This is a genomic window from Marinicellulosiphila megalodicopiae, assembly GCF_045862395.1.
Lineage (GTDB): Bacteria > Pseudomonadota > Gammaproteobacteria > Pseudomonadales > Natronospirillaceae > Marinicellulosiphila > Marinicellulosiphila megalodicopiae.
In genome coordinates, this window is record NZ_AP023087.1 from 3,748,644 (window position 1) to 3,806,314 (window position 57,671).

The following is a 57,671-nucleotide window of genomic DNA, read 5'->3' on the forward strand; positions in this document are numbered from 1 at the left end:
TTAAATTTAAATTTTCTTTTAGATTACTATAAATCGTCAACTCTTCTAATTTTGTCAATTTCTCAAAATCGATATCAGAGAAATCATCAGCATTTACAGCCAACTCTTTTAGATTATGCAATTCATTAATAACACTAAAATCAAATCCTTTCACAGCAAAAATAGAGAGTGATGTTAATAGTGTTAGATTTTTAATGGATTCTGAATATTTCACATTAACCGAACTAAACTTTAATGACTTTAGTGTTTTTAAACTACCTATCTGCCTTAAGTTTATATTACCACCTTGATTAACCTCTAACTCTCGAAGATTCTCGTAGCCTAATATGGGTGCTAAATCTATATTACCTTCAAAATTAAAACTCAAACTGCGAATTGAAATCGCTCCCTCCAATCCTTTAAACGACTCAATTACATCATCACAACTTAAATACGCTAAATTTTTATTTGTGCCCCATAGCTTTTCTTCAACACACTTTCTTAAATTTTTATCTTTAATGCTATTAACATTTAAATAATAATCTGGATAAGGTGATTGTTCAAAATAAAAACTTATATACTTTATTGCGTCACCGTATATAAAGTCTTCCGTAACAATATAACCCTCATCAAAATACCCACCTTTTTTTTCTCCAGTAATATCTTTAAGATTTATTCCACCTTTAGACACCATACGATCAATAAAAGCTTGTTCTTCATATGAAATATAAGTAGTAACGACTGCTTCATTTGATTCTAACAAAAACTGAAAGCTATCATGTATTTTTTTAGATCGACTAAAACCAAATGGAAATTGTTCAATATAGTTTGAATATTTAAATTTATAATAGTTATCAATTATTTTTCGAGTTTTATCATCCATAGACAATTCATCAAACAAATCTGGATTACCTTCTAACATATCAATAATCGCTTCATCTGAAAGATGCCCTACATTGCCTTTACTACGTATTTTCGCAATCACTTTAGCATATTGATACCCTAAATCACTCATTTCCAAACTTTCAATTCGCACCATCCTCCCTGATTCTACATAATTGTACTTAGTGACATCGTCAGGTTTCGCTTTATCACTTGTCTCTTGCTTATTTTCAGAAATTGTTTCTTGTTTATCTTGTACAATTTTCATTTGGTTAGGCTGAATATCATCAGTATTGGCAGGTTGATCAATTAACTCAACAGGCACTACATATACTTTATACTCAGCTTCATTTGCACCCGTTGATATCCAAAAAAAGAACGTGACAATCAGTATTATTAATATTAGCGAGACAAATAGAGTAAGCTTATTCATTTATTTTTCCTTTTCTAAAATAAAAAGATACCTACAAATGGTATCAAAAACGTAGGTCACCCCTTTAGGGTGTCAAACTACTTCAAGTCAATCGAAATTAGCAAGTAAGAAAGCCTAAAGGCAGACCTACGAGCATACCTTTTCACTTAAAATGGGTGCTATATTTTTATTCGACGCGCTTTACACTCTTCTTTTAACTCATTCAATTTGTCATCTGACAACATCAAATCGGTATAACAACATTTTATTATTTCTTTTTTTCGTGTATGTATTTCAATCATACCTGCATCTTGTGACTTATTTAGATATCCATTTAGAAAGTAATTAAATAATATTCTTGGCTGTCTATTTAATTTTTTGGTTTGGACTTTAATATATCGAATATCATAATAATTCACTTCTGTTTCTTGAAACGTTAATTTCTCATCCATGTATCTAATATTTAATTTATCTTCATGAAAGAAAAATTGTGTTGGGTAAAATCTAGATTTTATGATTGCGGGAATAATGACAAACAGCATCAGCGCTAAAAACATAAACAGCATATAAAATGAAGAAAAAACCGTTATTATTGCTCTATTAGCCTGAAGATCTTGCATGTAATCTTTCATTATTTCTAGTGTAAAATACTCTGTGAAAATAACTAGGTATAGACTTGCACATATTGCAGACGCAATAACTGGAAATAAGCAAAACTGTGACAAAACGATCATCGGGCCTGACTTTATTTTCCCATCTTTAATTGCATTTTCTATTGATTCGTAGCCAATGGCGTTGTTTTCTAGTGATCTTGCGTTATCCATATTGCGCTCATATTAACTGTTTAAATTAAATAAATTATGACACACAAATCCTCAAGCTACGAATTTTAATCTAGACGGGCTTTTTTCTACCTTGAAGTGAGCATCAAGGCAGCGCTCGCCTACATTGATGGTTATCAATCGTATGATTTTACATGGACTAAGTGCATCCAAATTTGTGTAATAACTTTAAACATTATGAAGATGGTTTGACGATAAAAACAAGGATAGATTTGTTACTGTAATCTTGAGACATTCATAAAAAACCCATAAAAAAAGCGCAGATCCAAAATGAAAACTGCGCTTTATATTTAAATCATTTTAACAATCATTTACGGTAATTCAGGATTACCCTCTGTTTTCACTTCACCGTCGAAGCTTTCATACAGATCAATACTTTTCACTGCAATTTCAGCGTATTCGTCAGCCGTTGGGCTTTCATCATACTCTGTTTTAAATTCTGCTAAGAACATTGACGATTGTGTATAGGTACCCACTTTAAAGTAACCGGTTGAATCACCAGAGACCCAATCATCTGAATAGGTTGATCCGTTATCTAAGTTTTCCAGGGTTAGATAAATGGACCCATCTCTTACGGTTACCGTCACAAATAAACGCTGACCTAATTCATAATCAAAATCAATTCCACGAACTGTGTTGTCTTCATTCCAAATATAATAAATGCCATCTTTTGTTGAATACTGAACACGTAATGGCTCGTTTTCTGGTCCGTGAATTTGCACAACTGACACTTCAGGTTTAATGGAAGTTACAGCCGTAACACGTAATTCAACCGCTAAGAATTGATAGTCGTCTACGCTCCAATAATTATCGCCTCCGCCTACACGTTGACGTAATTCACTACGAGGATATTTAGATCCTGATGTGGTTGCACCACCTGCATGGGCTCTAAAAAATACTTCGTTATTTTGAGCGTAAAAGTAAGGAGGGAAATCATAATTAATTAAGTTATCATCTTTTACTTCTGTTGAATTTGTATTTCGATCATCAACTGAAGAAGCATCAGAGCTGTCATTGCCGTTTGAATCTACTGGTAATGAAATTTTCCAAGCATCCAAACCTTGAATTAAATCAGACGGATAACCATCGATAATAATATCGGTTTCGGTTTGCGTGTCTGTTTCTGTCATTGTCTCAGTTGCAGTTTCTGTGGCGGTTTCAGTTGCGGTTTCTGTTTCTGTCATATCCACTTGCTCAGGATAAACAGGATTACCCGACACTGACACTTCACCTTCAAACAATTCATAAAGATCAATAGACTTCACTGCAATTTCTGCAAACTCGTCTGGCTCTGGGCTTTCGTCATATTCCGATTTAAATTCAGCTAAAAACATAGACGATTGTGTATAAGTACCCACTTTAAAGTAACCAGTCGCATCACCTGAAACCCAGTCGTCAGAGAACGTATCGCCTGTATCTAAGTTTTCTAATGTTAAGAAAATAGATTCATCTTTAACAGTGACAGTCACAAATAAACGCTGACCTAATTCATAATCAAAATCAATTCCACGAACCGTGTTGTCTTCATTCCAAATATAATAAATACCTTCACTTGTTGAATACTGGACACGCAATGGCTCGTTCTCTGGGCCGTGAATTTGCACAACCGACACTTCAGGTTTTACAGAAGTAACTGCAGTCACTCGAAGTTCAACCGCTAGGTATTGATAATCTTCAACACTCCAATATCCATCGCCACCACCAACACGTTGACGTAATTCACTACGTGGGTATTTAGAACCACTGGTGGTTGCGCCGCCTGCATGAGCTCTGAAAAATACTTCGTCATCACTTGCATAAAAATAAGGAAGATACTCATAACCAATAAGATTTTCGTCTTTGATTTCTGTTGCGCTGTTGTTTCGATCATCTACCAGTGTTGCACCTGTACTGTCGTTTCCGTCAGAGTCCACAGGCAAAGTAATTTTCCAATCCACAATACCAGGAATGATATCTGAAGGATAAAAATCCGAGGTGATATCGGTTTGCGTCTGTGTCATGGTGACAGTGTCAGTTTGTGTAGCTGTATCCGTTTGCGTTGGCATCACAACAATTGGATCACTTGAAAAATTAATTTCTACTTTTGTAATTGCATTCCAGTTTGAACCACCAGTTGAATTACCATTGGTGTTAATTCTGATAAAGTTTGCATCGGTATTGTTAATATCAAATGTTTCAAATTCAGTCGTTAAACCGTTAGACATACCGCTATAAACATCCGTCCAAGTGATGCCATCTAAAGAGGTTTGAATATCAAAAAACGCGGTACGCTCATCGCCTTTTGAAAATGCAATATCAATGGCATAAACCGTTTGTGTGGTTTCCCAAGCGTATTGAATCCACTGATCAACACCTGCACTTGCCCATTTAGTAGACGTTGAATCATCCAGTGTATTTTCAGGAAGGTTGCCGTCATTACCAGAGTCCAACACATAAAAATCACCGACTTTTACACCGGTGAATTCTATTTGAGAATCTGTTTGTGTATTTGAATCTGTTGGAGTTTGAGTGTTAGTAACTGTATCTGTTTGGGTTTGGTCAGTTGAATCTGTTTGTGTGTTTGAATCGGTTGGAGTTTGAGTGTTAGTAACTGTATCTGTTTGAGTTTGTGTGGATGATTCAGTTAAGGTCGTGGTTGTATCATTTGTCTGGGTCGAGCTTCCAACCAAATCAGAGGTGGCATTTGCTTCTGGATCTTCTTGTACTACATTGGTACATGCAAACATAGATTGGGTGAGCAAAATAGCAACACTTACTTTACCTAAAAGTTTATAATTCATAACGTCGTCTCATTATTTTAATGCATTTAAAAATAGATTTAATAAATCACAAATTAATTTTAATAGTGTATAAATAGTGCATAAATGGTGTATTTAGAAATCGTGCATTAAATAACAGCAACATTATTTACAAATAATTAACATTTAATTAATTTATGAATTTATTTGAACATTAATTAGATATAAGTGCGATTGGCCGATCAAGTGACAACCTGTTAGATTCGTTAAAACCAATTCACAAATTTTATGAGTATTAAATATATTTAAAATTACTGCTTAATAATCGTCAAAAATCAAAGAATTAATATTTTTTAACATAAAAAAAAATTTTTAAATTTTGAATAAATAAATATATAATTTTCAACAACTGTGAAAGTTATTGTGTTAATTATTTACTTTTTCAATCCAAAAAGAGAATTTATACAAAATCCATACATTCATATTTACCATTCCTATCACACCCTATCAAACCCTTTCTATTAAACCTTTCTATTACACCCTATTCCTTTCTGGTACCCCCTCCTACCACACATTTCAATCACACCCTCTATATCCTTAGGCAATGTGTTTAGAGTTTATTTTGTAACTAAATGTCGCCACACACTAGGCTGTATCGGCAATCAAAGGTACAATAGCGCCATTTTATCGATTGGATCACCCAATGAACGACCAAATTAACTACCAAAACAACCCACTTCATGGTTTAGGCCTACAAGACATGCTGACACAACTGGTGGATCATTATGGGTTTGAAATATTAGACGCTTATTTAAATATTAATTGTTTTAAAACACGCCCAACCATTGAATCTAGTGTGAAGTTTTTAAAAAAGACAGAATGGGCCCGCGAAAAGCTAGAAGTGTTTTATCTATACACTTACAAAAGTTTACCTCGCCCATCTTCAGAGCAATTTGCCTTACCTCCAAGAGACCGACTTGTGCCAGATGATCACAAACCTGGTGAACCAAAAGTCTGCAGTTTTGAAGACGCTGAACAACAACGCATTAAACGCGAAGAAAAAGCCGAAGCGCATCGCCAAAATGGCGGCAATCGTAAACCTTCAGGTAATGGTGGAGCAAGCAGAAGCTTTAATGCATCACGTGATCGTAATAATAACAGTCGTGACGATAGAAAACCCGCACCATCCAAAAACGACTCATCTCAAATTAGTTCTGACAGCAGTGATCCTTGGGCTAAATGGAAAAAGTAAATTCAATCTTATAAACTATTTACGCAAATAAAAATGGCTTAATTCATTAATTGAATTAAGCCATTTTTATTTGCAGTCTCATTATTACTTTGCATTCAAGCCAGATAAATATCCTACAATTTCTGCATGTCCTCTATCTTTTGCATGAATCAATGCAGTTTTTGAATTTCTATTTTGATGATTGACATCAACTGACAAACTCACTAAAAACTTAGCCATTTCTAACTGACCATGAAATGCTGCAAATGCCAACGCTTTGTCACCATAATTATCCGCAATATCAATATTTGCGCCACCTGCTAATAATATTTTTAATAATTCAATATCACCATATTCAGCAGCAAATAAAATCGCAGTTTTTCCAATTGCACCGCTTTCTCGTATTTCTAAATCAACATTATGATTAATTAAAGCTTTTACAATTTCATTATTTTTAAGGATCAACGCCATATGTAATGGTGAATAATAGTAATGTCCATAATAATCAGGATTCGCCCCTGCCTTTAAAATCAACTCTACCAACTCAATATTTTGATGTTTGATGGCAATCAACAAAGGGCTTCCGTTAATTTCATAATCCAAATTCATTGAGGACTCTAACAGTTGTTTTACTTGGGTAATATTTTTTGCTTCCACTGCATCTAACAATTGTATTTCAGGATCTTGTGCAACCCCAACTAAGCTTGTGCAGGCTAAAATGCTTAATAACGTATGTCTGAATAAATTCTTCATTTCACTGGCTCTATTTATCTATTTAATAGGAGCATTAATAATACGAGTTATCTTTTTTCACTAATAGATATAAAAATGGAATCGGTTGTTGCATATTTAGAATAGATAGCTGGACAGTTATTCTATCAACTTCACCTTATCTTTTAACCACCATTCATGTATTTAGAATTTATATAATATATTGCTAAACATTAGTTTTAGTTTTTAGGAAACTCTGTTTAAATAATGCTAAAATATGAGTGTCCATTAATTTTAAATGAAACCTATATATCACATGAAACAACTCAGCTTTACAGACGCAGAATCCCATTTAAAACGAAAACAAACTCGAAAAGAAAAATTCCTTAATCAAATGGAAGGACTTGTTCCTTGGGGCGTTTTTCTGCCTATCATCGAGCCATTTTATCCAAAAATGCATAAAAAAGGTCGTCAGCCTTACCCGCTTGAAACGATGCTTCGTGTTCATTTAATGCAAAACTGGTATACGATGAGTGATCCATCAATGGAGGATGCACTTTATGAAATTGCATCCATGCGACAATTTGCTCGATTAGAATTAACACATAAAATTCCTGATGAAACGACCATCTTAAAATTTAGGCATTTGCTTGAGAAGCATAAATTACAAGAAAAAATGCAACAAGCCATGAACCAAATTATGGTTGATCAAGGTGTATTATTAAAAGAAGGGACACTGATGGACGCCACAATTATTCACGCATCACCTTCAACCAAAAACAAATCGAAAGCACGCGATCCAGAAATGCATTCCTGCAAAAAAGCGAATCAATATTATTTTGGAATGAAAGCGCACGTGGGTGTCGACATGTACACAGGCGTGGCGCACAGCATGACATTTACATCGGCTAATCATCATGATGTGACCGAAGCGCATAATTTATTGCACGGTGAAGAAAAATTAATCGGTGGTGATAGCGGATATTTAGGTGCGGATCAGCGTGAAGAAAATAAAGATGTTTCAGCCCAATGGCTGATCGCAGAGCGACCAAGTTCATTAGTAAAAAAACACGGGACGGGCACAATTTACAATGACAAAAAAGCCACGGAAAAAATAAAGGCGCAATTAAGAGCGAAGGTGGAGCATATTTTTAGAATCGTAAAGTGTCAGTTTGGATTTCGAAAAGTGAAATACAAAGGGCTAGCAAAAAATGCGGCACAGCTGACGATGTTATTTACGTTAGCCAATATTTATATGATGAGGAATTTATAAATGAACTAGGCGAGTTACGCCTAGAATTTGGCAAACCAGCCAAATTCTAGGAAGTATGCGAGTTTTTTCGCAATTTCAGGGTGTTTTTTAGAAAAAAAATTGTAAGATTTTTTTTATTGAGTCTTTAGGATTCTAAATCAGAGATTCCTTTATAATAAATTAATAAATGCAAGCTTCATTGCAAACGTAAACATGCTAATATTCCGTTCACATTCATCCTTGCATTAAATAGGCTTTGTTATGTCACAACATCCATTTTATTCAATTGACTGCCCTGATCATTTGGGAAGTTTATTATTAACCCCCTGCCCAGGCACAAAAGATATTGGACTTAAACAATCATTAGTTGAGTTAAAAAATGCAGGAGCGTCCGCTGTGTTAACATTAATGCTAGAAAGCGAAATATATGAGCTTGGTGTAACTGAATTAAAAACACTTTGTGAAGAACTAGACATGCAATGGATTCACCTACCCATCGTAGACGAAGGCGCACCTGAAGAAACTTTCGAGTTATTATGGTCACAATTTAAACATGAAATTCATGCAATTTTAAACGACAAAGAATCCATAGCCATTCACTGCAAAGGTGGCTCAGGTCGAACAGGGATTGTAGCTGGTAAAATATTACTAGAACGCGGTGCAAATTTTGACTCAACCATTGAACAGATCAAAGCATTAAGACCCAATGCATTTTCCCATGACGTCCAAGTGGAATATATGATGCAGTTTAAAGGTTAATTATTATGTGGGTGATAAGCTTGCTTTAACGTCACTTTAAACATTAGGAAATTTAGTGATTATCCAGTAAGCTCTATTGCTTTTTTGATACTTAGCGTCTAAATTTTGCGAATGAAAATTTAAGGGAAAGCAGATTAACAAAAGTGGTAAACAAGAAATTCAAACCCTTATTCATCCATTTGAATAAGGGCCTAATTTATTACTTATAACGCTGAATGTATTTTTCACCATGGGTCGTTGTCATTAAATCAGAAGTGGACAGCGCATAATCAAAACGATCTTGCATGGCATCCTCTACTATTTTAGCCAATTCTAATTGATCCATTCTAACAAACTGTAATGCCACCATATAATACACAAAATCGTAGGAGCCAAATCGAGTCAATATTTGATACATCGATTCATTTACTTGAGTTTGGTTGTCACTTAATTTAGCTGCAATTAATTGATAATAATGCCATGTAAGCGATTGTTTGTAATATGGACTTTGTGTGTCACTCAGTTTAAAAAACGTTTCAAACTTGTCGTTATTTAAATAATAAAAAGTAAAAAACACTGAAGCGGCACTTGTAAGTTCAGTATTTTCAGCTAATTTTTCATTTAACCAATCAACGTACCAGTCTGTTGCAGCTACTTTTACGTCAATAAATTCAAGTAATTTTTTAGTTTTAAATTTTTCATCAATTTTTTTATAATGATTAAATAATTCATAAGGTGTCTTAGATTCTTGAATATTTGTAAGCACGGTTGCCAGCTCATTTTGCTCTTCAGGGTAATAGTCAATCATAATTGGCGCTAAATAGTTAGGCGCTGTTTTTGTTGAAACTGAATACCCCTTGCTATTCTTAACTGGTTTTTCATAAGTATAAAAAGCATTGGCGAACTTGTCACTTAACGTAAAAGATTCATCATCTAACAATACATCTAATAACGTTAAATTTTGCTTATCTAAGTAAATACTCATGGATGACATGTTGCCATTGTCGTGATAAATCAAAAACCGTGTTTCTATATAATCAAGCGATAATGATTTAACCGTATCAAAATACCAAACATCCGAATTTTCGACGCTATTTTTTAATTTTGAAAGTAAAATTTCTGAATAATAACTGGATTCAAATACATTTAGGTCTGCAAAAATATGTCTATTTTCAATATAACGACTGATTGATTTAGAATTAATATATTTATCTGATAGTGTTTGATCATTAATATCCGTTTCTAAATCGAGTAGATATTTAAGATACGTTAAATGTGCACTGTCCTGTGATTGCTCTTCAACACGATTTGCAATGTTTGGTTCGCTTTGCAACTGCTCAACTGAGATTTGTTGTGGTTCACTTACTGCGCCACCCATTGTTGAATCTTGAGATTTTTTTGAGCTAGATGAGCAAGAAGCCAATATTACAAAACACAATATCATGGATACCTTTATCATTGAATGTGTCATATTCACTCCTGAAATTTACGTTTAGAATTTAATTTTTGTAGGATTTTTTCTACGCTTTTATAATCATTTGCGGTGGTGACATTAGTTATAGATTGATTAATGTAAATATTATTTTCAGCTTGATCCACATCATCCATGTAGTTACGAATATCTTTTGCATCTACGTGGTCTTTCTTTGATTGATATAAACTTGTCATCGACATTTTGCGTAAATCATTTTGGTAAATACTTGTGACTTTAAAATAGTCATTTTCAACCACCTGTGGTGTTTCTGGCCAATTAAGGTCAATCCATTCAGATATAAATAAATTCGTCTGATACTCAATGGTTATTGGGTGAAATTGTTTAAACGGTTGAAAACGTTTGACCTGCTCTGGATTAACTAAATACTCACCAATCATTTGATTGTAAACCTCAAACGAGCTTGAAGTTCCATCAATTGTCCAAAAACCAGGCAACATATATTGTTCATGTAAAACAATAATATTATTTTTCTGATCGTCCTCTACTTTGATTTCTTTAACCAATTGAATATCTGGATAAAAACGACGGTAATAATCTAAAAAATCATCGGCTATTTGGCTTAATGAATTTTGCTCTACTCTATATCTAAATGATTCTGCAGAACCACCTTCATAAGTTGTGATGAGTTCTAATTCAACCGAAGAGGTGTAATCGCCTGAGTAAATATTTTCTTGAACGGATATTTTACGATTTTGAGTACTAGGCTCTGCTGAAATTAATTTTTGGGTGCCATCTTTAATTAACAATGCGGCACCATAATTGGGTTGATACAAACTTTTTAATCTTGTGCCTTGTAAGGTTTTGGTTGCATCTACCCAATATCCCCCATCTAAATCAATCCAAACGATCACATGGTTAAAAACACCAGGAGAAGGTAATGCTTTAAATAATTCATTTTCTTGATAAGTGGACACTAATGCAGGATAACTTTTCACACCAATTGAAGTTAATAATGTTTGTAATAAAAGTGCTTTGTCTTTGCAATCTCCATATCGATTATTAAACACTTCATCAGGGTGATGAGGTTTATGAGAATTTTCACCTAGCTCTAGTCCTAAATACCGAACATCTTCTTGCACAAATTGTATCGCTTGATCTATGGCTTTGGCTTGCTCCATAGATTGCAACTGCTTTATAAATGCTTGCAACGATGCATCATCTTGTAATGTCACATCAAATAAATCCAACGCCCAGTTTGCTACTTCTGTCCAATCTTTATACTCACTGAACTCTATAAATGGATAAGGAGTAAACCAGTTTGGTAATTCTGTTTGTTCTTCAACAGCCTCTTGTGCGCCAATATTAATTTCGTAATAGCTCCATTTTTTATCGCTACGCTGACTGACCAATACATCTTTGGTGTTATGAATTTTATAAAAAAGCTCACGGTCTTTTTCAATCATTACATTTAAGTGAAACGCACTTAAAGGCACGCCCCATTGCAAGCTGATTGCTTTATCGAAATAATCACCAAACACTGGATTTTTACCCATAATTGAATAACTATAATCAATGGTGTCCCCTTTACGAATATCCTTTAATAATAATTTTGCTTGCATACGACCTGTATGCATCAAGTATTCTGATGATTCTTCACTGACGCTAACATCTTCTGGCACTAAACGATTAATGATTTTTCCGTCACGAATTAAATCAACGGCGTGAATATTTAACGTTTCATAAGCGGGATCAAATCCTAAAAATATATCAGATAGCTGTTCAACCGCGCTGTTATTATTTAATTTATAGACCAAACGCGAATATACGAATTGCTCATCATTTTTAACTTGAATCTGCTTATCAAATAACAAATAGTCCGCAGGATAAGTTGAGCCCTCAAGTTCAGGAATTTGATGAGAGACCACCCAATCAGGAATGGCTGAATACTGAACCTCTTGAGATGCTAAGCTATTTGTTACCAAACACAATAAACTTACACATAACACCAACCCATTTAAACATTGCTTTTTAAACATAATTTCCACCATAATCATTATCCATTCATCATTTTTGCATTGTATTTCAAATAAGCATTGATTTAATAGAATGACAAAAAATCTAAGTATACCGACTTATTAAACATGCCTAAACTCACAATTCCATTTTTTTTGTTTTTATTTATTCTTGGTGCATTAACTGGTCTAACGCCGTTTGCTGTGGATATGTATATTCCAAGCATTATTCAAATCAGCGAGCATATTTCGCAATCCGAATCCATCACGCAATTATCAATTACAATATTTTTATTTATATCGGCCATTACGCAATTATTTTACGGGCCATTAAGTGACAGTTTTGGTAGGCGTAAAGTGATATTAATTGGGATTTGTATTTTTATTATTGCCAGTTTATTAATTGTATTTATTCAAAATATTACCCAATTACTGCTATTACGAGCGCTACAAGCAGCCGGTGGCGGAGCTATTGCGGTTTGTGTAAATGCTATTGTGCGAGATTATTACAATGACAATCAATTAGCCAAAGCCATGAGTTATCTCATAATGATTGTGATTATAGCGCCAATGATTGCCCCTATTATTGGGGGTTTAATTTTATTACGTTTTGATTGGCAGATGATTTTTTATGTGATTGCTTTTTTAGCGATTGTATTTGGGGCAGGGTTTTATTTCTTTATTCAAGAAAGTCACCCAAAATCAAAAAGACAACCGTTCAATATTAAAGGAATTTATAGCAATTACTCACACATATTAAAACAACCTCGCTCCATCGCTTATATTTTGTTAGGCGGTTTTTCATCAGCCCCGATGTTTATTTTTATCACCAACAGTGCATCGGTATATCAAGTATTTTTAGGTATTTCAGCGCAACAATTTGGCTTTTATTTTGGCGCAAACGTACTTGCGATGATGGCAAGCTCTTGGATTAACACTAGATTATTAAATCGATTTGACTACCAAAATATTATGCACTTTTTTATATGGGCACGATTGATTCCAGCAAGCATCCTTTTAATCGTTAGCTTAATTGTTGATCAACATATTTTATGGTATTTGTTTCCGGGTGTGGTTTTAAGTATTGGTTTAATGCCTTTTGTAGGACCTAATGCGTCAGCTGCTTTATTATCTAAACATGGCAAACATGCAGGGTCAGCCTCTGCATTAGCTGGAGCGGCTCGATTTGGTATGGGTGCTGTTGCTGGGTCTTTGGCGTCTTTAACACAAATTAATAACAACCATATTTCAATGGTCAGTTGGATGTTTGTGATGACGATTTTGTGTGTCTTGATGTCGGTTTGGATTAGAAAGCAAAAGAACGCATGAGGCTTTTAAGTAACAGGATCCCCGACGATAAAACTGTCGAGGATGACGCAGGTTATAAATATTTAAAAACGCTATTCAGCAATAAACCCGCCAGACTGATGCGCCCAAAGTTTTGCGTAAATACCATCTTTTGCAATTAATTCTTGATGTGTGCCCTGCTCCACAATTTTGCCTTTATCTAACACAATTAATCGATCCATTTGTGCAATGGTTGATAATCTGTGAGCAATGGCAATCACGGTTTTGTTTACCATTAACTCTTTAAAAGATTCTTGAATTTGCACTTCCACTTCTGAATCTAAAGCAGAGGTCGCTTCATCTAAAATTAAAATCGGGGCATTTTTTAATAATACTCGGGCAATGGCGATACGTTGACGTTGACCACCTGAAAGTTTGACACCACGCTCGCCTACTTGCGCATCAAAACCAGTATTGCCATAGGGGTCGGTTAAGTCTTGAATAAATTCAAACGCTTTGGCTTGTTTGGTTGCGTTGATTAATTGCTCTTCAGTCGCATCAGGACAGCCATATAAAATATTTTCACGTACAGATCGATGTAAAAGTGAAGTATCTTGAGTCACCATACCGATACTTTGGCGAAGGCTTTCTTGAGTTACTTGGCTAATATTTTGCCCATCAATTAAAATCTCACCACTTTTGATGTCGTAAAATCTTAATAATAAATTTACGATGGTGGACTTTCCTGCACCAGAGCGCCCAATTAAACCAATCTTTTCACCTGCTTTTATGGATAAATTCAGTCCATTTAATACATCGTCTTTACTTTTATCGTAACTAAATTGCACATTATTTAAATCAATTTGACATTGCGTCGCATTTAAATCTTTTGCGTCTTTTTTATCTTCAACCAAATAAGGTTTTGACAATGTACGCATGCTATCGATGATCGTACCTATATGTTCAAACAACGCACTGATTTCCCACATAATCCATTGAGCCATGCCATTAATTCTTAACGCTAAACCAATGGCGGTACTTAATAAACCTGCAGTCACTAAACTTTGTGTCCACAACCACAATCCTAAAAATGCCATGACAAAAACCAAAACATAATTTAATGTTTGAATGCTGACATTTAAACTGGTGACGTAACGCATTTGGATATAAACAGTTTGTAAAAATCCATCCATGCTTTCTTTTGCGTATTGTTCTTCACGCTTGGTATGTGAAAATAATTTTACAGTTGCGATGTTTGTATAGCTGTCTACTAATCTTCCAGTCATGATTGAACGCTCATCAGCTTGTTTACTTGAAATCGCTTTTAACTTAGGAATAAAGTACATTTGCAATGCCACATAAATAATTAACCAAACGATCATCACTAACATTAAATACAAACTGTTTGTGCCTAATAGCACCAATATAGTCACAAAATAAGTGGCGATATAAACCAGTATATTTGCCATTTTCAAAATTGCTTCGCGAATCGATAATGCATTTTGCATTACCTTAGTGGCTATACGTCCAGCAAAATCATTCTGATAAAACTCAAAACTTTGTTTTAATAAATATCGATGAGACAACCATCTGATTGCCATTGGATAATTACCCAATAAACTTTGATGTACGATTAAAGCATGTAAAAACGTCACCAATGGCAGTGCAATCACACAAATAATAGACATCCAAATTAATTCATTCTTGTGTTCAGTCATTAACGTTTCAGGATCATTGGTTACTATCCAATCAATTAATTGCCCCATAAATCCAAAAAGACTGATTTCCATTACAGCAACGCCTGCCGTTAATATCGACATTACAATAATTGGCAACCCCATCCCCTTTGAATAATATTGGCAATATTTTACAAAGGAATTTGGTGCAACGTTTCCATCTACTTCTGGATACGCCTTGGTTAATTTTTCAAAAAATTGATACAACATTAAAAATCCCCCCACAGAGTTTGTAGGACACTCAACAATACAACAGGTGCAGTTTCTGTTCTTAAAATTCGAGGTCCCATTGTGATAGCCGTATAGTTTTGTTTAATGGCCTGATCAATTTCATCTTGAGTTAACCCGCCTTCTGGCCCAATTAACGCCACAATATTTGAAGCAGCCTCCATGGTTTTTATATCTGTTGCATCACGGTGATGTAAAACCAATTTACAAGCATCTTGTTCAATTTGAATAAATTGTTCAAAACTAATTGGTGAGTTAATGACAGGCACAACATTGCGACCGTTTTGCTCGCAACTAGAAATCGCCACTTGTTGCCAACGCTGTAATTTCTTTTCTTGTTTGTCGGCTTTGAGTTTTAATTCACTTCGCTGTGTAGTTAAAGGGGTGATTTGTGTCACCCCTAATTCACAGGCTTTTTGAATGGCGTATTCCATTCGATCACCCAAAGACATCCCTAAACCAATATGAATACTTAAAGGTGACTCTTTCACGCCATCAATTACACTTATAACATTGAGTGTCACATTCTTTTTATTAGCAAAGCTGACTTCGCATTGATATTCAATGCCGTCTCCATTAAAAATTCTAACGCTGTCATTTTCTTTTGAGCGTAATACTGAACCTAAATAATGGCTTGCGGTTTTATCAAGTGCTAATGACTCACCTACTTTAATGTCACTTTCAACATGTATTCTTGGATTTTTCATAAAATCTCTTTTATGGCTTTTGTCATCACATCAAACAAATGATCAATTTGGCCATGAGTAATAATATAAGGAGGCATCAAATAAATAACGTTACCCAATGGACGTAATAGACAACCATGTTTTAAAGCATATTGATAAATAGCAAAACCTCGACGTTCTTTCCAGTCGTACTCTTCATTGGTTTGATTGTCTTTGACTAACTCAATTGCGGTAATCATACCCATTTGACGTACTTCGGCAATGTGGCCTTTTATTTGGGAGTCTTGTTTTAATGCTTCTGCTTTTTGTAAAATATACGATGCGGTGGCTTTATTATTTTCAATAATATTTTCTGTTTGGAAAATATCAATACACGCCAATGCGGCCACACAGGCCAATGGATTCCCTGTGTAACTATGAGAATGCAAAAACCCTTTTAATGAAGCGTAATCGTCATAAAATGCGTTGTACATTTTTTCAGTGGTCATCACCGCACACAAAGGTAAATAACCGCCTGTTAATACTTTGGACAGCAACATAATATCAGGGGTGACGCTTGCTTGTTCGCAGGCAAACAATGTTCCGGTTCTGCCAAAACCTACTGCGATTTCATCGGCTATAAAATGCACATTGTATTTGTCACATGCCTCTCGTAATAATTCTAAATAGACAGGGTGATACATACGCATGGAACCGGCGCACTGCACTAAAGGCTCTAATATCACCGCACAAATCTCTTCGTGATTGTCTTTTAATGTTTGTAGCATAGGCTCAAACATCTTTTCAGTATGAGCTTTCCAGTTTTCGGGTTCGACTAAATAACAATCAGGTGTTGGAACAGTGATCGGTTTTAATAATAATGGCTCGTAAGATTCTTTGTATAACGCCACATCACCCACAGCCAATGCCGCTAAGGTTTCACCGTGATAACTGTTTGATAAGTTCACAAATTTTGTTTTGCTTTTTACGCCTTCGTTTTGCCAAAAATGAAAACTCATCTTTAACGCAACCTCTATACCTGAAGAGCCATTATCTGCATAAAAGACTTTGTCTAATCCTTTTGGGGTGATTTCTACTAGTTTTTCAGCCAATTCAATACCTGGCTGGTGCGTAAACCCTGCAAAAATCGCGTGTTCAATTTGATCAAGCTGATTTTTTAATGCTTTGTTGATTTTTTCGTTGGCGTGACCAAAGGCATTTACCCACCAAGAGCTAATTGCGTCTATATAAGTATTACCTTCAAAATCTTCAAGATAAATGCCTTTGCCGCGTTTTATAGGGATTAAAGGATATTGCTCATGATCTTTCATTTGCGTGCATGGATGCCAAAGTACTTCTAAATCGCGATTCATCCAATCTTGGTTTTTCATACAGCGTTACCACTTTAAAAATAAGGGTCGCAATTGTAGCAAATCCAGCTAATAGTTCTACTTAAGTCGCGTTTTGAGAAATGAGTTTGCATTTTTTAATTAAAACACTCTATTTATAGCTTGATTCGATTTAACAGTTCTTTATACTCGACTCAGTTATTTTTACATCAAACTAAGAAGTACCACTTCTTAGGTTTGAATTATTATTTAGACTTTACTATTCAGGATCGAACAATCATGACTAAAAAAACAACAGCAATTAAAGAAAAATACACAAAAACTCAAATCATTGCTGAAATTGCTGAAAACACAGAATTAAGCAAAAAAGAAGTAACGGCCGTATTAGATGAATTAGGTGAATTAATGGAACGCCACATCAAAAAACGTAGCGTGGGTGAATTCACATTACCAGGTTTATTAAAAGTAGTAACCGTTAAAAAACCAGCAGTTAAAGCACGCAAAGGTATTAATCCATTCACTGGTGAAGAAACAATGTTCAAAGCAAAACCTGCTAGCACAGCGGTTAAAATTCGTCCTTTGAAAAAACTAAAAGAAATGGCTCTATAACTCGATGTTAGGTCGCCACCTTTACTTTTTAAAAAAACAGATATTCGTATCTGTTTTTTTTTGCAAAGCACTTCTATTTACAAGTATTTCTTATTCTATTGAAGTAGACCAAGCTCTATTAAACACCCTTAAAGAATCCAATTTAGAACACACTGAGGATGTGAAGTTTAATGCGTTTTTGTGGTTAAACATTATGGAGCATAACATCAAAAAGTATTTTCCAGATGAAGACAAACGACAAGATTTTTTAAAATTGGTTTACCAAGAAGCCACTCGAGCAAACCTTCCACCTGAATTAGTATTAGCTGTTATCCACACTGAAAGTGGATTTAAACGCACTGCATTATCTACAGCAGGAGCATTAGGTTATATGCAAATTATGCATTTTTGGCTTGAAGAACTGGATCGACCAAAAGACAATTTATTTAATACACAAACCAATTTACGTTTTGGTTGTACCATTCTTGCACATTATTTAAAAATTGAAAAAGGCAATTTAACCCGTGCTTTGGGCCGCTATAATGGCAGCCTTGGCAAACTTAAATATCCTAATAAAGTTTTAAAATACTGGCGCCATTATTGGTATTACGGTGAATTTGAAGATTTAATTTATTAATTAACAGGCATTATTACTGAACTTGTTTTTTTAATTGCTCAAACAATGCACGTTTTTGATCTTCTGGTAATTCTGGTTTAGTTTGCACATCAGGTGTTAACGAGGACACATCCCAATTAGTTGTAACAGATGAATTATCGTGTAACGAGCTGACATCTAAATCTACTTGCACAGTTGAATTACCCAGATTAACGTCGACTTTAGGATTATCCGTGGTTGTATTTTTTTCAAGCAAGGACTGTAAATAAGCCAAAGCCTCTTCATTACCGTCCCAACTTGGATGATCAGGCTCCATCGATTCCAGCCTACCCTCTAATTTTTTAATGAATCCAATAATAGTTTGTGTATCAGGTTTATTTTGTAAAACCCATTGTTTAGCTGAATTAGCATTGGTTGACATAATGACTCTCTAATAAATATTCTATTTTTCCCGCTTAGGATTTCAACATTACAAATTAAACGATTAAAATGACAGACATAAAAAAACGAGGACAACCTCGTTTTAATTAATAATCTAGTTTACTACAGCAAATTCAAACTCTCATTAAAAAGTCGTTCTAACCTCACCTGCTATGGCTTTTAATTCTTTTAATTTATCTGTAATAGAATTTTGAATGCCTTTTTTCTCAAATTCAGACAAGTGTGTTAATTCATCTAATTTAATTCGGTGTAAATGCATACAAGGCGTGCCAGAGTTAAATTCGCGTAAATCTCCTTTTATTAATATCGGTAAAAAAGGATCCGCTGTATTTTGAGATTGCAAAATCTTATCAATTGCTTGCTCAAATGGAATCGGTGCTGGCTGCACTTTTTTATTTTTATATCGAACTACAAGATATAAACCAGACTTACCAATGGTTTCACCTGGAATCACATGAAGCCCCGTATCACGAATACAATCATTTGAAACACTATGGAACGTATCATGAAAAGCATAAGGGTTTGGCAGTATCACCATTTTTTCCACATCTTCATTAGGGAAATTAATGGTGTAATTTGTATAAATTTGCTCAATGGATGCAGAATATATACAAAGTTTGGATTCAAAAATCATGACAAAATCAGCAGCTTTCTTGCGCTGATTAATAGAGTCAAAACTCCACTCTAGATCTCTATTACTCATTGAATCATTTACACTCATATCATTCACCTTACTTGGTAATTCATGTCTTGACGTTAATATTAACTTGTTTTTATTTTCTTTCCATAGCCAAATTTCAAGGCTGTGATAAGCATCTTTATTATTATGCTACTGGTACACATTTGACGACTAACATTACATAATTCGTCTACAATTTAACAGTAATAACTTTATTAAAAGTAGCATTTTAAACATGAAATCTGTATCAAAACTTGTAAATCTCATCAAATTAGAACAATTAGGTAACACTCAGTTACATTTTAAGGGTGAATCTGAAGATTTAGGCTTCCCCAAAGTATTTGGTGGCCAAGTGATTGCTCAAGCATTAAGCGCGGCATGTCAAACCGTTAAAGATCGAGACCCGCATTCTTTGCATGCCTATTTTATACGGCCAGGCGATGTAAATTTACCCATTGAATATGAAGTAGAAGCAGTACGAGATGGCAGAAGTTTTTCAGTTCGCCAAGTAAAAGCCACACAAAAAGGTGTCACTATTTTAACAATGACGGCTTCTTTCCAACAGTTTCAACAGGGATGTGAGCATCAAACCAGTATGCCGAATGTGCCACCTCCAGAAGTATTAACCCCCATTAGCGAACTTTATGAACAGCACAAAGAAGAAATCCCCCCTCAAATTCGTGAGCGCATACTATCACCAAAACCTATTGAATTCAGAATAGTGGAATCACAAAATCCCTTTCGCCCTAAACATACAATTGCAAAACGCCATATGTGGATTCGCTCAACAAGCAAATTACCCGATGACCCATTAATTCACCAATGCATGCTTGCTTATACCTCAGATTATGGATTCTTAGAAACGGCATTAATGCCTCACGGTTTATCGATTTTGCATCCAAAGCTTACCATCGCAAGTCTTGACCATGCTATTTGGTTTCATCGTCCGTTTCGTTTAGATGAATGGTTGTTATATGTTGCAGACAGCCCTAGCGCACAAAACGCCAGAGGTTTTGTGCGGGGTGAAATTTTTAATCAACAAAAAGAATTAGTAGCATCCATTGCTCAAGAAGGCATGTTTCGAGTCAAAGATTAAGCGTCGGCGAATAAGTAACCCGCATTTCGTACTGTTTTAATTCGCTTAGGTGTATCTAATTTACTGCGTAACATTGAAATAGTGATATCAATTTTTCGATTTTGCCCATCGTATTCGATGCCGCGTAAACTTTTAAAAATACTTTCACGAGACATAACAAATCCTGCATTTTGCGCTAAATACCAAAGCAACTCATATTCTGGATTAGAAATTTCAACAGGCTCACCTTTTACAACTAAAGAACGATTACCACTATTAATGATTAAATCACCGAACTTTAATACATCAGCAGATTGTTTCGGGTTGTTAGCGCTTCTTCTTAATACTGCTTTAATCCGAGCCAAAATCAATCTAGGCTGGGCACTTTTCGAAATATAATCATCAGCGCCTAATTCAAGTCCCAAAATTTGCTCAATTTGATCGTCTCTTGATGAAAATAAAATGATCGACTGGCTATACTTACCGTGTAATCTGCGACAAACTTCAAACCCATCACAACTTGGAAGCACTGCTTCCAGAAGCACTAGATCCGGCTGAGTTTTAATAATTAATTCTATCGCTTCGATTCCATCATGCACTAACTGTGTTCGAAATCCTTGTGATTCAAGATAGGAGCCCGTTATTTGAGCTAATTGCTTGTCGCCTTCTACGATTATTACTTTCTTTTGCATACTAACCTCACCATATTACATCATTAATCATCTCATATTGAGTTAATTATCTAGACGAACAGGATTGTAATTGGCTTAGCATATGAATAACAAACTTTATTTCACAGATTGGGCAATAATATACAAAAATGGGCTCAATTCCCTCTGAGCTTATAGCAAATATTTATAAAAAGTTCCGTTTTAAACGCTCAATGTAGGATTGTTTCCAGTTTCTTTATATAGCTGTAAATTTTAAATTGATGCCTGCACTTTCAAAAAGGTCGATATGATTTAATAAGTCCATTTGAAAAATAGTCTGTTTTTCAAACCAGGTTTGATCAAAAATCAACGATACTTCATTTTTATCTACTGTAATTTCAACTTTTTCTAACCAAGTATCTTGCCTTGAAACGTTAAATAAAACAGCCAAGCGTAAAATCACAAGAATACGTAAATACGCTTTTTTATCAAACTGTTCATAAACGATGACTTTTGTGCTGATTTTTTTACGCTGATTATTTAATAACTCCGCTAAAAACTTTTGTTGCTCTTGGTTAAAACCAGGCATGTCCACATTAGCAATGATATAACCAGAATGTTTATGGTATTTTTTTGAATTAATATTTAACCCAACTTCGTGCAATAACGCCGCCCAATTTAACATCTGACTTAATTCATCGGATTCAATCTCCCACTGAGCAGCACATTGTTGATACAAATTTTTAGCAGTTTGTAATACACGAGCAGCTTGTTGGGTATCTACTTTATAGCGCGAAGACAAACTTTCAGCTGTGCGTTGACGAATATCAGTATTTTTTAAACGATCTTCCATTTCATAGAGCACACCATCGCGCAACCCAGAATCACTCACATCCATTTTATGAATATCTAGTTTATAAAATGCAGCCATTAAAATAGATAAACCCGCACAAAAAACCGCCCGGCGATCGTCACTTAAACCGGGTAAATTTAATGTGTCAGAATGATCAAGTTCACAACACCTTTTTTGAATTTCAATTAAGTCCTCCAAAGTAATATGGGTTCGATTTTCTTGACCACTGATTGCTTTGGTCACCGCTAAAATAGATTTAATAGAACCAGAAGTACCAATGCAATGATCCCAACCAACAATTTTGTAAAGTTGTACGTGAGGCTCAAGAGCTAATTGAGCATGCATAATGGCTCGGCGAAAACGCTGCATCGTGATATAACCGTCATCAAAAAAACGTTTATTAAAACTCACACACCCCATCGATAAGCTACGTAAAATATGTGGTGAAAATTCTTCACCAATAATAAACTCAGTTGAGCCCCCACCAATATCCATTACTAATCGTTTACCCTGTTCGTGATGTGTGTGGGCCACACCAGAATAAATTAAACGCGCTTCTTCAAATCCGGAAATAACTTCAACAGGAAAGGGAAATATATCCAACGCCCTATGAATAAATTCATTGGCATTTACAGCCGTTCTTAAAGTATAGGTTGCCACGATGCGAATTTTATCAGGATGAAATCCATCAATATTGCCTTTGATATTTTCTAAGGCTGTTAAACCTTTTACGATGGATTCTTCAGATAACATTTTATTTTTATCTAACCCATTTGCCATTCGCACTTTTTGTTTGACTCGATGCAAAATCTGCACACTATCATCAACAATTCTTGCCACTACTAAGTGAAAGCTGTTTGATCCAATATCTAAAGCGGCGACATTTACTGCTTTAGAAGGATCGTTACTTTCTAACTCGACAATTTTGTTGTTTTCACTCATAAGGATTCACTTTTTCAAAGTTACATTTTTTGTTTGTTTGATTCTAATTTTTTTAAATAATCATAAATTTCCAATTGAGATCGAAGCTTTTTACGATTACCTCGAAGCACATATTGGTTTTTTTGTTCTACATCTATTACTCGAGCTTTTAAAGTGTCTTTAAATTGAATATGCAAAATATTTAAAATATTTTGTTTAATATCAGGATCATAAATTGGACAACCGACTTCTACTCGATGATCCATATTACGTGTCATCCAATCAGCTGAAGAAATAAACACTTTGTTTTCACCATTATTTTCAAACACCATAATTCTTGGATGCTCTAAAAAACGATCCACAATGCTGATAATTGAAATATTTTCACTTAAGCCTTTTACTCCAGGCAATAGTGAGCAAATACCACGGACGATCATTTTTATTTTCACCCCCGCTTGGCTAGCTTTATACAATTCATCAATTAATCGAGTGTCTACTAAATTATTTAATTTAATAATAATACCTGATTTTAAGCCTTCTTTAGCATGCTGAATTTCTTGACGAATTAACAATGAAATTTTTGCTCGGCTATTTAACGGAGATAAAATTAAATGCTTAAATTTATGACGCAAATATGGTGCTTGAATAAATTCAAATACGTTTACCGCTTCTTCACCTAACTCTTGATTGCATGTAAACAAACTCATATCTGTATAAATTTTGGCTGTTTTTTCATTAAAATTACCAGTACCAAAATGCACGTAACGAATGATCTTTCCTTTTTCTTCGCGTGACACCACACACAATTTACAATGTACTTTTAAAGAAGGGATACCAAATACCACTTTAATACCCGCATCTTTCATTTTTTTAGCCCATTGGATATTATTTTCTTCATCAAATCTGGCGCGTAATTCAACAAGTACCGTTACGGTTTTTCCATTATCTACCGCATCAATTAATGAATTAATAATTCGAGAATTTTTTGCCACTCGATAAATATTGATCCGAATATGTTTTACACTTGGGTCAAACGCGGCTTGTCTTACAAACTCAGTAAAATGCACATAACGATGATAAGGATAATGCAGTAAAATATCTTTATGTTTAATTGCATCAAAAACCGTATCAAAATCCGTAAAATCTTTTGTACTGATCGCAGGTAAATGCGGATTTTCTAAATAGTCACGTCCCTCGTTAGGAAATCCAATAAAGTCTTTAAAGTTACGATAACTCCCCCCTGGAATCATGCCATCAATATTTGAAAGCTTTAAGCGTCGTTTTAAATAATGCAACATTTCGTCAGGCATATTGCCATCATAGTTAATTCGTACAGGCTCTGCACTTAATCGCTGTTTCATGCTCAATGACATTTTTTCCACGTAACTTTCATCAATTTCATCATTGATAGAATATTCAGAATCTCGTGTCATTTGAAAGGAGTAAGATTCGATAGTGTCAAATTCAACGAACCCTTTAAAAATTTGTGTCAGACATAATTTAACAATGTCATCCAATAATATGATGTGTTTTTGTTTTCGTGATTTTAATGGTGGAATAACAACAAAACGAGATAATTGATGAGAAGGCACTTCAATCACTGCATATTTTGTTGCTTTGTCTGCAATATGCAGTGCAACAAATAAATATGTCGAGTTATCATTTAATCGAGAAACTAAATCAACTTTATTATGTAATAAAACAGGGGCGATATGCCTGAGTACTTTGTCACTAAAATAATATCGAACCCAATCCGTTTGGTATTCGCTTAATTCGTTTTGAGTATCGATACAAATATTATATCGCTTTAATACTTTCACAATATCGAAATAGATACCTTCGAATTCTTGAGTCTGTTGTACTACTTTATTTTGGATGTCTTCCATTACATGCTTACGTAATTGTGCTTTTTGTGCTTCACCTTTATTGCTTAAAATTAAAATTTCACGCTTAACTTCAGCAACACGCACGCGATAGAATTCATCTAAATTACTTGAATAAATCCCTAAAAAACGGATTCGTTCAATTATTGGGTTATTTTTATCCCCCGCTTCTTGTAATACTCGCTGATTAAAAGATAACCAACTTAATTCTTTAGGGTAATATTTTTCTTGTTCGTCGATAGTTTGAATGGTCATAGTATTCTGCACAATGTAAAAGTGTTCATGTTCGCACACGAATATTAAAGTTTATTGACATAAAAGCGTTTGTTAGACTATTCCTATCTTTTGCAATTTACAATATCTACAGGACACTAAACCAAAAAAAAGCGCCGAAGCGCTTTGTATATGTGAGATTTAACAAACTAATTAATAATTATTCAGTTTCATTTGTTTTCTTGATATGTATTGAAATTAGTTAGCCTCATTATAGCTCGGAGCATTTATCCAACTGAAATCACCTGTACCATTTGGTGTACGCGCATAGCTTTGATCAACTAAAGACTGCGTGAACGTGACGCTATCAGCAAAGCTTAATTCAGGTGTAACTAAATACAAACTTTCACCACTTGAACTCAATTTAAAGTTAGCATGTAACCCTGTATTCAAGGTCTCTTTATCATCAAGCCATACAACCAAAACACTTTTTGCAGCAATACTTGTACCTTGGGGAAATGACCAGCGTGTTAAGTTGGTATCTTCATCCGTTAAATAATAACCACTTAAATCAAATGGCTGATCTGCATTATTGTATAACTCAACCCAGTCACCAAACTCACCTTGCTCATCTGAAACGATGCTTTGATTTGAGGACATTAACTCATTAATCACTACAGCACTTTGAATGTCTTTGGCTGCTTGAACTTGATAAATATACACATCATGTTCAGCACCCGCTGGGGAGTAAGTGATAGTAGAGGCTGAATCATTGGCGATCGCTTCTACATAATATCGTACAAATGACGCTTTAGAATGAGCAGGAATTATTGCTTCATACACACTATCATTATCTAAATCTGTCATGATAATTTTTTCAAAGGTACCCACAATACCTTCGCCATAATATAAATTAACCGACTCGATCCCAATTTGATCAGATAATACTGCTTGTACTAAAACTGCTTGAGCATCTGTAGGACGAATGGATTCAACACCCTCAACTGAATCAACGACACTCAATATCTCTATTCCTGTCGCGAGCATTTCTGAATATTCGCTGACGTAAGTATAACGACGATTAAATAAATCTCGCAGTTCAGTGATACCCGCCTCAAATTCAGCATCGCTATACTCTCGCACCGTTGCAGTGTTTACATAAGGTTTAATCAAATTATAATATTCATCAATTTTTGCTTGAACCAACTCTGGTGTAAACGATTCTTCAACAAACGTGCGGTAATGCGCCAAATAACGCTGTCGTAAATCAGGATTACTAAGGAGGATATTCATCAATGGATATTGAGTGTCATTTTCATTATGAAACGGTGTCCAAGCACCTGTGTTCCCACCTCCTGGTCTGCCACCTCCTGTACTTTGATCATCAACACTTCCTGACATCACGGAATTACCATCATATTCAATTGGCATTATGCGATTCGTTGTAATATCTAAATACACAAAATAATCCATTCCCCCTTTGTTTATATACCCATCATCATCAATGAATAAATTTTCTGCAACCAAAAACCAAAGCGCTGCATCAATATCTAAATAGGGATTCAAATCATCAATTAACGTGTCTTGTGAAGCCGTACCCATTGTATACGCTGCATTTGCTAAATTTTGCCAAGGATCCAAAGCATCAGTTGAGCCTTTTAAAGTGTAATAAGATTGATAATCCACCCCTTGAGTCCCTTTGTTATTTAACGTTGAGTCCCCTGCACCAAATCCACCAAAGCCACCAATACCAGCATTTGGCGACTCTGCTCTCCAACGAGCACTGTCTTTATCAAAAAACCATTCTTTAACATGGTCTTTATCTAGTTTTTGTACATTTGCAAACACACCATAATCTTGGCCGTTAACGATGACACTCACAAAACTACCTTTCGCGGCTGGAACATGATCAGTGATTAAATTGTTATACAAAACCTCTCGAATATTCGATGGATCTTCAAATGCATTATTAAGTTTTAAAAAGTTATACCCATCGATATCTTGCCCATCAATTAACCAGTCCATTTCTACTGCAAATGATTTTTTATTGCCAGCACGAGATTCACTGGTATTTCCGCGATATCGCACTCCAACTTGAGAGTAAGTGACACCTTGATAAGTTAATGATGCCTCTAAAAATGTTTCAGATTCTGAATTATTTGAAAGCTGCGCTTGCCAATCATTTTGATTAAATTCAATAGAAATGGTTTCAATAGTCGAGTCATCGTAAAAATCAGACACATAATTCCCACCCAATTCTAAAATATCACCGTTATTTTTAAGACTATATTCGACAGGCAAATCTAAATTCAGATTGACAGGCTGGATCGTTTCAATGCCCTCACCGATTAAAATTTGAATTGAGCTTGAACTGGTAGAGTTTCCATCACTTACTACTAAATTAATCGTATGATAACCATCATCATTTAAACTCAAAACCGGATTCGCCTCTTCGCTTACTAATGACCCATTGTCGCGCCATTGATAGGTTAACGTAACAAGTTCTGGATCCGTAGACGTTGAAATAAATTGGTAAGTATTCGTAGTAGCAGTTAGCGAGTAATTAAAACTTGCAATAGGAGGAAGATTACTTTGTGTTTGAGTACTTGTGTCGGTAACCGTTTCACTTTGTGTCTGGGTTTGCGAATCTGTTTGTGTGGTGCCATCCGTTTCAGTTTCAGTTTCACTACTGGTATTTGAGTCTGTATCGGTCTGAGTTTCACTTTGTGTTTGGGTTTGGGTTTGGGTTTGAGTGACATCATCAGTTTGAGTTGAATCCAATACTTCAAATGTTGTATCAGTCACAACAGTTTTGCCTTGACTGTCAGTCACTGTCAACGTTACGGTATAACTGCCAGGAAGCGAATAAACATGCTCAGGGTTCACTTCATTAGAATAAGTGCTGTCCCCAAAATTCCAATTATAATTTAATTCGTCGCCTTCTGGGTCACTTGCATTAGAACTAAAAGTAACCGTATCACCAGTAACATTTGAAATCAAAAAGGCACTTGGTGCTTGGTTAACTGTTTTATTATCAGCGCTTTGCTCGATACAAGAAAGCATCAGAATGGGCGCACTTAATAAGGTCGTGAATTTGATAAAACTCATATTTTTTCTCCAATGAATTTTGTGAAACTGCAGTAATAGTTTTTGAACTAGATATTTATAAATCGAGTCTACCACTAAAAAAATTACAACAACCGGTATCCTGTCACCCTACTAACATCACTATTTATTAAACTAACATTAATCAAACAATACTTTCATTATTTATGGATAAATAAATGAAAAATAGACATCGATCTCACGGAATTAATATTTTAATCAAGATATAATTTATCACTTATCACCAAATGTGCAGAATATTTATGAAACACTTAATAACCCACTCCACTATATATTTTGCTTTCACAGCATTAATTATTTTTACATCAAGCTGCTCACAAGAAACTAAATCAGATAGTCAAGATAGCAATAGTCAAGATAGCGATATGGGAAGTAATTTAAAAATAAATGAAATAGTTGCAAAAAACATTTCAGGTAATGACTGGATTGAATTAAAAAACATTTCAAATAGTAAGGTGGAACTAAAAAATTTCTCCTTAATGGACATCACAAGTATTCAACCTACTAATCTTCCAGATATCACGTTATTACCAGGAGAATATTTTACAATTGACAGCATTAGTGGAAGCAGCGAAGCAGGAATTTTACCTTTTGGATTAGGCAGTGAAGACACTATATTTTTACGTTTCAACAATCAAACTGTTGACAGTTTTAGTTGGAAAGACGGTGATGCACCAAGCGGATTTAGTTTTGGATATTTAAACGACGTATTACAAACTTTATACCCTACCAAAAATTCAATTAATGTACCGAATCAATTATTCTTTAAAGATCAGGTGATTGAAATGTCATTAACATTATCTCAAACACAATGGCAAACATTATTATCTTCACCAAGCACCGCTGACTATCAAGAAATTGATGTGACCTACAATGATGTTAAGCTCAATTCAATCGGTTTAAAATTTAAAAGCCAAGATTCAATTGATTATTTACAATCTCTTGATTCAAGTAACAGAAGTATAAATCGCTTTAATTTCAAACTAGACATCAATAATTTTGTAAGTGGCAAAAAATTATTTGGTGCAAAAAAAATGTATTTACACAATGGATTTCAAGATCCGTCAATGATGCGTGAAGTGCTTGCCTATCAATTAATGAATGATATTGGGCTAGCTGCTCCACGCACAACCTACATTGATTTAAGTTTAAATATTGAAGGCACAGTTGAGCACCTAGGCTTATATTATTTAGTTGAAGCGATCGACTCAGAATTTCTAGACATGCATTTTCCTGAAGACAAGGCCAATACTGGGGATTTATACGAAGCAACTACACAGGCCAATTTAAGTTATATCAGCGATATATTCAGCGACTACGAATCATACTATGAATTAAAAAATAACGATGAAACCATCAACACATCCATTTACGGCGCTTCTTTTTTAAATATGATATCAAGTTTGAATCAAAATTCAGGCACTGCAAAGTTAGATTATATTGATATAGATCAAGTGATTACTTATTTTGCCGTAAACACCGTATTAAGTAGCTTAGATAACTATTTTAGCAGCAATCCAAATGACTATTATTTATATGAGCAACGCGTCAATACAAGTAAATTTACAATACTGCCTTGGGATTATAATTTAGCATTTGGCACCTACCCAAGCGAATGCGACAGCAGTGGTTTATTTATTGACTCACCAAGCGAGTCCGATATCACTTTATACCCATTATTACAGGCTATTTTGCAAGACAGCACATTAAAAGCACAATATCACAACCAAATACAATCCATCTTAGATATGCAGTTTAATGAAGACTCTATGACAGCCAATATTTCAAGAATTAGCAGTTTAATTAGGCCTTTTATAAGCAAAAGCCCAAGTTTGTTCTATACTGAAAGTACTTGGGAAAATAGCCTGACACAATCTGTGAGTGTCGACATTGAAGTAACAAACGGTACTATTACTCAATCTGAAGTGGTTGGATTAACTGAATTCATTCGCCTAAGAAATGAAAGTGTCCAACTTCAATTAGATGCAAATACGGATTCTTCAGCATACATTTCAGCCTGTAACGACGGTATTTAAAATGATTGCAAAACAAAAAATTGAAATAGAAAAATATTTGACCCCCTTTCACTCTCATCAATTACATGATTTAAAAAAAGCTGAATTAATGAATCGTGTAGATACCAAATTTGTTGTACCTATTCATTTACTTGGTTATATCTTTAATGCGATTGAGCAAACCTATACTGTATTAGAAATAAACAAAAAACGAATTTTCGAATACAAAAACATTTATTTTGATACTGAAGACTTCATGTTTTATCGAAATCATCACAACGGAAAACTCAACCGCTTTAAAGTAAGGTATCGAAATTATGTAGATAGCGATTTATCTTTTTTAGAAGTGAAGTTTAAAGACAACAAAAAACGCACTCACAAAAGCAGAATAAAAGTCGATACAAATCCCCATAAAATCATCCAGCATTCTAGTGAATTTTTAAAACAAGTAGGAATCACTCACCCACAGGATTTGCTCGTCGTTCAAAAAAGTGGATATCATCGTATTGCTTTTGCCGATGAAAAAAATGCTGAGCGCTTAACGGTTGATTTAAATTTGCATTTTAGAAATCCAGAATTAAGTAGCACACAAAAAATTGGTGACTACGTTATCTTTGAACTTAAACAAAATAAAATGAATCGACAATCTTTATTCTTTAGTGTAATGCGAGAACTCAGTATTAAACCAAGTTCGTTTAGTAAATATTGCATCGGTATGGCATTAACCGATGAAAATAAAAAAATACGTAAAAATAACTTTAGAAAAGTTATCCGACAATTCACCAGCATTAATGAAACTGCTGCATAGAGAGGTAAAAATGGAAGAAATATTAATGGGTCAATCAGAGAGTCCAATCAGCACCACCCATTCTGGTTTTATTGAGACCATACTCAGTTCTGGAATATTATACACTGGACTAATAAACATCATTGCTTCGTTAATTTTATTAAGAATTATTTATTATAAAAACTCGCCTAATCGTGAAATGTTATTTGGTTTTTTTATTTTTGGCAATGGCGTATTTATTATTACTGCACTATTACACGACGTTGAAATGTCTGCTGGATTTGCACTGGGGTTATTTGCAGTATTTTCAATGCTCCGCTACCGTACAGAATCCATAGATATTCGAGATATGACGTATCTATTTATTACCATAGCCATTGCCCTAATTTGTGCAGTAGCGCCTATATCAATTATATCCATCGTGATCATTACAGCATTTATTTGTGCCCTAACCGCATTAGCTGAAAGTCGACTATTAGCTCCAAAAGTGATTGAAAACCGCATTGTGTATGATCGTGTGGACAATTTACTACCTGAATTTCGTACTGAATTGATTGAAGATTTAAAAACCCGAACTGGCTTAGATATTATCAAAATTCAAATTGGGAACATTGATTATTTAAGAGAGTGCGTCAATATTAAAATTTTTTATAATGCTTAAAACTCCCAACTCCCAACTCCCAACATAATTGACACAATCAACACTTCAGAATCTAAATCCTAGAAGCCGTTAAACATCCCTCACTAACAGAATGAAACACTTACCAATCGTAAGTGTTTCATTTTTTAATTTATAAATCATCGGCTTTTTGTCACTTAGTTTATTTTTATTACAGTCAATAACAAATACATATTTAAAAGGCACAAATTACCCAGCGTTCATCCCATAAACATTCAAAAAATTACGTGAGTGTTATTTGCTGTTAAAAGTTGTATTTGGACAAGCAAAGTGAAAAATTCCAGTCTAATTTTAAAGTATGAAAGAATTTACTCACATACAAAACACACAAAACAATCAACACCCTGCATTTAGCGGTGTATTGTTAAACAGCCCCAACTTTAACCTTCAAGGTTTCGAAGTGTTGCAGGCCGATTGTTTGAATCTGTACCAGGATGTCATGCTGCACTCAGCATTACATAGCATTCCAAGCATATTCAAAGAACGTAACTGGGTAGAATATTTGCCTCACATTGCGCGTTTTATGTCGTTATTAAGTGATGAGCAACCTCAGTTTACCAAAGCCAGTCATTTGAAATTTGAAGTGGATTTATTGCATACACCTTGGGCAAAAATTGGACAACCACTTGAACACGTTCAAAGTTTTTTTGCGAGCATGTCACAACTTGCCCTTTTGCAAAATTTAGACGATTCAAACACACGTTTCGATTGCTTTAGTCGATCTAGTCAGTTTTTAGTAGACGATATTTTAAGCTTAAAACACTCCAATAATAGCAATCAACGTTTTGGAGTATTTATTGCGTTAAATTTATGGGGACACAGCAGTGTTTGGTATAATATTTGTGCTTATTTGATTATGACTAAACCCAGCCACATTCCTAATGATTTTTTTGTTAACATCGAACGCTGCGGCTTAAAAGATCAACTGGGTGAGTGGCTAGTACAAAGGCAATGTTTAAATTCATTACACGAAAGTTTAAGTAATGCGTTGCATGTTTTGGATTCAATAGAACATTTCTGGCAGGCGTTAATGTGCGATCCTACTTGTAAACATTAACCCAACATTCGTTCTAGAAAAACATTATATCCATCATAATCTAATTTTGTTGGACAATGTATTTGTTGGCTATTTTCCTGAATCTCTGTGATGGATTTAATAATCGATTCATTCAATAAATATACATCACTGCGCATTCCAATATTGCATTCTTGTAATTTATCCATGGCTTGTTTATTAAAATTGATTGAACCAAAATTTACGTATTTTTCATCTATCCAAATAAGTTTTCCATGAATCATATCGTCACAAAGATTAATTTTAATTTGATTATTGCACTTTTTCATTAACTTACTTATAAAAAATAAGTTCACATCATTTTGAAAATTGGCCTTTCTAGGAATATAAATGGTCACTTTTACACCATTAAATACAGCCTTTTTAATGCTATTCATTAACTTTAAATCACTGATATAAGCCATTACAATCACTATTGTGGATTGAGCTTGTTCAATTCGATTAACCAATGCCTCACGTGCCTGCATTCTTTTTTTATTTTTATCAAATGCATTAATAATAAAATCTATTTCCTTTTTATTTTTATCACAATGAATATCACGATGAATATCCACGCCAAATTCTAGGCTTTTTCGAAAACTTTTAACTATTATTTCGTTATTAATATGCACCATATAGTCATGATATTTTTTTCCTTCGACGTCCATATCCACTTCTTTATCTTCAACATTCACTCCTCCAATAATCATTTCTGCATGATCAAAAATATAATATTTTGAATGGTCATTTAAACATTGTTCGCAATTAATAATAATATTTTCGTGTGAAATTATACGTTTTAATAATGGAGATTTAGTTTGAATACAATGCTTGGACTTACCTTGCATTGGGTAAGAAATATGTAAAAACCAAGCTTGGAATTTCATCCAGAATGATAAATTGTGGTGAAAAAATGACTGCCTGGTTTCCTCACAATATTCAAAAATGGCTCCAAGCTTATCCTTACGAATTGTAATTTTTACTCCACGATCCGCAGCGAGTAATAATTTTTGAGCCAAAGCATTACCTATTTGGTCATTACGCCAAATAAACATACCAATTTCAATACTGTGTCTGGCTTCGTCTATTCTTTTAAAAATACAGTCAAAGGCCGCTTGACCATTTACAAGTAGTTTCAATCCAAATCACCCTTTTTAGATTTCTAAATGCAAAAAAAAGCAGCGATCATCGCTGCATTTTTTCAATTATTCATTGCTCACAAAAAGTCTGTGAGCCGTTAAACAATGGCTAATCTTTTTTAGCAATAATCTCAGCCCATTGCGCAGGGCCTGTATTATGCACAGAAGTGCCTTTAGTATCTACGGCCAATGTCACAGGCATATCTTCTACTGTAAATTCGTATATTGCTTCCATACCTAAATCATCAAATGCCACCACTTTTGCTTTTTTGATGGCTTTAGACACTAAATACGCAGCGCCACCAACGGCCATTAAGTACGTTGCTTCGTGTTTTTTAATCGCTTCAATTGCAATCGGCCCACGCTCAGACTTACCAATCATACCAATCAAACCCGTGGCTTCTAGTACTTTGTCAGTAAACTTATCCATACGTGTTGCTGTTGTTGGCCCAGCTGGACCTACCGCTTCATCACGAACCGGATCAACCGGTCCCACGTAATAAATCATTTTGTTTTTGAAATCGACTGGTAATTCTTCACCGTTATCGATCATCTGACATAAACGCTTATGCATCGCATCACGGCCAGTTAGCATCGTGCCGTTTAATAAAATCGTTTCACCGACTTTCCACTCTTTCATGTCTTCTTTTTTAAGGGTATCTAAATTTACGCGACGTGACGTTGGACCCGCATCCCAAGTGATTTCTGGCCAGTCTTCTAATTTTGGCTCTTTTAATTCAGCAGGGCCATTTCCGTCTAATTCAAAGTGTACATGGCGTGTTGCTGCACAGTTTGGAATCATAGTGACAGGTAAAGATGCGGCATGAGTTGGGTAATCCAAGATTTTCACATCCAAAATTGTGGTTAATCCACCTAAACCCTGTGCCCCAATGCCTAATTTGTTTACGGCATCCATAATTTCCAAACGTAACTCTTCCACTTTGTTTTGCGGGCCACGCTTGCGTAATTCATGAATATCAATTGAGCCCATTAATGACGCTTTGGCTAACAGTGCTGATTTTTCAGCAGTACCGCCAATACCTATGCCTAACATACCTGGTGGACACCAACCTGCTCCCATTGTTGGAACGGTTTTTACAACCCAATCTACAATGCTATCTGATGGATTTAACATCACCATTTTAGATTTGTTTTCACTTCCGCCGCCTTTAGCTGCAACGGTAATATCCACCTTGTCGCCTTTAACAATTTGGTGATGAATTACTGCAGGAGTGTTGTCTTTAGAGTTAACACGTTTACCAGCTGGATCATGCAAAATAGAGGCACGTAAAATATTGTCCGGATGCGTATACGCACGGCGCACACCTTCGTTGATCATGTCTTCTAACGACATATCAGCATCCCATTGAACATCCATACCTACTTTAACAAATACAGTCACAATACCCGTATCCTGACAAATAGGACGTTTACCCGTCGCACACATTCTTGAGTTGATTAGAATCTGAGCCATGGCATCTTTTGCTGCTTGAGATTCTTCACGTTGATACGCTTCATGCACCGCATCAATAAAATCTTTTGGGTGGTAATACGAAATATACTGCAACGCATCGGCTACTGAGTCGATGACATCGTTTTGTTTAATTACAGTCACTGGATACTCCAAAGTTGGGTCAATGTTGGGTCAAAGTTAAAAGCAAAACACTTAACTTTTAAATAATACGAAAAGTGTAAGCTTAGCAGCAAAGTTTGAGGGCTGCGAAACGGCGCAAGTTTACACGCTTTTATGTGAAAACGGCAGAGTGAACTAGGGATTTTGTAACCTTTTATATATTAATTATGTTCGGTGTCCTGCTCTATTTTTGCGCAATTAAATGAATAAATAAACGAATGATCTTGATCTAAGAGCTTTTGCTCAAGCTCAACATTTCTTTTAATATTTACCCCTTCAATCTTTTCAGGTTGATAATTAACTAAAAAAAACCGCTCACAAATCCGTGCGCCTTTTTTGGCACCCAACATGACCGAACGCCAAATGGATTGATATTGTTGTTTATTAGCATAGGATGAAAAATCAGAAATCGAAAACGCATCAATGGAATCAGGATTTTCGTTTAAATACTCATCTATAGGCTGTGTGACCGTCTCAATCTTTTCAACAGATTGCTTAATAGTATCAAAATGACAGGCTTGTAAATGAAGCGGCAAACAGTCATCGTTATATTTTCCAAAAATAATCAAATTTAAAAACGGATTTTTTTTCACACTTTGATGCCCGACCACATGAGTTAAACGATCATGAATGTATCGGCCAATATGTAGTTTTTTATCAATCAAATCAATACCCGGCTCTTTTAACAAATACTTCCATATCCAACGCACGTTTAAAATTTTAATAAACTGCTGCCAGAAAAAACCATCCCATTGATTGTTCCAAATATTGGATTGTTCTTCTAATGTCGCAGCATTAAATAATTGCTCGATTGTGCTTGCTCGAAATTTGGTTAACCAAGACAGTTTTAAAAGATAAGATTCCCAAACGCCGCAATACAAAACGCCTTTTTGTATTTTGTCTGATTCATTATCCCAATACTGTTTGGCATCACTTGTTAAACCATTTTTTAATTGGTCATAAATGGCCAATCGATCGTCACAATCATCCAAGCCTAAAAATGCTTTAAACTCGCAATATTCTAATTGTTGATACGCTTGTATTTTTAAATGTAATAAAAAGTTTTGTCTTTTATTCATATCAATGCTGATGATTTTTTTTGGCCCATCAATCAATAAATCAAGGGCCCTTGCGCCACTGCCTGTAATGGTTAATACCGTATCTTGCGAGGTTAACTGCAATGCTTTTAATTCAGACAATGAGTCTTCGTTTGATGCGGAGTAAATAATAGTAGAAAAAAAGTTATCCATAATGACTCTATAATTTTAAAGAAGTGTGAAAAGTGGACGTTAATAGCCCTACTGGAGTTTGTTTGGTTTTTGCTTGCTGACGTAATAGTTTTACTTGATAACTGTACATATCATAATTGATAAACTCGCCATTAAACCCATTTAGTTTTGAAGGATTTTTAGCTTGCAGAGAAACCATTTTTTGATCTTGTTTTAATACAATCGGTGAAAACAATCTGAGCCCTAAGCGTATCAACGGATTAAACCGTTTAAATTGACAACTTATTTTAATAAACGCCCGTGTATTGCACTCATCAATGGGAGCCAAAAATACGTGAGTTCTAAAGTTGGTTTTATCTTTTTCAAACTGATATTGAATATCAATCTCAGCGGGTGCCACAAATCCATCTTGATGCGTTATGGGGTCTTTATTAGGATTAATAAACCAATTAAACGGCCCTAGTGATTCATTATTAGGCAGATGATCAACAGACAGTTTGTGCTTGTCATCTAGTTTTATTTCAATATCTCGATTTTCAAATTTTTGATCTTTTCGAATTATTCCCGTGTGCACAAAATTGGTATGAGGCGAATCCATAAAGTTTTCAATTAGAGCTTGCTCATCACATTCAAAGATCTGGGTATTAATCATGTCGTTAGATAAATATTGCCAATTAATATCTGTTTTTTTAAATTCGTTTTGATTACCCGGAAAAAACCAAATCACCTTGCCCTTTATTTTTGCAGGTAACACCAATAATGACTTTTTTTCGCAACCTTGTTTGTCATTTGAATAGGGAATATCCACACAATGACCATCCATATCAAACTGCCAACCATGATAAGGGCACTGCATATTATTATTTTGAAGATGTCCCGCACTTAATGGCGCTTGTTTATGAATACAGCTATCTAAAAAAACACTGACGCCACCCTGTTTATTTTTCCAAACCACATAATCCAGACCAAACACACGCACTTTTTTCATGCTGTTTTTACGTAACGATTTTAGCTCAATCAAAGGATACCAGTAATCAGGTAAGTGCCCCCAACGATCAAACATCTTTTTATCATAGGCCTGTCTCATTGCTTTAGTTTTGATATTAGGCATTTATGATTCTGCCTGTTTTAATGCTACAACTTGATTCACCACTCGCCGTCTTTTTTCATTTAAATTCCAAACCGGAGCGTCTTTGCATAAAAAATTAGTATGTGAAATTCCTTGCTGATAAAACAATTCAGACAAACTTTCTTTAATTTCAAAAAACAATTTATCCGATTCAATCACCACTGTATTTCGTTGAGTTTGGGTAATGCGATAATCAATTAATTCATCGCTTACATAACTGACTGCACGATAAATTAAATCAGGTAAAATAATGGCAGATGTTTTTTGATTTTGTAAATGTAAACGATCGCCACAGCGTCCAGAAATACTTTTAATGGATTTAAATACCCCGCTGTCTTCCCCCGCCTCAATAATATCGTCTAATAAATAACGAATAATCGGCTGAGTTTTTCTGCGAAAATCTGTAATAATTGGGCTGTAATGAGTTTTTTCTTCGTTTAACCAATGAGGTTCAATATGAATATTGTCTTCATTCCAGCGCATAATATTATTTGAATCGCTACAGGCTAAAAATCCTTCGGTGCATTGATAAATTTGCTTAACCGGTTTATTAAACGCTTGCTCAATAAATGCCTCATCTTCAGCGGTTAATACTTCGGCAGCCGAAATCACCGTCGTAGGATTTAAGCCTTGTTTATGCTGTGCACATAATTGTATCGCTTGGGCGCTGCCCACAATAACTGTTGGATTAAATTCTACTAGTTGTGCCAACCATTGCTCTAAAGGTTGAGTGACATCTGCATAATGAAATTGAATTCGCCCTTTGCCAGCGGTTTGATACAGCGGACTGTCCGCTCTTAATAATAAAGCGATACGGTGCTTTTGTTTAAGATTGGGTAATAATTTCGCAAAGATTGTGCCTGTCCACTTTACGCGCTCATTTTTTGAAGCCAAAAACAAACCACGCTGACCTGATGTTCCCGTAGATAACCCAACAGTAATGCTGTTAATAATGGACTGATCAAACTGTCTTGTTTTTTCAGCATTTAATGCCAGTTCAAATAATTCAGCTTTATCTAAATTTGCAGTATTTAAGGCATTAAAATTTTCCATCATGATACTTTTATTCATGATAGGAAATTCATTTAAAGGTTTATTTTTATAATCTTTATAAAACTCACTATGCTGACACACCCATTTTAAATGACGTTTAATTTTATGTTGCTGCCATTTCAGCAATTGAGTTCTTGATGAAAATCGACGTAATTTACTTTGCAAAAAATAAAATAATATGAATAACTTTTCCATTAGTTCATCCAGTCTTTTTGTATTAACGCATCGATGGTTTGTTCACAATGTGAAGGTACAAAGGTTACATTTTTATCTGAACAAAAATCATAACACTGCCTAAGTTTAAACAAAGTGTCTTTATAAGCTGTGTGATCATCACTTAACATATTTGCAATCCAGTGCTGATTTATACGTTTAGATAAGCTTTCTTTTAACCAACATGCATCGGCCAATAAAAATACAAATGTATCTTGTAGTCGAACTAACAAACCAATATGTCCTGCTGCATGTCCCGGTAAATTTACGACATAAAGGGATTGATCCTTAAACCAATCCAATACATATAAGCCAATTTTTTCAGGTAGATTTAAAATATCCGCAATGTCGGTTTCAAAAGATTCAAAAAACGAAAACTGATCATAGGCTTGTTTGGGCACTAAGTTTTTTAAATAGCCTTTTCTGACACGGTTTATTCGATTTGAATTTTCCATATAGTCTAATCCCGCTTTATGACAATGAATGATCGATTCAGAAAAATCCACCATACCTGCAATATGATCCGCATGAAAATGCGACAACAACAAATGCTTAACATCGTTTTTTTGAATATCTAACGCTTCGAGTTGTTCTAATATTTTCTCATTTGCATGTAAATGACACGGCGTTGCCAGGGCATAAAATCGCTCTGGAAAAGTACGTGTGCTTTTATGAAAATCAGGATGATAACCAGTATCAAACAAAATATAACCCTGCGTAGGATGTTGAATCACCGCCACACCTGCTGGGAATTTTTTAGGTTTAATTCCCGCACCTGGCTGCACAATAAAACCAGGATGCGTACAAAATCCTGCTTTAAATAGTCGGATTTTTATGCCAGATTGCATAACGGTTTATTCCTTCGTCGATGGTGATTTTTGGCTGATAACCCAGTATGGTTTTTGCTTTGCTGATATCTAAAGTTTGATCATAATGCAATAACGCCGCACTGTAATCGGTTAATCTGGGTTCTTTATAATTTAATAACGTTTTGTGAATCCATTGATTAACCGACACCAACACTTTTACCCAACTGTAATTCAGCCCTTTAATTTTGGTATTAGGCGCAAGGGCATTCAATAAAACCGACAGCATCGCTTGAATATGATTAGGTTCGTCATTGGTAATATTAAAAATAGAGCCTTTTTCACAGTCTGTATTCACAGACAAATGAATGGCGTCGGCCACATTATCCACATAGGTTAAATCCACAACGGGATTTCTGTTAGACGGCAATAATAATGTATCGTTTTTAATAAATTTTAATAATCGCGGTGCAATAGCACGATCCTGTGGACCAAATATTCCGCGAGGCCTTAATATAATAGAGTCAATTGAACTTTGAATAACCAATTGTTCAGCCGCATACTTTGACGATGCGTATTCATTACAAAAGGTATTCGGTAATTCGTCCGTTTCTTTAATGTTTATTTTACTTTTAAAATCAAAATACAAACTAGGTGTGGATATGTGGACAATTTTTTTAACATTCGCTTGTTTAGCCGCTAATAAAATATTAGCAGTGCCTTGAATATTGGCCTGTTCAAACTCAAAAGGTTTACCCCAAGGACTAGAAAGTGCCGCACTGTGAATAACTGCGTCCATATTTTCACAACAGACTTTTAACTTATCCACATCTGACAAATCCACTTGATGAAAAACAGCGTTATATTGTTTGGCTATTTGTTCACCTAGTTTTTTATTTCTACCGACAAAATGAATGTCATATTGTTTGTGATACAAACGAATCACCGCTTGGCCTAACATACCAGTGCCGCCAGTTATTAATAGTTTTTTCAAAGTGACAACACCCCCATACCTAATGACAAACCCGCACCGGACCCAATGATTAAAATTTTACTGCCTTTTTCTGGCTTGTGATTTTTAATTAAATGATCTAACGCTATAGGTATAGAGGCTGCAATTTGATTACCCATGGTGCTTATAATATTAATCATTGGCTGGGTTTTAAAACCTAAGCGAGATTCAATGTGCTTTAAACCTAAGTGGCTTGCTTGATGGGGCACAATATATTGAATGTCTTGTTTGTTGAGTTTTGCTTTTTGCAAACCTTCGTCTAAAAACCCTTTAATTAATGTCGCGACTTGTTTAAAAACTTTTTTGCCATCCATATAAAAATAACTGCCCTCTACCATGGTTTGTAAATCTGTTTTTGACGGGTGTAAAAAACTGCCTCCAGAGCGAATCTGACAATGCTCGTATCCTTGTGGGTAAGTTTTAAATAAGCTAGAAACCAAACCTTGCGACTCACTGTCTGCTTCTAATATAAACGCGGCGGCACCATCAGCAAACAGCGATGAAATTTCAGGATTATCATAAGTAATACCCACTCTTGCGACCTCACTTGTGACTATTAAAATACGTTTGTATCGCCCTGAATCAATGGCACAATGCGCCATGTCTAAAGCCGATAAAAAAGAAAGACAGCTACTGTTGATATCCATGCTTGCTATTGGGTGACTGTCTTTTAATTCTGCTAATATGCTCGCGCCATTATAAGGTAAAACTTGATGACTGGTGCCACTGGCACTGATTAGTAAATCAATATCCATTAAAGCTAAATTCGCATCGATTAATGCTTGTTTAATCGCCTCACATCCCATAAACACAGCGGTTTCTTCAAAGTTTGCAAAATGACGATGTTGTACACCGTATCGTTTTGAACAGGTGCCTGGTTTTAAATTTAGGCGCTGATCTAGCTCAGAAGATGTAATTATAGTTTTGGGAAGATAGGTGGCACTGGCAATAATTTTAAATGCCATGGAGGTTTTCTCGATTAAAATTAGAGGCGCATAATACCAATGTGATCCTTAAGATGGAACTGCATTAACGCAAAGCCATTTTTTTAAAACGAACAAACCGTCCTTGGCTTGTTTCTTTAAGCGTTTATAAAGAATTTAAAAACTTCAGCATCGCATTTTTATCATCGTTAGAAAGCGCTTGATAATTATCATTAGATGCTTGCGACTCACCACCATGCCATAAAATAGCCTCTTCAATACTGCGAGCGCGACCATCATGTAAGTAAGCATGTACTTCCACACAAACCTGTGGCCCGTCAACACCTGCTGGTACTTCAACAGCTTCTTGCTCTTCTTCGGTTAACCCCCCTTCTAAAACATTTTCGCCAGAATCACCGCCTATTACACAAGCCTGTGTACCTAAACCCCAAAGTGGTGTGGTACGCCATTCTGCGCCTGTTGCATTACCTTCTGCCAAGTTATCTGCTAAGCCTGCCCCCATGTCATGGAGCAATAAATCGGTATAAGGTTTAATCGTTTGATTGCGCAACTCTGCAAAGGGATGAAACTGTCCCGTTTTTATTTCAGATACATGACAATCAGCACAACCAATTTGTGTAAATAATTCTTCACCAGCAATCACCGTTGCGTCGTTGTAATTTCTTTGTGGACGAATACCTAATAACGAAATGTATCGCGTTAGGCTATCTAAATCTTCATCGCTCACCTCTGTGCCTGACTGTCCGCAATTTTCTTGTAATGACCCACAATCATGATCAGGCAACCAAGAAGAAGTTACGCCCATATCAGTATTAAACGCTCCCGCTACTTGATGCTTCACACTGCTTGTACCCGCTTTCCAACCAAAACGACCAATGTGTTTTTCACCCGTTACTGGGTGAGTTGAAATGGATACTTTTCCTGAAATACCATCGTTATTTAAATCTTGTACATCAACAAAACTTAAAATGGTATTTTCATCAATGGCTTCTAATAAACCTAAGCCAACTAAACGTGGAGAAATACGAGCAGAAAATTGCACAGGCTCCCCATTACTAAATTGATAATTAGGTGAGCGTAATCCGTTTTCTTCGGTCCAAGACGCAATCGAAACATCGCCTTCACTTGTCGCATTCGTAGTACGAGATTGTAAAACACGGCCAATTAATGGATCTGGGTTTCCGTTTTCATCGCCAACTTTAAATACCCATTTATCTAATGTTTCACCAATTTCAACAGGAGCGGCTGCGCCATTTCTTACGTGACAATTTGCACAGCGATCATTGACGTAGTTATTACCCGACTTACCAATTTGTGTGTCCCATATTCCATTTTCATCAGATTCATTGTGTGAGCCATCAGTAAATGATGTGTGGTGTACTCGACGCCCTTCAACAAATGGCTGTCCATTTTCATAACCTAAATTAGTTGCCATTTGCATATAGTGCCCATCAAATTCTGCAGTCTCTTGCGCATGAATCGTTGTGTCGCCACCTAACCACGCTTTTTGTGGAATCTCTACAGAATCTCGTTGAAGTTCAACACCTGAAACAAACGGACCCGTTTGAATGGTTTCCCATGGCACTAAACCAAAGCCCACTTTATATAAATAGGTGGTCCCGTAATAATTATCACGCCCATCTTCGATAAACTCTTTATCTAAGAACTGGCTGATTTCAAATTCCATTAAATCGCCAATTTGAATGTCTCGAAAATTTTCACGACAATTTTTGCTGTCTTCTTTGTAGTAATAATAAATTTCGTTCTCAAGGTCATGCAGTTCTGGCTGCTCAATCATGCCGCCGTTACCACAATATTCAGCTAGGGTATTTTTACCTAAATACCACCAGCGGTTTTCTGCCTGTAAATCATCCAATTTACCTTGGGAGCGAACATTCATACGAATAGTGGTACCACCTTTTGCCACTTCATCAATAAGTTCAACAGAAATGGTGCGTTTTTTCCAATAGAACGTTAAGAAATGATCGTAAGCTTGGAAGTGGTTTTCTTTTGCATGTCTATCACGCCCTCTATCTGAAAAACGTGTAATTAATGCCGTATCGGTTTCATATTGAGTAGCCGATTCTAAAACGGTTTGTGAATTATATAGTGGCTGAATCAAACCAACTTTTGAGACATCCACTGTTGACCATAGACCCGAATTGCCATTTATATCCGTTATAGTAGAATCATTTGAATAAAAATAAAGTGGCTGTCCTAAATATGTCACCTGTTGAGTGCCGTCATCACGCTCAATAGAATCTAAACCCAACACACCCGAAGCTAAACGATCATCAACCAAAACAGGCGGCCAAGTTTGTGCACATGTATCATTACATTGACTTGCTTGTAGTCCTGCGTCATTTTCAAATACATATAATGTGTGTCCAGGATATAAACTTCCAGCGCCACCGACTAAAATATTATTATTTACATCAACTTCCGCAACAGGTTCAAAATATTTACAACCATCGTCATAAACCGCCAACGGATAAGGAGTATTAGGACAAAGATCAAACTCGTCTGACACACCATCTTGATCAGTATCTGCTGGAGGCGGTAATAAATTAAATTCAATCCAATTAATATTAGTTTGCGCACTTGTAAATTCTAAGCGTAACGTTTGCTCGCCTTCGACAGTCTTTACAGTACCTAAACTTAAATCTTCCCATGTGTGCCAACCGCCAGTATTAACCGTGGTTCCATTTGCAATAGTGCTGTTATTAAGTTGCAGTCTAAAAGTTGTATCGCCTACCGCTGTTGCGACTCTTGCAGTGATTTCATATTCACCTTTTTGTAATTCCATATCAAATTCAAGCCACTCCCCTGGGTTTGTCCAGCCTACATAGTAACCACCACCAACATCAGTGGTAACACCAATATCAACACCATCCTCACGATAATCGCCGCCAATATTATTATCATCGGCATCGAAATAATTAATGTAATCTTCTACTTCTACACGAAAAATATGAGGTACAAATACTACTGTTGGTGGAAGCTGAACTTCAGTTTGTGTTTGAGTATCGCTCATTTCTTCAGTTTGTGTTGTGTCATCAGTCAGGGTTATCGTTTGCGTATCAGACTCGGTCATAGTTTGAGTGGTATCAGTGGTCTGTGTAGAAGTTTGAGTAGCTGTATTCAAGCCAGTTTCAACCACTTTTTCAACATTATTTGCGCCTGTACACCCAACAACAATACAAGTTGCCAAAATCAAGCTGGTTTGACTCAATAAATTAAGGTTCATATTTAATCACTTTATTTGTTTATTTCTGATTAGGAGTACACTCAAGAAAAAATATTTAAATAAATATTTTAGAAACTACAGAATAACCAAAAGAAATTCAAAAGACCTAGATTCACTTTTTTGAATCATTTCAATACGCATACATTAAATACAATTAAATCCAACTAAAGGGCGGCATTCAAGTGACACCATGTTAGATAATATAAACCCACTTCTCAACTTAGGTAACACAATCAAAATTCAATTAAAAAATGCTTATATTTATACATTTTTAGCATTCAATTTAAATTATCTTTATAATAAATTATTTACATAATCTGTGTACTTATTTAGATTAACGTTCCATTATATTATTTATTATTAATCCCCATAACTAATGCAATTTCTTCCGCTTGATTTTGCAATATAAAGAGCCTTGTCGGCTTCATTAATAATTTTTTTAATATTTCCATTTTTATTTAATTGAGCCACACCAAAACTTGCCGTTACCTCTCGATTGATATTCATATCAGAAATTTGAATACCCACACGAATTTCTTCTATTCTATCTTTAACTTGGGACACAGATAAATTAGGCATCAATATTAAAAACTCTTCCCCGCCATAGCGAGAAAGTGACTCATCATTTCTAAGATGCGATTTAATAATTTCACATATTTTTTCCAACACATAATCACCCTTTTGATGACCAAAAGTATCATTTATTGATTTAAAATGATCGATATCAACCAACGTCACAATTGATGGGTATTGTTTATTTTTTACGGTATTGATTAATTTTTTTTGTAATCCAAATCGATTAAATGCTCCTGTTAAAGCATCTGTTTGGCTAATTAATTCTAACTCTACACTTTTAACTGACAATGCGTTATTGATTTCAATTAATATTTTTTCATTATTTCCTTTTGCCTTAAGTCGTAAAATTAATACAAACACAATCACAGACATAATCAACATCAAAAAAACGGCCCAAAATATCAACAAATATTCATAAACTTTGCTGATATTCATTACTTCTTTTTCAAATACAAAATATTCAAGCCTTAATTTATATTCACCTTCAGATGGCAGTGTACCCGTTGAAAATTCAATATAAGAAATATGGTTTAACTCAACTAAATCATCTACATTATCTTTTTTCATTCCTGCGACCCACCAAGAAGGAACGGTTAACCGATCAAATTCGATAACAAAATTCCGTTTCACCTCTTCAGATTTTAATTCCATTTGATTGAATTTCATGGAATTTGAAGAATTCATTAACGAATAACCTGCATCAAAATGTCGAAACCCAACTCGTAAAAAATCATTATCTGGTGTTTCAAAAGAACCTACCACCGTCATTTCAGTAAATTCAGAAAAATCCATACCATTCATTTTTATATCACGAATATCAATTGTTAATACACAATATGGGTATTGTTCTAAATGCTTAATTACACAATCAAATCCTTTTTCGAATTCATTATCAATGGTCTTAACATTGCTGCCTTTAAACGTATTACCATCTGCATAGGCACTAAACTTTGTATCTTTCATTTCAATATATATTCGCTCAAATCCATAATTGCTGTGCTCTTTAATTAGCATAAAAGATGCAACCATCAATCCTAAGATTAGCAATAACAGTAATAATACATAATGATAAATTCTGATTTGTTTGAACATACCCACCCAATTATAAAAATATTTTTACCTTAAGAGTAATTGTAGGCAGAAGCTACTTAAACGCCGCATTGTTGTACAAAAAATTACAATCAAAACCATTCCTAAGTCAGTTTTAGTATTTCCATAGTAAAAATTCTCAACAATTAAACGCCATCTAAGTCGTAATTTAAAAAATTTTACGCATCTTTAGCGGTGACATTTTTAAATTCCCTGATCAAGAATTAAGTAGGCACAACCAAATGAACAAACAAACCAATATCAATATCAATGTAAATCACAATAAAAACAGCGCTCAATCAGACATTGAACAGCTCTACAGCAGGTATTGGAGTGCGTTGCTTAAAAATTTTATAAAACGAATCTAGTGCCATGGGTTTAATGCAAGATGTATTTGTAAAATTGATAAACAACCAAGAGAACCTACATAACTAGGGGCTTTCAAGTTTGTTGTATCAAGTGACAACCAATTTAAGTTTAAATTTTATCTCCAAAAAAAAAGTCAGATCCGATTATGTACAGAATTCCCCTGTGTCAATAGAGGATGAAATTGATGAGCGAAGCGATATTGAATCTCAAGTGATTAATGAATCGGTATTGTTGAGTTATTTATAATATTTTGACGTTAGAACCTGTGAATTAGCCATTTATTATTACATTGACGGTTATACCATTGATGAAGTGGCAAAAATGAAACAGATGTCGAATGACTTAAAAAATGACTTAAAAAATGACTTAAAACAATGACTTAAAACAATGACTTAAAATGAGACTTAAAAAGACTTAAAATAAAGACTTAAAACAGCTTAAAATGACACCCACTTTGACTTAAAATGAGATCGACTTAAAATGAGATCGACTTAAAATGAGATCGACTTAAAATGAGATCGACTTAAAATGAAATCGACTTAAAATGAAAACGACTTAAAATGAGAGACTTAAAATGACACCCCTTTTGTACATTTCTTTACTACAACCTAAAGTAACACTCACTTTTTTATTACTACAACCTAAAGTGACACTCACTTTTTTATAACTGCTTTAGAAAGTGAAGCGCGATAAAGAATAATCACTTGCGGTATTTTAACCAAAAAAAGCTGTTGTTAAGTAGCTAACCATTGATTATTGCAAATTAAGTTACGGATTCAGGTTTAAGCCAATTGAATATCTATCATGGCGAATTTCGTATCATGCTCGGCTTTTTTCGTCGGCATCGGGGATGATATTTACTACCTTTCAAGAAGTCACCAAGCTATCACACTTGATCACCAGCAAATACACATTGAAGATGACGAGCTGTTTGGTTTGGTTTGGTTTGGTTTGGTTTGGTTTGGTTTTTAATTAAAGAATTTGGTCGAATCAAAGTAAATTGTAGATACCTTACATGAATCAATTCTACTATTCAGTACAACTTAATTTATACACCTAATTTAAACGCAAAAAAAAGCCACTTCTCAATTAAGATATAGTGGCTTTTTTTATGAAAAAATATTTATTTCAGCAATCCTCCCGCTGGACCCGAACCGTATTGTGGCATTTGATCTTGGACACCCAGCGCGGCACTTACGGTATCTAATAATTCATCACTACTTGTCACGCTAAAGCCTCGTCCACCTACCATGTTTTTAGTTGCAGTTGCCATAGCAAATGGGGCGTTTGCTTGGTCATGAGCATTACCGTTACCCATGCAGGTTACTTGCAATACTAATGTGGTATCTAATAAACTTGAACCGTCTCCTAGATCTGGATCAGGAGTGTTTTTAAGTTGACTGATCAAGTAAGCAAATCGTTCAGATAAGTATGCTCTAAATTGTATGTAAGGCTCATCTCTGCCGGAGTGAACCGTTGTATGAAATGTACCAACGTCAGGTAATTCTGCTGCATTAAACTCAGCGGCGTCTGTCCCTAATGCAAGCGTCACTAAATTGGTTAGATTACAAGATAATGCCGCAACTAATGTATCAATTTGCATGTTGCAGACCTGGGTAAAACTACCAATTTCTGGTGTACTTCCAGTATTTTCCCAGCCGTAATTATTTTGAACTCGATTTGTACAACCTGCTGGTGCATCGCCTGCGTTTTCTAAGTTACTGATAATTTTTTGGATTGCCGCTTCATGCTGATCAAGTCTTCTGGTCTCTTCAGCTGAAAGTTTGCTCTTAAATGCTTGAATTTCAAGTAAATTGCGTTCAAACGGTTCTCTTATCAATCTAGCATCTTCTGGCACTTCACCAACCGTATCACCAAATAATCGAGTAAAAGCTGAACGTGGATTGTTGGTAAACCCTATGGATTCTTTATTGCGTCGACTGAATCTAATTCCGTCACTTTCAACCCCTAACTGCAACGAAGGAAATGGTGTTTGATCGCCAATGACACCCTCAAGTGTAATATCGTAGGTTTCATCGCTGTTGTTATTACCACCTAATACTCCGGTTCCGCCATCGCCATGCCCACCACCACGAGTGGTGCAACCATCAAAAATCACTAAATTGCCTTTTACCGATTCTAACGGTGCTGCAGACTCACCAAGTGATCCATCACTATTAAATTGATATGTGCCAGGCACACAACCATCAGGAATATAAACGATTACCACTCGTTTGATTCCATTTGGACCAGCAGCAAAACCTGCCCTGCTTGCCATTAAACCTAAACCAAGTGTGCTGGCTTTTAATGCTGATGTTGCTATGCCTGAGCTCGCTACCGTTTTTAAGAAATTACGACGACGAACATCTTGAGGAGTTTTTAATTTTCTCATTTTATATACCTACTTTTAATTTCTTAGTTAGCTTCAACAGATCCAAGGATGTAACCTTCTTTTCTGTAACGAACCATATCTGACAAGCTTAAGTTTATGAACGCCTCTTTAGGGCTGCTTGTTGTATTTAATGTATTTAACATCGATTCTGAAGCACAGATATTATCCTGAATTGCCTCATCAGATAACCTGTATGTTTCGCTTTCAAATGAGAACGCATTGGTGCCTGAGCCTGTCATATAACGGAAACCCATTTCGATCATACATTTTTGTGCTTGTTCTTGAGCGCCACCAGTACCTAAGATTTGGCCTAATTGTTTAGCACCTTGGAATGCAATACGCTCTGAGGTTTCATAGATATCAGAAATACCATATAAAGCAGACTGATGTGTGTCTAATTCAGCAATATATCCAGTAAAGTCTACATCTAGGTTATTGGAAGCATATTTAGTACGCGGTAAACCCACAGCATCAAAATCTTCTAAGCCTACACCTAGTGGATTAATAATATATTCATGGCACGATGCACACGCCTCTAAATCAGTATTAATGTAATCTAAGTGCGCTTGACGAATCAGTCCACCTTCTTCTTCTTTTTTTGCATCAACAATGGCTTGTTGTTGATCACGTATAGCGCCTAAATCGACGTTTGATGGGAATGGAGGAAAATGTTGACACAATAAACGTTCACGAATACGCACACCACGTAGAATCAATTTAGATTCAGTTGGCGCCGTCCAAGCACTTAATAACGCCCCAGAGGTAACAATACCGCCACGTTGACTGGTTGCAGCTTGTACAAATTCATCTCCAGTAACGCCACCTATGCCATAAAAATCAGCTAACACTTCATTTACGAAGGTGTAGTTTGAATCATAAAGCGCAGAAAACGGCACATCATCATTAAACATCACATCGTTAAAGATCTCTCGTACCTCTTGCGCCATGGCCGATTTAACATCATCTGTATATTCAGGGAAACCATCTTTAGCTGCATTTAATACCGCATCGGTAGTAAACCATTGCGCTGCAAATTCACCAAAATGGGCTTTGGCTTTATCGGTTTCTAATAAACGCTCTATTTGTGCTCGAACTTGAGCATCGGTTGATAATTCATTTGCAATTGCTGCAGCAATTAATATGTCATCTGGAGTAGAGCCGGTATAGCTGTAGGCAATATAAGTTGCCATTTCAGCTGGCGTAAGCACGTAAACCCCATCTTCCACATCTGGGACATCAAGCAAAGTAGGAATAACTGGAGCTGCAGCTATTGAAACTTCACCAAGAATTGCATCAGTATTACCCGCTTTAATATTTAAATCGAAACTTCCAGAATCTCCGGAATAAACCACTTCTATTTCTTCCATAGCTTCGGTTACACCTTCCCAAATTATCAATTCACCAACAGATATCGTAGCTGAATTATGACCTGGAGATTGAGCATTCAAATTAACTTTAAGCAAATCATTGCCTGTGAAACTATATGAAATATTTGCTTTTTGGTAAGCCCCGATCGTATTACCACCAGCTAAATCTTGGCCATATTGTTTAAATGCCGTTGATTCAAAAACAGTAAAATTCAATTCAACAGGAATACTTAATTCAGCATTGTATGCCTCATATTCAGTCTTCGTCATACCTTGCTCTGAACGATATAAGAAATTCGGTGACATCAAAGCAGTACGAATCGCTAATTTTAACCCATCTCTGGAATCAGCATTAGTTGCATAATCTTCGTTATTAAACAAACTCACATAGGACACACTTTCAGCAGGAGAAATTTCACGGCGGAATAAGCGAGTCAGTGCTTCACCCACAAAAATATCGGCACAGTTGTTATCATCAATACAGGTTTCCATTCCAACTACTGTTGAGAATTTATCATTAAACAACTGTTTTGAAATACTTTCTGCTGCTGCTTGATAACCTAATAAACGGTTAAAATCGACTTCGGTTTTGCTGTGATTATCAAATTCATAAATTTTGAAATTTTCAGATAATTTAGTTTTATCTACTTCAAAACCTAAAATATCTTTAACTGAGTTTGCATATTCATCGACGGTTAATAACTTCAATTGGCGTGAACCATATTGAGTTTTTGAAGGATTTTCACAACTTGTTGCGATTTCTTCACGCTCCCAACCCATCATAAAGGCTTCAATATCCGCTGCACATTGATCAACACAGTTTCCAGAATTTGGCTCAGGAGGCATCGACCCATCAATTTTATCAAACAAATCAGCCTGGTGATTTAAGTAACGGTTAATTGCAATTTTCTCGACGTTTGCAGTGCCTTCGCCATAAACTAAATCATCATCGCCTTCATGGCACATCGCACATTGCTCAGCATATGAAGTTTCACCTTTAACAGGGTCTCCCACTAATTCAACTTTTGTTGAAATCTCAACCGATGCAGTATCGCTTAACTCACCATCTGACACAGTTAATACAACAGTGTAACGAGCCCCTACCTCAAATGTATGAGAAGGATTAATTGTTGTATCAAGTGGACTAGAATCACCGAAATCCCAACTATAGATTAGTCCATCATCTTCAGGGTCTGAGGATTCTGAAGCATTAAACAAATAGGTTGTTCCTGAATCAAACGCAGAGGATATCACGGCTTCTGGCTTTGTATTTTCTTGATTATTTAAGTCCTCAACATACAACACCATTGCATCCACAAGGTCATTCCACATTTTAGTTTGGTATGCTTTTTCAGGCGTGTCTGATTTGAACACAATTAAGTGTGTACCTAAAATCCCACCATTTACAGGATTCATGAAGTTGTTTTGCCCACCAGCTTGTAGCCAATCTGCTAAACCATTTTCTACTGATACCGAAGTAACATCTGTCGATGCACCCACTTTAAAATCTAAATCGCCATCTTTCGCAGGGCCAGTAGGATAATGGCAGTTTGAACATGGAAAGCTTGATCCACCTTCACTTGTGATAAAGGAATTTATTGATTTTTCAATTAAGTTTTGTCGTGTTTTTTCTTCGGTTGTCACATCAGCGGTCACAGAATGCTCAAGCTCGCCATCGCTTACGGTTAAGGTCACAACAAAATCACCCACGGATGCGTAAGTATGAGTTTCTACTTCATCTCCCATGATGACTTTACCGTCACCAAAATTCCATGCGTAAGTTAAGCTCGCGCCTTCTTCATCAGATGACCCTACTGCACTTACTGTGATTTCATTAAAATATGTATCCATTTGGCCAATCATCGCTACTGGAGCAACATTGGGTATGTTAGATACAACAATCATTCTTTGTGTGGTTTTCACTTCGCCGACACTATCTGTTACTGTTAATTCAACGTTGTAATTACCCGCTTGAGCGAAGTTATTAGTTGGATTTTCTAAATCGGATGTTTGGTTATCACCAAAATTCCATGAGTAAGTTGCTGGAGTGTTAACAAGATTTTCCGACACAGAATTAAATGTTAAAGAAAGTGGATTTTGTGCATCACTTGAATATCCGATAAAAACTGAAAAGCTCGATTCATCAATGTTGTCAACAATTACGTTATAAGTCGTACTTATCGTCGGTGCTTTATTGTTTGAATCTTTTAAGGTTAAAGTAACGGTATAAGAGCCATTAGCTGTATATTTATGCTGAGCTAAACCAATTGAGGTAGACCCCGTATTATCATCACCAAAGTCCCATAAATATTGAGCACTTGATGAGCTTGGAATCATAATATTACTTGCATCAATGGTAACGACGCCATTAGCCCCAACAGTTGGCGTAATCAATGTTGAAGGCAGCGTAAAGGCGACATCTTTAACAACGGCATTGGTCACTTTTACAATCAAAGTCACTATTTTACCTGCTGCATTACCATTTTGATCCGTAATTTGAACACGCACTTCATAATCTTTGTTTTCAGAAAACTCGTGATTCATAAGTGGAATAGTAGAGGTAACTGGATCAGAGCCATCACCAAAAAACCAAGTATAAGTTGGGGACACATCACTTGGATAAGAGATATCATTAATTAAATTAAAGGTAACCTCCCCATTTGAATCAGCAGGTGCCACCATTGTGCTTGGAGCTTCAATAGAACTTTTCGTTTCTAAAGCAACATCTCCACCACAACTTGTTAACCCGATTATCACACTAAGACTGATAATTAAACTTCGGATATTCATATGCATTCTCTCTTTGGAATTTGAAGGTCTTTTAATTACTAGAGGTATTGTAGTCTTTTGTGTTTTTTTAAATTTTGCGTTGACTCTAAAACTAAATCACGTTCACAACACAAACAGCTACTGGTACACAAAACAGGTAAATACGCTCATTATGGGGATGTTATAACGGTTGGGAGGGCGCCATTCAATTGGCTTTTTGTAAGGTTTTGCTTTTTTGGGACGTACTACAGTAATAGTTGAGACCCACTGCTCTAAATCAATAAAACCAACATTTCCTAACAAAACATTGGTTTCTTTTTATATTTTTAAATTTCACTTATTTATTTACAGCTTCAACAACCCTGACACGATGCCACTAGCAAAACTTTTCACTTGATCTTGCACTCCAAGAGCAGCGGATACGGTATCTAATAAATTGTAGTTGCTAGCGTCACTTAATGTTCGGCCTGTATTCATTTTTGAAGCTCCGCCTGCCACGGTAAACGGACAATTCACATTATCGTGGGCATTGCCCCACGCAAAAAAAAAACCAACTTATCTTTACAATAAGTTGGTTTTTTATGTGTATTTTTTGTGCTTCAAATTTCAATAATATTTATTATAAATAATGTTTAAAAATCAAAAAATATTTTGAAAATACTAATTATTTTACAATGCCCGCTGTAGTTGCGCCTGATCCATATAATGAAATTTGGCCAGCAACTCCCAACGCATCAGCAACTGTATTTAATAATGTATTATTATCAGCACCAGAAACGGTACGACCACCAATAATATTAGTGCCCCCCGCAACTGTGAATGGGCAATTTGATCCATCATGTGCATTACCATTACCCATATCCGTTACTTGTAAAATGATGGTTGAATCAATCAGTGGTTGACCAAATTCATCATTTGTCTCTTTTAATACTTTGATTAAATACGCTAAGCGTTCAGTTAAATATTTACGCGCTAAGATATAAGCTGGCGTACCTGAACCATGAATACTGTTATGGTAATCGCCAGCATGGCCAGATTCAGGTACAACATGTTCAGCTTGGTGTGTACCTAATTGCAATGTTGCCACTCGTGTTAAGTTGCATCTAAACGCATTAGCAATCATGTCGCAATGACGATTGGTAATATCGGTAAACGCGCCTTTAGTTGATCCACCAAATGGCGTCCAATCTAAATCGTCACCAGTACAACCTGAAACTGGTTCGATTTGTAAACGGCGCTCTAAAGCTTGAATTGCATTTTCATGCTCTTCCATTCGCTCTAATTCAAATGAACCTAATTTTGATTTGATTGCATTTAATTCGTCACGTGAGCGATCTAAAATACTTTGCGCTCTTGCAACCCCATCAGTACTTGGTGGCTCACCTGCAAATAAACGATCAAATACAGCATTTGGATTATCAGTAAATGACGCATCTGCGCCGTTTTTCTTACTAACTACACCTTGACCTGTATTACATTCAGTACCCACACGCATTGAGCTAAATGGAGTAGTTGAACCTAATACCTCTTCAAGTTGAGAATCCATAGTGTTGCCAGAATCCCCTAAACATTTAAAGGTATTACCATGACCGCCCACATTAGAAGTACAACCATCAAACAAAATAACGTTATCTTTATGAGGCGCTAACGGCGTAGCCGTAGCACCAAAATTATTACCAGACATGGTGTAAGTTCCAGGAGGCGCCCCGTCTGGAATATACACAAATACAACGCGTTTTGTGTCTCCTGTTGCCGCTAACGCAGCTCGGGAATACACTAAACCTGCAGCAAAAGGCAGCGCCTTTAATGCTGCAGCTGAAATACCAGAACCGGCCATCGCTTTTAGAACTTTACGACGCTCTACATCTTGTGGTGTTTTTAACTTTTTCATTTTTATTCCTCTACGTCGTAAACAATTAACGGTTATATTCTTTTCTGAATCGAACGATTTCAGATAAACCAAGATTAATAAATGCTTCTTTTGGATTATCTTCAGCTTGCATCGCTGTATCCATAGAGCTAATTGCACAAGCGTAATTTACTAATTCATCTTCTGCTAACACAATTTTGTCTTCATCGGCATGGTCAAACTTATCAGGACCAGTATCCATCACAAATCTAAATGCCATTTCTTGTAAACAATCACGCGTCACTTCTTCACCTGCAAGGATTTGACCTAATGATTTCACACCCGACAATGCAATGCCGTCAGTGGTTTCATATAAATCGTTAATGCCATATAAATGCGCATTATGCTGCTCGATTGAAGAATCAAATCCTGTAAAGTCAACGGTTAATCCGTTGCGGTAAGTCGTTCGTGGTAACCCGACAGCATCATAATCTTCCAATGCTACACCCAACGGATTGATAATATATTCATGACAACCCTTACACGCATCGACATCTGTATTGATATAGTCTAAATGAGGCTGACGAATTTCACCGTTGTTTTCAGCTTTTTTATCTTCTACTTTTTGTGCTTGAATTTCACGAATTGTATCTAGATTCACATCCGTCGGGAACGGAGGTAAATGCTGACACATTACACGCTCACGAATACGCACAGCACGTTTGATCAAGTGAGATTCTTCAGGAGTTGCCAAAGAGGACAAGAACGCGCCAGAGGTTAAAATACCACCGCGAGTTGCATCTGATACTTTATTAAACGTTGCACCACTTGCCCCGCCAATGCCATAGAATTGCGCTAATACATTATTCACAAATGTATAGTTAGAATCGTAAAGCGAGCTAAAACCTGTGTTGTTAAACATCACATCATTAAAGATTTCACGCGCTTCTTGATGCATCGCTTCACGAACTGCTGGTGTAAAACCTGGGTATTTATCGGCATCTTTGGCAACAGATAATACGTTATCCGTCATTAACCACTGATCCACAAACGTACCAAAGTGTTCTTTTGCTGCGTCGGTTGCCATTAAGCGCTCTATTTGAGCACGAACCGCAGCATCAGTTGCTAAGCCTTCGTTTGCCGCTTCAAGCAAGGTGTCATCTGGTGTATTACCTGTGTAAGTGTAAGCCAAGAAAGTTGCCATTTCGTAAGGTGTTAATGCGTAGGATCCATCTTCAATATCAGGTACTTCAAAGATGACTTGTTCAGCAGCACCAATCAATATCGAATCAACTGTTAAAGTTTGATTTCCGTGTGGAGACTGCGCCTGTCTTACAACAAGTTCAGTATTACCATTTAGAGCATTTGCGCCATTTAAAACAATTTTCACTGTTTTATATCCAGCTTTATCAATCGTTTCTGTATGCAAGAAACCATTACCGTTTGGCACTTGAATCCCAAGCTCTGGCCAAATATTTGGCTGATGTGCTTCAGTATTGATGGTGCCTTTCACTTTGATGATAACTAGATCATTACCTGTAAAATTATGTGAGAAACGCGGCTGGTCGTAACGTGCAATCTCTTGAGAGAATCCTACATCAATAGGCGTACCGGAAATGATATAAACAGGGTCTGAGTTTTCATTAAAATCAATGAACTCGTCTTTAGTCATACCTAATTCAGAACGGAATAAGAAATTAGGAGAAATCAACAAGGCTTGAAGTGCATCTTCATAACTCGACGCTTCAAGTGCTGTGTAACCTGCAACTTCTGTTGAG

The 57,671-nt window shown here is 35.7% G+C and carries 42 protein-coding genes (2 of these 42 cut by a window edge); 12 read left to right on the plus strand and 30 right to left on the minus strand.

What is annotated here, in order from left to right; genetic code table 11:
- The 3 genes from TYM08_RS16180 to TYM08_RS16190 all read right to left on the minus strand — a co-directional run.
- Positions 1-1,294, minus strand: the 5' portion of a protein-coding gene (locus TYM08_RS16180) for a leucine-rich repeat domain-containing protein (RefSeq protein WP_422380188.1). It extends 518 nt beyond the left edge of the window; only the first 1,294 of its 1,812 coding nucleotides appear in the window; it begins with the start codon at positions 1,292-1,294; the stop codon falls past the left edge of the window.
- A gap of 158 nt (positions 1,295-1,452) precedes the next feature.
- Positions 1,453-2,097 carry a hypothetical protein gene (locus tag TYM08_RS16185; protein ID WP_422380189.1) on the minus strand — a complete coding sequence of 215 codons (645 nt, stop codon included), beginning with the start codon at positions 2,095-2,097 and terminating at the stop codon, positions 1,453-1,455.
- 329 nt (positions 2,098-2,426) lie between these two features.
- Positions 2,427-4,895: a polysaccharide lyase family 7 protein gene (locus TYM08_RS16190; protein ID WP_422380190.1), complete on the minus strand. Its 2,469-nt coding sequence runs from the start codon at positions 4,893-4,895 to the stop codon at positions 2,427-2,429.
- A gap of 661 nt (positions 4,896-5,556) precedes the next feature.
- On the opposite strand from TYM08_RS16190, the gene TYM08_RS16195 reads away from it, so the two are divergent.
- Entirely contained in the window at positions 5,557-6,105 is a 549-nt protein-coding gene (locus tag TYM08_RS16195) for a VF530 family DNA-binding protein (RefSeq protein WP_422380191.1), read from the plus strand.
- An 84-nt stretch (positions 6,106-6,189) separates the two neighbouring features.
- Here TYM08_RS16195 and TYM08_RS16200 read toward each other — a convergent pair whose 3' ends face one another.
- Positions 6,190-6,837, minus strand: coding sequence for an ankyrin repeat domain-containing protein (locus tag TYM08_RS16200; RefSeq protein WP_422380192.1), 648 nt, complete (start codon positions 6,835-6,837; stop codon positions 6,190-6,192).
- Positions 6,838-7,111: 274 nt separating this feature from the next.
- On the opposite strand from TYM08_RS16200, the gene TYM08_RS16205 reads away from it, so the two are divergent.
- Positions 7,112-8,068, plus strand: coding sequence for an IS5 family transposase (locus TYM08_RS16205; protein ID WP_422379935.1), 957 nt, complete (start codon positions 7,112-7,114; stop codon positions 8,066-8,068).
- 240 nt (positions 8,069-8,308) lie between these two features.
- Entirely contained in the window at positions 8,309-8,806 is a 498-nt protein-coding gene (locus TYM08_RS16210) for a protein-tyrosine phosphatase family protein (protein WP_422380193.1), read from the plus strand.
- Between the two features lie 199 nt (positions 8,807-9,005).
- On the opposite strand, the gene TYM08_RS16215 is transcribed toward TYM08_RS16210, so the two are convergent.
- Both TYM08_RS16215 and TYM08_RS16220 read right to left on the minus strand, forming a co-directional pair.
- Positions 9,006-10,256, minus strand: a complete 1,251-nt coding sequence (locus TYM08_RS16215) for a hypothetical protein (RefSeq protein ID WP_422380194.1) — start codon at positions 10,254-10,256, stop codon at positions 9,006-9,008.
- A gap of 2 nt (positions 10,257-10,258) precedes the next feature.
- Complete coding sequence (locus TYM08_RS16220; RefSeq protein WP_422380195.1) at positions 10,259-12,256, minus strand: DUF3857 domain-containing transglutaminase family protein; 1,998 nt, start codon at positions 12,254-12,256, stop codon at positions 10,259-10,261.
- Positions 12,257-12,361: 105 nt separating this feature from the next.
- Between TYM08_RS16220 and TYM08_RS16225 the strand changes: the two genes are divergently transcribed.
- Positions 12,362-13,561 carry a Bcr/CflA family multidrug efflux MFS transporter gene (locus tag TYM08_RS16225; protein ID WP_422380196.1) on the plus strand — a complete coding sequence of 400 codons (1,200 nt, stop codon included), beginning with the start codon at positions 12,362-12,364 and terminating at the stop codon, positions 13,559-13,561.
- A 71-nt stretch (positions 13,562-13,632) separates the two neighbouring features.
- Here the strand turns inward: TYM08_RS16225 and TYM08_RS16230 are convergent, their stop codons facing one another.
- Genes TYM08_RS16230 through TYM08_RS16240 form a run of 3 tightly spaced genes read right to left on the minus strand, consistent with a single transcriptional unit; the run spans position 13,633 to position 17,539 of the window.
- Complete coding sequence (locus tag TYM08_RS16230) at positions 13,633-15,462, minus strand: ABC transporter ATP-binding protein (RefSeq protein ID WP_422382842.1); 1,830 nt, start codon at positions 15,460-15,462, stop codon at positions 13,633-13,635.
- Between the two features lie 2 nt (positions 15,463-15,464).
- Positions 15,465-16,190 carry a 16S rRNA (uracil(1498)-N(3))-methyltransferase gene (locus TYM08_RS16235; RefSeq protein ID WP_422380197.1) on the minus strand — a complete coding sequence of 242 codons (726 nt, stop codon included), beginning with the start codon at positions 16,188-16,190 and terminating at the stop codon, positions 15,465-15,467.
- Positions 16,187-17,539: an adenosylmethionine--8-amino-7-oxononanoate transaminase gene (locus tag TYM08_RS16240; RefSeq protein ID WP_422380198.1), complete on the minus strand. Its 1,353-nt coding sequence runs from the start codon at positions 17,537-17,539 to the stop codon at positions 16,187-16,189. Before TYM08_RS16240 ends, TYM08_RS16235 begins: the two co-directional genes overlap by 4 nt.
- A gap of 237 nt (positions 17,540-17,776) precedes the next feature.
- On the opposite strand from TYM08_RS16240, the gene TYM08_RS16245 reads away from it, so the two are divergent.
- Together TYM08_RS16245 and TYM08_RS16250 are read left to right on the plus strand one after the other, a co-directional pair.
- The gene (locus TYM08_RS16245) at positions 17,777-18,106 is read left to right on the plus strand and encodes an HU family DNA-binding protein (protein WP_422380199.1); all 330 of its coding nucleotides are present in this window, start codon (positions 17,777-17,779) and stop codon (positions 18,104-18,106) included.
- A gap of 4 nt (positions 18,107-18,110) precedes the next feature.
- A complete protein-coding gene (locus TYM08_RS16250) occupies positions 18,111-18,722 on the plus strand; it encodes a lytic transglycosylase domain-containing protein (protein WP_422380200.1) in 612 nt (203 codons plus the stop codon).
- A gap of 13 nt (positions 18,723-18,735) precedes the next feature.
- Here the strand turns inward: TYM08_RS16250 and TYM08_RS16255 are convergent, their stop codons facing one another.
- Positions 18,736-19,122, minus strand: coding sequence for a hypothetical protein (locus TYM08_RS16255; RefSeq protein WP_422380201.1), 387 nt, complete (start codon positions 19,120-19,122; stop codon positions 18,736-18,738).
- Between the two features lie 144 nt (positions 19,123-19,266).
- Positions 19,267-19,863, minus strand: a complete 597-nt coding sequence (locus TYM08_RS16260; protein WP_422380202.1) for a hypothetical protein — start codon at positions 19,861-19,863, stop codon at positions 19,267-19,269.
- Between the two features lie 193 nt (positions 19,864-20,056).
- On the opposite strand from TYM08_RS16260, the gene TYM08_RS16265 reads away from it, so the two are divergent.
- Complete coding sequence (locus tag TYM08_RS16265) at positions 20,057-20,917, plus strand: acyl-CoA thioesterase (RefSeq protein WP_422380203.1); 861 nt, start codon at positions 20,057-20,059, stop codon at positions 20,915-20,917.
- Here TYM08_RS16265 and TYM08_RS16270 read toward each other — a convergent pair.
- From TYM08_RS16270 to TYM08_RS16285, 4 genes are all read right to left on the minus strand, one after another.
- On the minus strand, positions 20,914-21,588 hold the full coding sequence (locus TYM08_RS16270; protein ID WP_422380204.1) for a response regulator: 675 nt from the start codon (positions 21,586-21,588) through the stop codon (positions 20,914-20,916). The genes TYM08_RS16265 and TYM08_RS16270 overlap by 4 nt on opposite strands.
- Before the next feature lie 214 nt (positions 21,589-21,802).
- Entirely contained in the window at positions 21,803-23,341 is a 1,539-nt protein-coding gene (locus TYM08_RS16275; RefSeq protein WP_422380205.1) for an exopolyphosphatase, read from the minus strand.
- A gap of 20 nt (positions 23,342-23,361) precedes the next feature.
- Positions 23,362-25,458, minus strand: coding sequence for a polyphosphate kinase 1 (ppk1, locus tag TYM08_RS16280; protein WP_422380206.1), 2,097 nt, complete (start codon positions 25,456-25,458; stop codon positions 23,362-23,364).
- 216 nt (positions 25,459-25,674) lie between these two features.
- A complete protein-coding gene (locus TYM08_RS16285; protein WP_422380207.1) occupies positions 25,675-28,524 on the minus strand; it encodes a CotH kinase family protein in 2,850 nt (949 codons plus the stop codon).
- A 260-nt stretch (positions 28,525-28,784) separates the two neighbouring features.
- On the opposite strand from TYM08_RS16285, the gene TYM08_RS16290 reads away from it, so the two are divergent.
- From TYM08_RS16290 to TYM08_RS16305, 4 genes are all read left to right on the plus strand, one after another.
- The gene (locus TYM08_RS16290; RefSeq protein ID WP_422380208.1) at positions 28,785-30,578 is read left to right on the plus strand and encodes a CotH kinase family protein; all 1,794 of its coding nucleotides are present in this window, start codon (positions 28,785-28,787) and stop codon (positions 30,576-30,578) included.
- 1 nt (position 30,579) lies between these two features.
- Positions 30,580-31,365 carry a polyphosphate polymerase domain-containing protein gene (locus TYM08_RS16295; RefSeq protein WP_422380209.1) on the plus strand — a complete coding sequence of 262 codons (786 nt, stop codon included), beginning with the start codon at positions 30,580-30,582 and terminating at the stop codon, positions 31,363-31,365.
- Between the two features lie 10 nt (positions 31,366-31,375).
- Positions 31,376-32,005, plus strand: coding sequence for a DUF4956 domain-containing protein (locus TYM08_RS16300; RefSeq protein ID WP_422380210.1), 630 nt, complete (start codon positions 31,376-31,378; stop codon positions 32,003-32,005).
- A 316-nt stretch (positions 32,006-32,321) separates the two neighbouring features.
- Positions 32,322-33,080, plus strand: a complete 759-nt coding sequence (locus TYM08_RS16305; protein ID WP_422380211.1) for a hypothetical protein — start codon at positions 32,322-32,324, stop codon at positions 33,078-33,080.
- On the opposite strand, the gene TYM08_RS16310 is transcribed toward TYM08_RS16305, so the two are convergent.
- The 10 genes from TYM08_RS16310 to TYM08_RS16355 all read right to left on the minus strand — a co-directional run bounded on the left by TYM08_RS16310 (position 33,077) and on the right by TYM08_RS16355 (position 47,150).
- Positions 33,077-34,216, minus strand: a complete 1,140-nt coding sequence (locus TYM08_RS16310; protein WP_422380212.1) for a phospholipase D-like domain-containing protein — start codon at positions 34,214-34,216, stop codon at positions 33,077-33,079. The two genes, TYM08_RS16305 and TYM08_RS16310, sit on opposite strands and share 4 nt — an antisense overlap.
- 109 nt (positions 34,217-34,325) lie before the next feature.
- Positions 34,326-35,831, minus strand: coding sequence for a fumarate hydratase (locus tag TYM08_RS16315; RefSeq protein ID WP_422380213.1), 1,506 nt, complete (start codon positions 35,829-35,831; stop codon positions 34,326-34,328).
- Positions 35,832-36,010: 179 nt separating this feature from the next.
- Entirely contained in the window at positions 36,011-37,099 is a 1,089-nt protein-coding gene (locus tag TYM08_RS16320; protein ID WP_422380214.1) for a DUF3419 family protein, read from the minus strand.
- Positions 37,100-37,106: 7 nt separating this feature from the next.
- On the minus strand, positions 37,107-38,189 hold the full coding sequence (locus TYM08_RS16325) for a Rieske 2Fe-2S domain-containing protein (protein ID WP_422380215.1): 1,083 nt from the start codon (positions 38,187-38,189) through the stop codon (positions 37,107-37,109).
- Positions 38,190-39,455: a F390 synthetase-related protein gene (locus TYM08_RS16330; RefSeq protein WP_422380216.1), complete on the minus strand. Its 1,266-nt coding sequence runs from the start codon at positions 39,453-39,455 to the stop codon at positions 38,190-38,192.
- Positions 39,455-40,321: an MBL fold metallo-hydrolase gene (locus tag TYM08_RS16335; RefSeq protein ID WP_422380217.1), complete on the minus strand. Its 867-nt coding sequence runs from the start codon at positions 40,319-40,321 to the stop codon at positions 39,455-39,457. The genes TYM08_RS16330 and TYM08_RS16335 overlap by 1 nt, the downstream gene beginning before the upstream one ends.
- Positions 40,290-41,273: an NAD-dependent epimerase/dehydratase family protein gene (locus TYM08_RS16340; RefSeq protein ID WP_422380218.1), complete on the minus strand. Its 984-nt coding sequence runs from the start codon at positions 41,271-41,273 to the stop codon at positions 40,290-40,292. The genes TYM08_RS16335 and TYM08_RS16340 overlap by 32 nt, the downstream gene beginning before the upstream one ends.
- Positions 41,270-42,256 carry a 3-oxoacyl-[acyl-carrier-protein] synthase III C-terminal domain-containing protein gene (locus tag TYM08_RS16345; RefSeq protein WP_422380219.1) on the minus strand — a complete coding sequence of 329 codons (987 nt, stop codon included), beginning with the start codon at positions 42,254-42,256 and terminating at the stop codon, positions 41,270-41,272. The genes TYM08_RS16340 and TYM08_RS16345 overlap by 4 nt, the downstream gene beginning before the upstream one ends.
- Positions 42,257-42,380: 124 nt before the next feature.
- The gene (locus TYM08_RS16350) at positions 42,381-45,482 is read right to left on the minus strand and encodes a di-heme oxidoredictase family protein (RefSeq protein WP_422380220.1); all 3,102 of its coding nucleotides are present in this window, start codon (positions 45,480-45,482) and stop codon (positions 42,381-42,383) included.
- Between the two features lie 360 nt (positions 45,483-45,842).
- Positions 45,843-47,150, minus strand: coding sequence for a GGDEF domain-containing protein (locus TYM08_RS16355; protein ID WP_422380221.1), 1,308 nt, complete (start codon positions 47,148-47,150; stop codon positions 45,843-45,845).
- 444 nt (positions 47,151-47,594) lie between these two features.
- Here TYM08_RS16355 and TYM08_RS16360 point away from each other — a divergent pair, with 444 nt between their 5' ends.
- Positions 47,595-47,762, plus strand: a complete 168-nt coding sequence (locus tag TYM08_RS16360; protein WP_422380222.1) for a hypothetical protein — start codon at positions 47,595-47,597, stop codon at positions 47,760-47,762.
- 877 nt (positions 47,763-48,639) lie between these two features.
- On the opposite strand, the gene TYM08_RS16365 is transcribed toward TYM08_RS16360, so the two are convergent.
- From TYM08_RS16365 to TYM08_RS16385, 5 genes are all read right to left on the minus strand, one after another.
- Positions 48,640-49,908 (minus strand): DUF1552 domain-containing protein, encoded by a 1,269-nt coding sequence (locus TYM08_RS16365; RefSeq protein WP_422380223.1) that lies wholly within the window; start codon positions 49,906-49,908, stop codon positions 48,640-48,642.
- A gap of 23 nt (positions 49,909-49,931) precedes the next feature.
- Positions 49,932-54,065 (minus strand): PKD domain-containing protein, encoded by a 4,134-nt coding sequence (locus tag TYM08_RS16370; protein ID WP_422380224.1) that lies wholly within the window; start codon positions 54,063-54,065, stop codon positions 49,932-49,934.
- Positions 54,066-54,389: 324 nt separating this feature from the next.
- Positions 54,390-54,521, minus strand: a complete 132-nt coding sequence (locus tag TYM08_RS16375; protein WP_422380225.1) for a hypothetical protein — start codon at positions 54,519-54,521, stop codon at positions 54,390-54,392.
- A gap of 187 nt (positions 54,522-54,708) precedes the next feature.
- On the minus strand, positions 54,709-55,935 hold the full coding sequence (locus TYM08_RS16380) for a DUF1552 domain-containing protein (RefSeq protein ID WP_422380226.1): 1,227 nt from the start codon (positions 55,933-55,935) through the stop codon (positions 54,709-54,711).
- A 25-nt stretch (positions 55,936-55,960) separates the two neighbouring features.
- Positions 55,961-57,671: the 3' portion of a PKD domain-containing protein gene (locus TYM08_RS16385; RefSeq protein WP_422380227.1), read on the minus strand. The gene runs 2,357 nt beyond the window's last position; 1,711 of the gene's 4,068 nt are visible here — the last part of the coding sequence; its start codon lies beyond the right edge, outside the window; its stop codon occupies positions 55,961-55,963.

What these genes read in the sequence shown, in the direction of transcription:
- TYM08_RS16300 (WP_422380210.1), top strand. Translation starts at nt 31,376, where the DNA reads ATGGAAGAAATATTAATGGGTCAATCAGAGAGTCCAATCAGCACCACC.
- TYM08_RS16195 (WP_422380191.1), top strand. Translation starts at nt 5,557, where the DNA reads ATGAACGACCAAATTAACTACCAAAACAACCCACTTCATGGTTTAGGC.
- TYM08_RS16185 (WP_422380189.1), bottom strand. Translation starts at nt 2,097, where the DNA reads ATGGATAACGCAAGATCACTAGAAAACAACGCCATTGGCTACGAATCA.
- TYM08_RS16205 (WP_422379935.1), top strand. Translation starts at nt 7,112, where the DNA reads ATGAAACAACTCAGCTTTACAGACGCAGAATCCCATTTAAAACGAAAA.
- TYM08_RS16225 (WP_422380196.1), top strand. Translation starts at nt 12,362, where the DNA reads ATGCCTAAACTCACAATTCCATTTTTTTTGTTTTTATTTATTCTTGGT.
- TYM08_RS16250 (WP_422380200.1), top strand. Translation starts at nt 18,111, where the DNA reads ATGTTAGGTCGCCACCTTTACTTTTTAAAAAAACAGATATTCGTATCT.
- TYM08_RS16335 (WP_422380217.1), bottom strand. Translation starts at nt 40,321, where the DNA reads ATGCAATCTGGCATAAAAATCCGACTATTTAAAGCAGGATTTTGTACG.
- TYM08_RS16380 (WP_422380226.1), bottom strand. Translation starts at nt 55,935, where the DNA reads ATGAAAAAGTTAAAAACACCACAAGATGTAGAGCGTCGTAAAGTTCTA.
- TYM08_RS16270 (WP_422380204.1), bottom strand. Translation starts at nt 21,588, where the DNA reads ATGCAAAAGAAAGTAATAATCGTAGAAGGCGACAAGCAATTAGCTCAA.
- TYM08_RS16200 (WP_422380192.1), bottom strand. Translation starts at nt 6,837, where the DNA reads ATGAAGAATTTATTCAGACATACGTTATTAAGCATTTTAGCCTGCACA.
- TYM08_RS16235 (WP_422380197.1), bottom strand. Translation starts at nt 16,190, where the DNA reads ATGAAAAATCCAAGAATACATGTTGAAAGTGACATTAAAGTAGGTGAG.
- TYM08_RS16370 (WP_422380224.1), bottom strand. Translation starts at nt 54,065, where the DNA reads ATGAATATCCGAAGTTTAATTATCAGTCTTAGTGTGATAATCGGGTTA.
- TYM08_RS16255 (WP_422380201.1), bottom strand. Translation starts at nt 19,122, where the DNA reads ATGTCAACCAATGCTAATTCAGCTAAACAATGGGTTTTACAAAATAAA.
- TYM08_RS16375 (WP_422380225.1), bottom strand. Translation starts at nt 54,521, where the DNA reads ATGAATACAGGCCGAACATTAAGTGACGCTAGCAACTACAATTTATTA.
- TYM08_RS16260 (WP_422380202.1), bottom strand. Translation starts at nt 19,863, where the DNA reads ATGAGTGTAAATGATTCAATGAGTAATAGAGATCTAGAGTGGAGTTTT.
- TYM08_RS16355 (WP_422380221.1), bottom strand. Translation starts at nt 47,150, where the DNA reads ATGTTCAAACAAATCAGAATTTATCATTATGTATTATTACTGTTATTG.
- TYM08_RS16295 (WP_422380209.1), top strand. Translation starts at nt 30,580, where the DNA reads ATGATTGCAAAACAAAAAATTGAAATAGAAAAATATTTGACCCCCTTT.
- TYM08_RS16240 (WP_422380198.1), bottom strand. Translation starts at nt 17,539, where the DNA reads ATGAAAAACCAAGATTGGATGAATCGCGATTTAGAAGTACTTTGGCAT.
- TYM08_RS16330 (WP_422380216.1), bottom strand. Translation starts at nt 39,455, where the DNA reads ATGGAAAAGTTATTCATATTATTTTATTTTTTGCAAAGTAAATTACGT.
- TYM08_RS16365 (WP_422380223.1), bottom strand. Translation starts at nt 49,908, where the DNA reads ATGAGAAAATTAAAAACTCCTCAAGATGTTCGTCGTCGTAATTTCTTA.
- TYM08_RS16215 (WP_422380194.1), bottom strand. Translation starts at nt 10,256, where the DNA reads ATGACACATTCAATGATAAAGGTATCCATGATATTGTGTTTTGTAATA.
- TYM08_RS16305 (WP_422380211.1), top strand. Translation starts at nt 32,322, where the DNA reads ATGAAAGAATTTACTCACATACAAAACACACAAAACAATCAACACCCT.
- TYM08_RS16345 (WP_422380219.1), bottom strand. Translation starts at nt 42,256, where the DNA reads ATGGCATTTAAAATTATTGCCAGTGCCACCTATCTTCCCAAAACTATA.
- TYM08_RS16325 (WP_422380215.1), bottom strand. Translation starts at nt 38,189, where the DNA reads ATGCCTAATATCAAAACTAAAGCAATGAGACAGGCCTATGATAAAAAG.
- ppk1 (WP_422380206.1), bottom strand. Translation starts at nt 25,458, where the DNA reads ATGACCATTCAAACTATCGACGAACAAGAAAAATATTACCCTAAAGAA.
- TYM08_RS16220 (WP_422380195.1), bottom strand. Translation starts at nt 12,256, where the DNA reads ATGTTTAAAAAGCAATGTTTAAATGGGTTGGTGTTATGTGTAAGTTTA.
- TYM08_RS16275 (WP_422380205.1), bottom strand. Translation starts at nt 23,341, where the DNA reads ATGAGTGAAAACAACAAAATTGTCGAGTTAGAAAGTAACGATCCTTCT.
- TYM08_RS16320 (WP_422380214.1), bottom strand. Translation starts at nt 37,099, where the DNA reads ATGGATAACTTTTTTTCTACTATTATTTACTCCGCATCAAACGAAGAC.
- TYM08_RS16285 (WP_422380207.1), bottom strand. Translation starts at nt 28,524, where the DNA reads ATGAGTTTTATCAAATTCACGACCTTATTAAGTGCGCCCATTCTGATG.
- TYM08_RS16290 (WP_422380208.1), top strand. Translation starts at nt 28,785, where the DNA reads ATGAAACACTTAATAACCCACTCCACTATATATTTTGCTTTCACAGCA.
- TYM08_RS16245 (WP_422380199.1), top strand. Translation starts at nt 17,777, where the DNA reads ATGACTAAAAAAACAACAGCAATTAAAGAAAAATACACAAAAACTCAA.
- TYM08_RS16350 (WP_422380220.1), bottom strand. Translation starts at nt 45,482, where the DNA reads ATGAACCTTAATTTATTGAGTCAAACCAGCTTGATTTTGGCAACTTGT.
- TYM08_RS16265 (WP_422380203.1), top strand. Translation starts at nt 20,057, where the DNA reads ATGAAATCTGTATCAAAACTTGTAAATCTCATCAAATTAGAACAATTA.
- TYM08_RS16190 (WP_422380190.1), bottom strand. Translation starts at nt 4,895, where the DNA reads ATGAATTATAAACTTTTAGGTAAAGTAAGTGTTGCTATTTTGCTCACC.
- TYM08_RS16210 (WP_422380193.1), top strand. Translation starts at nt 8,309, where the DNA reads ATGTCACAACATCCATTTTATTCAATTGACTGCCCTGATCATTTGGGA.